Origin of the sequence: Limosilactobacillus agrestimuris (assembly GCF_943193105.1) — a bacterium.
GTDB classification, from domain to species: domain Bacteria; phylum Bacillota; class Bacilli; order Lactobacillales; family Lactobacillaceae; genus Limosilactobacillus; species Limosilactobacillus agrestimuris.
Window position 1 is genome coordinate 230,687 of record NZ_CALPCW010000001.1, and the last position, 57,671, is coordinate 288,357.

Sequence of the window (57,671 nt, forward strand, 5' to 3'; positions counted from 1 at the left end):
TTTAGCTTATCGGCAATCGGCTTGAACTCTTCTTGGTGACGTGCCTTATAAAGGTTATCGACAATGTTCCAAACTGTCCGTAAGCCAACATCATCAAGCATCATGAATGGGCCAACGGGTGAACCAGTAGAAATCATCCAATCCTTGTCGACGGTGTGAGGATCTGCAACGCCTTTTACCCAAAGGGCCATTGCACTAATTACAAATGGGATTAAGAGCGCATTAAGGACGTATCCTGGTTGTTCTTTATGGATCGGAATTGGTACCATCTTAATTGCGTGAGCAAAGTCGACAACTTCTTGGAAAACCTTTGGATCGGTTTGCTTAGTCCCCATGATTTCAGCAACATTACATTTCCAAATCTTATTAGCGAAGTGCATGTGGAGAAACTTTGCTGGCCGGTCAACAAACTTAACTAGTTGACTTGGCACCATGGTTGAAGAATTGCTGGCAAAGACGGTCTTTGCTGGAGCTAACTGTGAGAGTTGTTTATAGAAATCTTCTTTGATTTCTAGCTTTTCTGGTAAAGCTTCAATTACGTAATCCGCATCCTTAACTGCTTCACCAAGATCATTTGTGAAAGTAAGGCGATCAAGACCAGCATTGAATTCTTCTTCGCTCAGGCCTAAGTCTTTTTGGTAGCTTTCCTTTAATGCATTAACTCGTTTCTGAGCAGCACCTGGATCGAGGTCATAAGCAGTTACGTTAAAACCGTTTAGTGCGGTTTGATAAGCAATTTGGCTTCCTAAAACACCTGTCCCGGCAACCGTTATGTTTTGAAATGCCATTATATCAGCCTCCTACGATAAAACTTAACAATACAACTTCATGTTTATCGTACCATAAAAGCGCTTTCAATGACATTATTTACTAAGGGTAACAAAAAATGGTGAAAGCAATTACTTTCACCATTTTTGTTATTTTCACCGAACATATTAATTGATGTTAATTGGAAAGGGATTATAATTCGGCTTATTTTTAAATTACTTTTGGCTCATTACTTCGTCACCGTTAGCAGTGATAGTAAAGGTCTTGTTAGCAGCATCTGCATCTAAGACAGCAACGTTCTTGCCGTCCTTGTCCTTCCGAGTAATCTTGATAGTAGTTTCAGTTGGAGTTTCAACATCGATTGAACCATCGAGATCGAAGGCAGCAAACTTGTTCCGCCATGAGAGAAGCTTCAAGAGGTTAGCAACAACTGGACGTTGAACTTCCTTGGCAACTTCTTCCTTAGTGTAGTAGTGACGGTTGATGTTCCGACCTTCCTTAGTCTTTTCAAGCAATTCAAGGTCGTTTGAACCAGCCAATAAACCAACGTAGTAGATCATTGGAATACCAGGTGCAAAGACTTGGATAGCACGGGAAAGAAGGTAAGCATCATCATTATCACCTAATGCTGAGTAGTAAGTGGAGTTGATTTGGTAAATATCAAGGTTGTGGTATTCAGCACTTGAGTACTTCCGCTTAACGTTAGCACCAACCTTGTACAATTCGTTAGAAGCGTAATCAATTTCATCATCAGTTAAGATGTCCTTAGCATCAACCACACCGATACCATCATGAGTATCGAGGGTAGTGAATTGCTTCATTGGTGACATCTTTAACCACTTAGCAAGGCGGTTAGTCTTACCAGAGTAGAGAGTGTAAAGGGTGGTCATTGGTAATGCAAAGTCATAAACGAAGTAACCATGGTCAGAAATCTTTTCTGGAATAGTGTAGTGTTCGTGGATTTCTGGCAAAATATCAGCCTTGTATGGGGCAAGAATATCACGAACTTCATTTAAGAGGTCCCAAATTTCTGGTTCAACGAAGAAGTCATTAGTGTCAACCTTCTTCACAGCGTAAGCAAAGGCATCCAAACGGATTAAGTCGGCACCGTGCTTAACCATGTCAGTTAAAGTTTGCTTGAAGAATTCTTGAGCAACCTTACTCTTAACGTTGATATCAATTTGTTCTTCACCGAATGTGTTCCAAAGGTGTTCCTTAGTACCATCATCGAAGTCGATTTCTTGTTCAGGAGCCTTGTCCTTCCGCTTGTAAATCTTATCAATGTCTTCTTGAGTAGGACGACCCTTACCAGCAGCTTCCCAGAACTTTTCCCAACGGATGAAGAAGTCGTTGTACTTAGAATCATCGTGGTTCTTCTTGAAGTCTTGGTACATTACTGACTTCTTGGAGATGTGGTTGATCATGAAGTCAAACATTAAGTAGTAGTCTTCACCTAAGGCTTCAACGTCATCCCAGTTACCAAATGCTGAATCAACAACATCATAACGGTATGGTGCGAAACCACGGTCACCAGTTGATGGGAAGAATGGAAGTAAGTGAACACCACCGATAGCATCACCGATGTAGTTCTTAAGGACTTCATGAGTTTCCTTAATGTTCTTAGCCATTGAGTCAGAATAAGTAATTAACATTGCTTTGTTTTGAATAGGCATAATGAAAACCCTCCTAATTAATTTTAATTAAGCTTTTTGTGCGTGACGACTTGCAAAGAAAATGATGATTCCGATTAGAATCAAGACAACACCATAAACCGGGAATGGAGCTGCAAGACCCAGGCCACTTAATGGTTGACCAAGCAGATTGTTTGTCCATTGACCAATAGTTGGTGAGAAGAATGAACCAAAGTTAAATCCAATCAAACATAATGATGTAACTAATGGTTGACGGTTGGCAGGTGCCAAGTCAGGAAGTAAGTTGAAGATTAATGGTGAAACTAATTGAAGTGGGAACCCAATTAAGAGCAATCCAATAACCATCAATACGAAGTTATGACCAGCAAAACCAAAGAGGAAGTTTGAAAGGGCCATTAAGCCGAGACCAAGGTAAACAGTTCCAAAGCCAAGGCGCTTATTAATTGGTCCGTAGCAAATCCCACCAAGAGTTGCCCCAATCAACATCAATGAAAGGAACATCGATGAGCCAGTGTATTGTTCACCATTGATGGCAACAGACAAACCAGGGAAACGGTTTTCCATTCCTACATAGTCAACAACCAACAGGAAGGCAAACAAAACAAGAAGGTAAACAACTGGGCTAATCTTTGTGATTTCTTGTGGCTTTTCATCCGTTAACTCTTCAGCTAAGTCATCTTCGGCAATATTGTCGTCTTGGGCTTTACTATCATCTGGAACCCGCATTGCGAAGAAGAAGAGAACAACGAATGCAAAGGCGTAAACAAGGAATGATGCGTGCCAACCGGCATAGTTAAGAAGTAAACCGGCAACAGCAAGAGTACATGCTTGACCAATTTGTTCGGCAGCAGCCCGCCAACCAAGCATTTGAGCCCGAGTTTCACCTTGGTACCAAACTGAGATTAAGGAAATAGCTTGGGAGTTATATAACCCATACCCAGCACCCAGGATTAGGCGAGAAATCAAGATGATGGTGTAGTTACTAATAAACATTGGAACCAACCCAGCAATCCCGACGATGGTAACACCAGCCATGATGATCTTTTTGTCAGAAATGTTAAACCATTGTTGAAGTAATGGTGAAAGGACAACGAAAATCATTACCGCAAATGAAGGAGTAGTAACCAAGTACTCCGATTGTGGTTGACTGATTCCTAATGCAGCCTTTAATTGAGGCAGTGAACCCTGAATGGCATAGGCACTAGTAACCATGAAGGAAACTGATAAGAAAGCGAGTTTAGTAACCATTGAATTTTTGTTATTCATAGTTCAAATTACTCTCCATAAATTTAGTTTTGATAAACGCTTATCATTTAGCTTATGTGAATAATATACAATGGCATTTTTTAAATGTCAAACGTTTATCAAAGAAAATGTAATCATTTTCATTGTTATTAAATTGGCATATTATGAAAACAGAAATGAAAGCTTATGAGAATGCGAAAACAGAAGTTTTTGTTATGAAAGTGAAAAAGTGAATAAGCGGAAAATATTTTTTTAAGACTTCCAGAAATGATATTGAAATCCATTCCAAGAAGCCTTTGATGAGTAATTAATATTGGTGGTTATTTTCGTAAGTTAATTCTGGCTCACGGCCGGTACGAAGGTATTGGTTGAGAGCATCAATTTGGTTCATTTCATCTGTCGATAGTTCAAAATCATAGATATCAGCATTTTGCTTAATTCGTTCGGGATGAACAGATTTTGGAATAAATGAAACACCATTTTGGAGGTGCCAACGCAAAATAATTTGGGCAGTTGATTTATTATGTTGTTTGGCAATTGATTTTAATTCAGGAATATCAAGCACGACACCCCGACCGAGAGGACTCCAAGCCTGGGTGATAATTTGGTGTTCCTGGTCGTACTTAAGCATTGGCTTTTGAGTTAGTCGCGGATGAAGTTCAATTTGATTAACGACCGGCATTTCGTTAGCCTGAGTTGTTAAATATTGGAGGTGAATAATCTGAAAGTTACTAACACCGATTGATTTAGTTAAACCGTCTTTCTTTAGATCTTCAAAAGCCCGCCAAGTGTCAAAAAAGGCTCGTTGAATTGGCCAATGGACTAGTAATAGATCAACATAATCCATTTGCAGTTTCTTTAATGACTTCTTTACGGAATCAATTGTACTTTGGTAACCCTGGTTGGCTTCGGAAACTTTCGTAGTTACAAAAATGTTTTCCCGGGAAATACTTAAATTCTTAAAAGCTTGACCAACCTCTTTTTCATTTCCGTATAGTTGAGCGGTATCAAAAAGGCGATAACAATTTTGATAAGCTGCTTGGATTGAATTATTCATGGTTACTTGATCGGTAATCTTGTAAAGGCCAAATCCTTCTTGGGGAATTTTATTACCATCAGCAAGTTTTAGCATGTTTGACTGAATACCTATTTTAACTTCTCCTTACTTAAAATGACGCAGACCATATTATATCTATTATAGCTCAATCTAACTTTCCTCAATAAAATAACCACTGAACTTCAGCTGATTAAAGTTCAGTGGTTACTTATAATGTAGTAATAAAATTCTAATTTAAAATTGGCTTTGTAACGCGGGCAAGTTGGTTAAGGACTTCTTCACCGGTTTGCATGGATTGGTTTTTATCACTGTACATTGCAATAGTGTATGAATTACCACTCTCGGTTTTAACGTAACCAATACTATTAATGATCCACTTTTCTTTACCGTATTCGAGCCAACCATTCTTTAAGGCAAAATGATTGCTTGAAGCTGAAACTCCCCAGAGCTGGTCACTCTCGATATTACTCATTAAGTTATTAATGTACTGTTGGGAATTTGAGGAAAGAATTTTTGACTTATAGAAAATATTATTAAGGAGTTTAATCTGGTCCTTAGGGGTAGTTGTACTAAGTCCCCAAGATGTATTGGCAGTTGAATCAGTCATCCCAAATTGATTAAACGTAGATTGAAGGCCTTCCTGACCACCTAAATCATCAAATAACTTATTTGTTGAATTGTTGTCACTTGCTTCGATCATTTGCTTGGCTAAAGAGCTTTGGTGTGATGAAAGAAAACCATTTTGCTTAACCAGAAGACCGGCAAGGATGCTTACTTTGACTGTACTTGCCATGTGAAATTTATGTCCTGGAACATTTGAGGATGTATATGTTCGGTGAGTTTTCGGTGAATAAACGGCAATAGCGACATTATTGTTTGAAGTATAAACAATCTTATTCCAGGCAGATTTGAGTCGGGAACTTGTTGCAGTGAAATGATGAATTCCCCAGAATGCAGCAAGAATGATTAAAATAAATACTACTACTTTACGACGGTTTAATCGTTGATGGCGCGATGAACGCATGGTGAAAACTCTCCTTTAATTTGATAACATTAAACAATCATACCAGTAATTTGGTAAAAAGGGACGCCCTTTAACCTAATTATTAGGAGAATTTAAATAAATACGTTGAATGTTTTATAAAAGTTGTTAAAAATGTTATCTTCATAACACCTAAGTGCGATATTATGGAGGTTGATATTTTTGAGAGAGGGAAAAGATAGTGTGATGAAGAAAATAAAACAAGTATTAATGATGGTTCTTGTTGCTATTTTAACTATGAATGTAGCTGTTATGGGGATAGCCAATACAGTTAGGGCAGATACAACTAAATTAAATTTGAATGCTCGGGCGGCTTACGCAATTGATGCCGAAACTGGACAAGTTTTATACCAAAAGAATGCAAATAAGACCTACCCAATTGCATCTTTAACTAAGGTGCTTACGTTAGCGGTAATTGAGCAAGACGTGAAAAATCATCATTTAAGTTGGAACCAAAAAGTTAAGATCACACCTGCAGTTGCTAAGGTTGCCAATGATTGGCATTTTTCTAATGTTCCATTAAATGCTGGGGAGAGTTACACGGTTCGTCAACTCGCTGAATCAATGATGATTGTCTCGGCAGATGGTAGTGCAGAAGCGTTAGCATTAGCGGATGCCGGAAGCACAGCGGCATTTAATAAGAAAATGCAGGCAGTAGCGAAAAAGGCTGGGGTCACCGATGCTAAAATCTATAATATGATTGGCCTTGCTAACGGTGATTTAGGAAAGAACCGTTTAAAGGGTGTAAAGAAGACTGCCGAAAATCAATTCTCAGCTAAAGATATGGCCCTAATTTCAAAATACCTAATTGATACTTATCCGGATTCACTAAAGATTACGAAAACAAAATTTGCTAACTTTAGAGTTAGTGCTAATCAGGAATACAATATGATAAATATTAATTCACTGTTACCTGAAAATGGGTTTGCACCAAAGAACGGAACCATTGATGGTTTGAAGACAGGAAATACAGACACGGCAGGTAAGTGTATTATTTCCACGGGGATGTTTGCCGGTCGTCGGGTAATTGTCGTTGCTCTTCATACTAAGGGAGATTGGAATGCCCAATCAAAGGATGCTCAGGAATTTTACGAGAAACTAACTGATCTTTATCAGCCAGTCCAAATTACATCTCTGAAGCAATTACCAAAAAATGTTCAAAGCGTTCATGTTGTTCATGCTAAGGATAAGCATCAGACTGGACTAAAATTAGCAAAGCCAGTATCTATTTGGCTTCCTAAAGGGACCGCTCTAAATAAAGTAGAGGCCAGTCTAAAGGTTGCCCAGGATGATCAATCTTTAACTCATCAATTAAAGGCTCCTGTTAAGAAGGGGCAATCTGTCGGTAGCGTCGTTCTAAAACCAACCGACCTCGGTCCCGTTAAACTCCCTGTTACAGCTATCAATAATATCGAAAAAACCGGGTGGTTCTAAAATAAGAGTGTGAGCCCCGACGAATTAGCACGCGGTTGACTAACCTAGCCTGATGAACGATGATTTACATCGGAATCAGGCGTAGTTAGGCTCGAGCGTGCGGTCGGGGCGAGCACATTTCGGCTATGATGCAGTAAAATCGTTAACTTAAGCATAATCAAAAAAACAGCAGTTACATTCATTGCAACTGCTGTTTTTTGATTATCCTAACTATATTTTAGTATTCCACATGCCATTTAATTGTGTAGTTCTTTTCTTCGTTTGGATGAAGAGTGATGTCACCAAATTCCGGATGGTGAATAGCATCTGGAAGTGTTTGAGCTTCCATAGCAATTCCTAAGTGGGGGTGAACTTCACCATGGTTATATACCGCTGGGTCGTCAGAGTTCATTGTGTACATAATTAGTGCATTCCGGTCTGAATAAAGGGTCATCTTCCGGCCACTTTCAGGATCTTCAAGGGTGGCAACTGGTTCGGTAAGACTAGGTTCAACTTCCCAAATATCATCAAACCCATTTTCCTTAGTTGAAGCCATTCCTTTAAGGGCATCACTTAATTGAGTTGGGGTACTAAAGTTAAATGGTGTTCCTTCATTAGCAAGCTTTTCACCAGTTGGGATCTTACCATCGTCGACAGCCAAGTGGTTCTTGGAGTTAACATAGAGTTTTAATTGATCAACCGTTTTGGCACTTGCCTTCGCCATGTTCCAGTAAGTGTGGTTGGTTGGGTTAAATAGCGTGTCAGAATCTGAAGTTGCGCCGAACTTCAAGGTTAAGTTGTCATTATTGTCTAGTGTGTAAGTTGCAGTAACGTGAATCTTGCCTGGGAAGGTATCCATTTCTTCACTCAGTGTCAAACTTAGGGTAATGGATACTTCATCTGCAGTTTCATTAGTGGAATCAACATTCCAAATATAACTGTAGAAACCATTTGTACCACCATGGAGGGTATTTTTACCTTCATTTTGTTCAACATGGTATTCTTTACCGTTAATTTTAAATTGACCGTCAGCGATCCGTCCCGCAACCCGACCGATTAGCCGGTTAGTGCAGAATCCATTATTGGTAAATTCATCGAGATTTTCAGAAGTTAAGATCATATCAGCCTTGCCACCATCTTTTGTTGGCACCTTAAATGATTGTAAAAGACCGGCAAAGTCCAAGATCCCCGCCTGAACGCCGTGATCATTAGTCAAAACATACTTAGTAACTGGCTTTCCTTGATAAGTCCCGAATGGCACTTTAGTAATATTCATAATTGTATTTGCCTCCTTGAAAAGTAAGCGCTTTAATATCTACAAAAACTATTTTACCACACTTAAGAAAAAGGTGGTGCAATCGTTCGCACTACCTTTAAGAAATCTAATTCTCTTTTTAGAACTTATTCATTGGTCCGTAAGCTGTTACGAAAAGCATCGTAATCCCTAGCGACCTGTTTAGTATAGGCGTTTGTCCACTCAACGAAAGAGTCATCTAGTATTTTCTGCCCCTTTAGGTATCCACGAATCATTGGAGCGGTTGGACTTTGAAAGTGCGCCATTGCTAATCGTGAACTGCAGATCTGACAGTAAAGGTTAAAACTTTCGTAATCAAGCTTATCCATCTTGATTGATTCTTTCATGTCACGGAACTGACGAATATAGTAGCTTCGTCCACCAAAACGGGTGCTTCCAAGGAAGGGATCAGAGGAAGACTGGAGTGTTCGTTGAGCCGTTACAATCCGGCGCCCTGCCATCGCTCCGTTTTTAATTGCTTCTGTAGCTGGTAAGCGAAGCAGGTTGTAACGTAGTGGCATTGCTTCTTTAATCTGGAGGACAAGGTGACTCCCCTCATTACCAGTTAAAAGGACAAGATAGCAACGAGTTCCAAAACTACCAACACCAACGCTATAGCGAATTATGTCGGTAATATTAAAGTTACCAAGGAAAATTCGTATATCTTGACGAACATTATCCCGATATTGTTCAAAGCCTTGAAGAATTTCGGCATACTTTTCTGCATCGACATGCTTTGCTCGGGGAGCATTTTCAATGAACCGTAATTGTCCGTCTTCTCCCTTTTCAGTCATCTTTTTAACAATTTGTTCTGAGTTGCTTTGGGTGCTCTTTTTGATAATTTTATGGAGGATCTTATTCATTTGATGGGCACTATCGTTCATTGTATCAATAACTGCCATCATATCGTGAATTTCATATGATGAATATAATCGCTTAAAAAGACTGAGCTTATTATTTCTCTTAACACTATGACGATAGGTCTTAGTAATTAGATGAAGAACGCTATCAAGTTGTTCATTATTAAAGCCGTTTTCTTCTCCAGCTAGTCGGGCACTAACTAGTAGCCGTTTGAGATCACTTTCCCAGTTGCCAATTCGTGATTCATCGAAATCGTTCAGGCCAAAAAGCAGTTGCCGTTCGGGAGAAGCGTAAAAGCCGTAGTTATTGACATGCGCATCTCCACAGATAATTAGCGGAATATGACTTTGGTACTGTTCTTTGAGATCCTGTTCCATTAATTCTGCTGTTCCGCGAAAAAAGGCAAATTTGCTTGCCAACATTCGTTCATGACGCAGAGGTAAGAGTTCCTGGACCATTCTAGATTCTGTTTTTTTAATTGCTGCAACGGGATCACGGTAAACAGGGATAAATTTAGCTAATTGTTCACTACTTACCTTAGCCCGTTTTTCTTTTCCCGCTTCTTCTAATTCTTTAGCAGTCCGGTTAATTTTGATTTTTTTGAGATCAAAAATATCTAATTTACTCGAATCAAACATTTTTGTAACTCCTTTATTATTTAGCGTTTTCTTAATTATTTTAGTAGTTTTGTGCTTATTGTCTAGAATATTTGTTTTCGTTTAACCATTCTGTCACAATAAAGGTAAATAAGAAAACATAAGAGATAAGCGTGGGTTCTTGAGAGGTCAAACACGTTTTGAAAGAGGGAGTGATATTGATGTTAATTGCAGTTGAAAATAATGTTGCTCAACATTTACACGCCAATACGAGGCTAAGTGATGGACGGCGATTAATGAGTACCGATGCGTGGTCTGTTAGGGCAACAGGGGACTTTATGATTGTGATGAATAATCTTTTATCTTTACCGGTAATTGTCCGTCATCCTCAGCAATTTAGTGATCCACGCTCGTTCACTGCGGCTTTTAAACGTGAATTGATCCGACTACTAGAGTCTTTACCAGTACCACGAGTTAAAATTCGGATGATTCGTGAACAGCAACTAAAACAAGTGGAGTTTGTTCAACCAATTGACCCTGCACTCCAGCAACGGTTACAAATCTTTCAGAACTTGTTAACCCGCCCGGATATTGTTCAGTGGGATGATGATCCAAGCAATCCTGCTATTTCATTGGCATTAATGAAAAACCTTAAGTTACAGGATATCGAAACAAACGAAGTTCAAACAGCTACGGGGCTTTTTGAAAACTACGTGATGAATGACTTTGCTCTTGCCGCTCATCCAAAATTGAATGAACATAATCGATGTTACCTATATCAATCTAAGTCATTAAATGATGTCATGAATGAATCAGAGGTTAGCGAAGAAATTATTCGAGACTATCAATCTTCCTTGGAAAGACTAGGGAAGAGTGACCAGATTATTGACCGGGATACTGATTACGCGATGGATTACCTATCATACCTTGCCGAAAGTGGTAATACGATCTTGGATGATGTTTCAGCAATTTACTATTACGTTTATAACTATGGAACACGGAATAATGAACGTGTAACCACTTCAAAATACCGGGGGATGGGGACTGCATTTCGTGAATTAGGCCGATTCTTTAAACGTCAAGACTTGTTTAGCAGTGCTGATTTTGATCAGTTTAGTCAGGCGTTAAACCAGGCAATTGATAATGCTACTCCAGCCAAGGATGGTTACCGTTTAGAAAGGATGCTCCATAGCGCAGAGTCAGAACTTGCACGACGTCGTTCCTTACTAAAATATGCACACCACTATCGTAAACTTCAGTATCAAGTTAGAGTTGAATTAGCTGATTACCAACCTAGCATGTGGCGACGCTTCCAATTTAACGGGGAAACTAGACTGGATGAACTTTGTTATTATATTATGGCGAGTTTTCAGGCAACTGGTTCTCACCTCTATAATCTGCAGTTAAATAAGGTTAATTACCAATTGCCATACCTTGATGGTGGGGAAAATATCACTCTTCATTGGCTTGGTGAGGCACAACAGGGTGATCGACTGACGCTTGAATATGATTTTGGTGATTCTTGGAAATTTAATATAGTAGTTGAAAAAGTTACCCCAACTCGACGATATCGTTTAACTGCGGTTGAACCAAAAGTAATTGATGGTAGTGGTAAAGGAATTGTAGATGATATTGGCGGTACCGCTGGACTAGAATTAGCGGCACAGGATGATTTGACAATCAACGATGACTTTAACCTTAAAAAACTACAGAGTGAGTTAGGAGCTTTAACAACAGATATTGCCAAGCGGTATCAATAAGCTGTTTAGTAATTCACAATAAATGTAAAAGGACTACAATAGGTAATAGATACTTAAATGAGAAGGAGTCCTAAAGATGAGTGATCAATTTGAAATTCCAGAAACTATGCGGGCGTGGGAAGTAACGACTCCTGGACCAATTGATGGAGAAAAAGCACCGTTAAAAATGGTTACGAAGCCAGTTCCAAAGCCACGACGCGGTGAAGTCTTAGTAAAAGTTTTAACTTGTGGTGTTTGCCATACTGATTTGCATGTGGCAGAAGGTGATTTGCCCGTTCACCACGAACACGTTATCCCAGGGCATGAAATTGTTGGAAAGGTTGTTGGCTTTGGCCCAGAAACACAACGCTTTGAATTAGGAGAACGAATCGGGATCCCGTGGTTCCGTCATGCTTGTGGTGTCTGCAAGTTTTGTCGTTCTGGACATGAAAATCTTTGTCCTCATTCCGTTTATACTGGTTGGGACCATGATGGTGGTTACGCAGAATATGTTACTGTCCCGGAAGGATTTGCTTACCGGATCCCAGAAAAATTTAATGATCTTGAAGCTGCTCCGTTGCTTTGTGCCGGGATCATTGGTTATCGGGCTTATGAACGAGCTAATGTTCCTGCTGGTGGTCGTCTTGGTCTGTATGGCTTTGGTGGCTCTGCTCATATAACTGCCCAGATTGCTCTAGCTCAAGGAGTTGAAGTTCACGTCTTTACTCGAGGAGCAGATGCCCGGAAGTTTGCCCTTCAATTAGGGTGCGTTTCCGCTAAGGGAGCATACGATCTTTCTGATGTTCCGCTTGATTCCTCGATCATTTTTGCTCCAGTAGGTGACATTATTTTACCAGCACTTGAAAGCTTAATTCCGGGTGGAACCCTAGCAATGGCCGGAATTCATATGTCTGATGTGCCAATATTAAATTACCAGAAACACCTCTTCCATGAAAAGACGCTAACCAGTGTTGAAAGTAACACTCGGCGTGACGGTGAAGAATTCCTTACCTTGGCTGACCGATTGGATATCCATCCCGAAGTTACTGAATACCCACTCGAAAACGCTTTGGACGCATTAAAGTACGTCAAACGTGGCGACATCAAAGGCGCTTGCGTGTTGAGGGTAAGTGAATAGAGTGCGGCCCGTTAAAAGTTTCCGGTGGCTAACTATTTCTCCACCGAACGACGAACACGTCGTCGGAGGTGGAGGTCGTTAGCTTGAGGAAACTTAGGGCGAGCACGTTTTGGCTATGTTGCCTAGTAAACTCCCATTAATCTCAGGTATAATTAAACTCTTAATGTCGAAATTAAAGGAGGAAAAATAAAATGCAATATCCACAACTAGATCTTGCGGCCGTAAAGGGACCACAAGCAACGATAAAAACTAATCTTGGTGAAATCAAAATTCAATTATTTGAAGAACAGGCACCCAAGACAGTAAAAAACTTTGTTCAATTGGCTGAAAAGGGTTATTACGACGGGGTAATCTTCCACCGGGTTATTCCTGACTTTATGATTCAGGGTGGTGACCCTACCGGAACTGGCCGTGGTGGTAAGAGTATTTATGGAAAAGCATTTGAAGATGAATTTTCCGATCAGTTGTTTAACTTTACCGGGGCAGTTTCAATGGCTAATGCAGGTCCAAACACTAATGGTAGTCAGTTCTTTATTGTTTCCAACGAACACGTTCCTGCTAATATGATTGAGCAAATGAAGGCGGTTGGTTATCCACAAGAAATTATCGATCATTACGCAAAAGTTGGTGGAACCCCTTGGTTAGACCACCGTCACACAGTATTTGGTCAGGTTCTTACCGGAATGGATGTCGTAAAGAAAATTAGTCAAGTTGAACGGGATAACATGGATAAGCCAAAGAAAGATGTTGTTATGGAAAAGGTAACAATTGAAAATAATAACTAATAAATTGGCTTGTTTTGTATAATGAGTTTGTGATTTTAATCTTAAAGGCAGAAAAAATCTAGTTAATTTTTAAATAAATTAACTAGATTTTTTTGCTTGGCTAGTTTGTGAAAATAATTCGTCTTGTGATGACAAAACCAATGTTCACAGTTGATTAAGTGATTACTATAAGTGAAATTTATAGGAATTTAAAGGTTTGACTATGCATGACGATCCGCGTTAGGATAAATATGTAAATGATGTGTAATTTTTCACAAATAGATAGTCTATTTTTAAATGGAGGCTTTTACAATGACAAAATACCGTACTGAAGAAGATACTTTAGGTCCAGTTCAAATCCCTGCAGATGCATTATGGGGACCACAAACAGAACGGAGTCGCAATAACTTTCCAACTGGTCAGTATATGCCATTAGCCATTATTCGTGCTTTATTGAACATTAAGAAGGCTGCTGCCCAAGCTAACATGGAAACTAAGGCAATTTCCGCAGAAAAGGGTAACTTAATTGTTCAAGCAATTGATGAACTCTTAGCCTTAAGCAATGAAGACTTACGTAAAGACTTCCCATTAAAGGTTTACCAAACTGGTTCTGGTACACAAACCAACATGAACACTAATGAAGTTGTTGCTCACAAGGCACACCAAATTAACCCGGACATTGAAATCTTGCCTAACGATGATGTTAACAAGGGTCAAAGTTCAAATGATACTTTCCCAACAGCAATGAACGTTGTTGCCTTGGAAGCCCTTGATAAGTTGAAGCCTGCTGTTCAACACTTAATCGATGAATTAAAGGCAAAGCAAGACAAGTACATGAAGACTGTTAAGGTTGGTAGGACTCACTTACAAGATGCTGTTCCATTGACTTTCGGTCAAGAATTATCAGGATATGTCGCTGCTCTTGAACACGACCTTAATTACATTAAGACTCTTGAACCAACATTGAACGAATTGGCAATTGGTGGTACCGCTGTTGGTACTGGTTTAAACGCTGCTGAAGGAATGCCAGAAAAGATTGCTGAAAAACTTAGCGAAGTTTATGGCTTAAACTTAACTGCTGATTCAAACAAGTTCTACGGCTTGGCTAACCATTCAGGATTAGATGTCGTTCACGGTGCATTGAAGAGCTTAGCTGCTGATATGTTCAAAATTGCCCAAGATATTCGTTTCTTAGGTTCTGGTCCACGTGCCGGTTACGGTGAATTAAACATTCCTGCTAACGAACCTGGTTCATCAATCATGCCTGGTAAGGTTAACCCAACTCAAGCAGAAGCCGTAACAATGGCTGCTCTACGGGTATTCGGTAATGATACTGTTGTAACGATGGCATCATCACAAGGTAACTTTGAAATGAACGTTTACAAACCTGTATTGATTGATGCATTCCTCGAATCAGCAGACTTGATGACTGGTACAATCATGGGCTTTGCTGACAAGATGATCCATGGAATGACCGTTAATGAAGAACGTATGGAAGAATTAGTTGATAATTCATTAATGACTGTTACTGCATTGTCACCACACATTGGTTACCATGACAGTGCTAAGATTGCTCAAGCTGCAGATAAGGCAGGAAGCACTTTGAAGGAAGCTGCTTTGAAGTCAGGCAAAGTAACAGAAGAACAATACGATGAATGGATGGACATGTTAAAGATGACTAACGTTGATCGTAAAGACTAAGATTAAAAATTAATATTGAAAGGGAGAACTGCGTAATGGCTAAATTTCAACCGACATCTGTTGGCAAGTTAGAAAATGACTATGACGTTGTTGTTATTGGTTCCGGTGGGACCGGCCTTTCAGCCGCTATTCAAGCAAATGAATTGGGGATGAAGGTTACTGTATTGGAAAAGGAAGAAGAACTCGGTGGGAACACTAACCGGGCATCTTCCGGAATGAACGCCGCTGAAACCAATGTTCAACTTCACCACGGTGTGATCGATAACGTTGCTGACTTCTACCACGAAACCTATAAAGATGGTGGTCGGCTAAATGATAAGGATATGTTGGGATACTTTGTTTACCATACTGCCCCAGCAATCGATTGGTTAAGCGATCACGGTATCAAGTTAGATGACATTACCGTTACTGGTGGGATGTCTAAGAAGCGGACACACCGTCCAGCAAGTATGGCGCCAATTGGTGGTTTCTTGGTTAAGAGTTTGTTAGATGTTGTTGCTAAGGAAGAAATTCCTGTTTTCAATAAGACCAAGGTTATTAAGCTTCGTCAAGCTGAAGATGGTCGTGTTAACGGTGTTGAAGTTAACGCTGATGGGATCACAAAGATTATCAATGCTAAGGCTGTTATCTTAGCTACTGGTGGTTTTGGTGCATCGAAGGAATACATTAAACGCTTCCGTCCGGACTTAGAAAGCTACAAGACAACTAATCAACCAGGAGCAACCGGTGATGGTTTGAAGTTAGCAGAAAATGTTGGTGCTGAATTAATGCAAATGAACCTGGTTCAAGTTCACCCAACTGTTCAGCAAGATAACCCCCATGTTTACTTGATTGGGGAAGCTGTTCGTGGTGAAGGTGCAATCTTGGTTAACGGTGAAGGTAAGCGGTTCGTTAACGAATTGAATACACGAAAAATCGTTTCTAATGAGATTACTGCTTTGCCTGAACACAGTGCTTACTTAGTCTTTGATCAAGGAATTCGTGACCGCGCTAAGGCAATTGAATTCTATGACAAGGTAGGCTTAGTTGTTCATGGTGATACCATTGAAGATTTAGCAAAGAAGATCAATGTGGATCCAAGCAACCTTCAACAAACCGTTAATACTTGGAATAAAGCAGTTGAAGAACACAACGATACTGAATTCAACCGGACAACGGGGATGGATCGGGGAATCACTAAGCCAGGATTCTTCGCTATCCACATTGCGCCAGCTATCCACTACACAATGGGTGGAATTCACATTACACCAAAGACCCAAGTACTTGACGGAAATGGTGACATCATTAAGGGACTCTTTGCTGCCGGTGAAGTTGCAGGTGGCCTCCATGGTAACAACCGTGTTGGTGGTAACTCAATTGCCGAAACGATTGTCTTCGGTCGCCAAGCTGGTCAACAAGTTACACTTTACGCACGGAGTTTGTAAAAGCAAAGTGATCGTCGAAACCGGGAATTAACCTCCTCTAGAGCCTGGTTGGCTAACCTAGAACGATAAATGATGATGAAATCATCAGAATCGTTCGTAGCCAAATAGGCTTGCTCCGCTGCGTTAGCCTCTAAGGCTCTGGTTACGACGCGTAGCTAGCCTTTAGGATTCCCGCGATTAGACTCTATAAGTTCGGAGACTATTAGTGACAAAAAGAGGATGAGAAAAATGTTTTGTTTTTTCCCATCCTCACAAGCAATTATTACTATTTATAAGGGACGGAAAGATGAAAAAATTAGAAAGCGTAAATTATAAGGGGTTCATTTGGCCCGTTATTATTGGCCTAATCTTATGGTTCATGACCCCAATTAAGCCAGCCGCAGTTCCAGTTGCTGGTTGGCACATGTTTGCCTTATTCGTGGCAACAATCATTGCATGTATTACTCGCCCATTACCAATTGGTGGGGTATCAATTATTGCATTTGCCTTGACGGTGTTAACAAAGACCGTACCAATGGAAAAGGCAATTGTTGGATTTGGGAATGCCTCAATTTGGATGATTGCAATGGCCTTCTTCATTGCTCGGGGATTCATCAAGACTGGTCTTGGTCGGCGAATTGCCTTGAATTTTGTTAAGGCCTTTGGTAAGCGGACATTGGGATTAGCTTACTCATTGATTGGTGTTGACTTAATCTTGGCACCTGCAACCCCAAGTAACACTGCTCGTGCTGGTGGTGTTTTATACCCAATTATTGAATCACTATCACAATCATTTGGCTCGGATCCAAAAAAGGGGACTTCTCGAAAGATTGGTTCATTCTTAATCTTTGCGGAATACCATGGTGATATGATTACTGCCGCAATGTTTATGACCGCGATGGCTGCTAACCCGCTAGTTCAAACCCTTGCTAAAGGTAACGGGGTTAACATTACCTGGATTGGTTGGTTCTTAGCCGCCTTAGTTCCTGGTGTTATTTCCTTAATTGTTGTACCTTGGTTAATCTACAAGATGTACCCACCTGAAATTAAGGAAACCCCAAATGCTAAGCAATGGGCAGAAGATCAACTTTCAGAAATGAGTCCAATGACTCTTCCAGAAAAGTTAATGGCTGCTATCTTTGTAATTGCCTTGGTTCTCTGGATTGTCGGTAGCTTTATCGGAATTGATGCTACTTTAGCTGCATTTATCGCTCTTGGTCTCTTACTTCTTTGTGGTGTTTTGAGTTGGCAAGATGTCCTTCACGAAACCGGAGCATGGAATACATTAACTTGGTTCTCTGTTCTTGTTATGATGGCTGGCCAATTAACCGCATTAGGATTTATTCCTTGGTTAAGTAAGACTGTTGGTAGTTCTCTTCATGGCTTGAACTGGGTAATTGTATTAATCGTTTTGATTATTGCATACTTCTACTCACACTACCTTTTTGCAAGTTCAACTGCCCACGTTACAGCAATGTACAGTGCATTCTTGGCAGTGGCAATTTCTGCAAACGTACCGCCAATGTTAGCTGCATTGATGCTTGGGTTCTTTGGTAACTTAATGGCATCAACTACCCACTATGCTTCTGGTCCTGCACCAGTCCTCTTCGGTTCGGGCTACGTTCCTCAATCCAAGTGGTGGTCCCTCAACTTTGTCCTTGGGATCTTCTATCTTGTTGTTTGGATCGGTATCGGAAGCCTTTGGATGAAAGTACTAGGAATGTGGTAAGAAAGAGAATGCGAGCCGTGACGGATTAGCAATCGAGCACTAAGAAATCCCGGACGATGATTGTTACGCAATCAAGTCCGGGATATTTAGGCGGAGATTACGGTCATGGCGAGCACGTTTCGGCTAGGTTGCCTAGAACGGTTAGGCTTAGGGAGAAGCGCAGTAGCTGAGTGGGTTATGTCATCAACAAGTTGATAGCCAGAAGCCTACTCATCCTTACGTGGGCTCACAGACGAAATTGATGAATCAATTTCTGGTTCGCTCCAACATTTCGGCTATACTAGAACATCTTTATTACATATTAGATAAAAAGACTGACGAAAATTTTCGTCAGTCTTTTTTGTCATTAATCCATTCCTCAATGATTCTGTGCTTGCCGTCTTCTTCTATTATGGCGTAAGATATGATTATGGATTGAGAAAAGGAAGGAACAAAGATGAATACCCGCGATTTACAGTATTTTGTTGCACTAGTTAAATATAAAAATTATACACGGGTTGCTAAAGAATTTAAGGTGTCCCAACCAAGCATTACTCAAGCAATTCAACGGTTAGAAAAAGAATTTAATACCCAATTAATTCGTAAGAATCGTTTCCATCGAGACGAAATGATTACGCGTAGTGGCTTACTTCTCTATGAAAATGCCGTCTTGATTAATGACAAAATTGCTTTAACCCGGAAAGAGATCGACCGGGCGAACCAAAAACAAATCCGTTTTGGTTTACCACCAATTATTGGGAAAATGTATATTTCGAAAATCGTTGAAGAATTTTCTGGTGATCTACTTCCACGACTTCGGATTACGTCAGTTGGATCTCACGATCTCCTTAGCCAATTGCGGAAGGGAAAAATTGATATTGCCATTCTTGGTTCAACGACTCCAATTAATGAGGATGATGTTTTTGCAGAATTACTAACAACTCGGCCGTTTGGAGTAATCGTTAGTGATCAGAATCCACTTGCAAAAAAGGATGCTGTTCATTTTAATGAATTAGCTGACCAACAATTTATTAATTATGATCAGCAGTACGTTCATCAATCAGCCTTTCAGGCATATTGTACCTATGCTCAAATTAAGCCCCAAATCGTTGTTTACCGCCTGCCAAACGTTTCTTGGATTAAGGAACTGGTTCGGCAGGATAAGGGAATCAGTCTAATGGTTAAGGATGCTGCGACAAATGAACCGGGAATCAGAGCGTTAGATATCTTAGATCCAATTCCAGAAAAATTTTATATTTCTATTGTAATTCGGGAAGGCTACGTCCTAAGCGATGCTGAAAAAGATTTTATTAAAAGGATGAAGCAAATTCACCTTGATAGTTAGAGTTGACAAGGTCGGTATAATGATTTATATGAACTTAATCAAATGAAATTGATGGAGGAAAGCAGTCGTGAAAAAAAGTGACCCAGAAGATACTGAAGGGATAATGGGCTTTGAACCCGCGGAACATATTTCAACACACCATCATATGGCAATCCCATGGCAGGATTTCTTTACTAACGATAACTTTACGCCAGCGGGCGAGGCCAACTTGGTGGAGCGAGCAGCAATTGTTGGTCGGATTGGGTTAATGATGTTGTCATACGGAACAGGAGCTTGGCGAGTACGAGATTCAATGAATATTGTTGCCCGAGAATTAAAAATGACCTGTTCAGCAGATATTGGTCTAGTTTCTCTTGAATATACCTGTATGGATGCGCATCATAGTTATACTCAAGCTTTATCCTTGCCAAGTACGGGAATTAATACCAGTAAACTATCACAAATGGAACGGTTTATTGATGAATTTCGGGAACGTGGTAGTGAATTAACTATTGGTGAAATTCATAATCGTCTTGAAACAATTGCCCATAGTCGCGGAAACTATACACCGATTCAAGTAGGGTTGGCGGCTGCACTAGCATGCAGTTGCTTCGTTTTCTTGCTCGGTGGTGGTCCTGTTGAAATGGCATGTTGCTTTTTTGGTGCAGGACTCGGAAACTATGTTCGGCGAAAGTTAATCGATCGGCACATTACCTTATTGGCTTGTGTATCCGTTGGGGTGGCGGTTGCCTGTCTTTTTTATCTTTTTGCCTTTATTGGGATGCAATGGCTATTTAATGTTAGTCCGCGTCACGAAACCGGATATATTGGTGCGATGCTTTTTATTATTCCTGGGTTTCCGTTCATTACAAGTGGACTAGACATTTCAAAACTGGATATGCGGTCGGGCCTTGAACGTTTGGCTTACGCAGTTACAATCATTGTGGTTGCGACATTAGTGGGCTGGATAGTTGCCATGGCTGTGAAATTACGCCCAGGCACATTAACTGCTCTTCCGTTGTCACCGTTGATGATAATGCTATTACGCATTATGACGAGCTTCGGTGGGGTCTTTGGCTTCTCGATTATGTTTAATAGTACGCCGAAGATGGCAACAGTTGCTGGTTTAATTGGGGCAGTTGCAAATACAACTCGTCTTGAATTGGTTGATTATAGTCATATTCCTGCTGGAGTTTGCGCATTTATTGGTGCCTTAATTGCTGGATTGCTTGCCTTTGTTGTTAAGCGAAAGATCCACTATCCACAAATTTCCATTACCGTCCCATCGATCGTGATTATGGTTCCCGGATTATACATGTATCAAGCAATGTATAATATGGGGTTAACATCAATCAGTGTTGGGGCATTGTGGATTACTAAAGCCCTCCTAATTGTGGTATTTTTGCCGATGGGCTTAATTGCTGCTCGAATTTTGACTGATCCAAAGTGGCGCCATAATGGTTAAATACGGGAGTGATTAGATGATCATTCAATATCCACAAGAACTTTTAGATGAAGTTCATCAACGGGTTGCTGGACGCAACTTAGCTGGTTTTACGCCAGGTCAGGGAAAACTAAAGCCAGATTTAATGTTAGTTGGTGAAGCTCCTGGTCGTCATGAAGAGGTTCATAATATTCCTTTTTCAGGGGCGTCTGGAAAAGAGCTGATGAAAATGTTAGCGACAGTTGGCTACGATAGGGAAAGTGTTTATATCACTAGTGTTGTCCGTCAACGTCCTTATTCAATTAAAAAGGTCACTGATAAGAAGACTGGTGCTCAAGTAGTGAAAAAGCCCAATCGGACCCCAACTAAAAAGGAGGTTCTAGCATTTGCCAACCTCTTTGATTGGGAACTTGAGCAGGTCCAACCTAAAATAATTGTACCCCTTGGTAACACTGCGTTACAGCGGTTACTTGGCTCACAAGCCAATATTGGGCAACTTCATGGCCAGCTTTTAAAACAACCGATTCAACATGCGAAGAAGGACGGGAGTGGTTATGAATTAGCAACAACTAATTCGCTTCTTGTTCCGATGTATCATCCCGCAGCTGTCTTATATAGCCGAAAATTAGAACCAACAGTTCGTGAAGACTGGCAACGATTAGGAAAGATTGTCAAAAAGTTAAATAGCTGATGATTGGGTTTTACAAATGTACGATCCCTTTGTATAATACATGGTTGGCTATTGTGTAGAAGTTAAATCATTAAAAAGAAAGCGGGTGAAGCGTAAACTTCTGACCCGCTATTCTTTGTTTAAGGGGGAGATGGAAATTTGAAATTAGAACAACGACGAACAATTGTTACGGGGGCATTGCTACTCTCAAATATTATGGCAGGGATGGACGGGACGATTGTTAATACAGCATTACCAGCAATTACAAGTGACCTTCATGCACTTCAATATATGGGCTGGATAGTTGCGATCTTCCTGTTCGGGATGGCAGTTGCAACCCCACTATGGAGTAAGTTTGGGGAACACAAGGGGAATAAGGTCGCTTATATTAGTGCAACCTCTCTCTTTGCGGTTGGTGCGATCTTTCAGGGACTCGCGCCAAACATTACCTGGTTTATTATTGCCCGGGCAATAATGGGAATTGGTGCTGGAGGAATGAACACAATTCCCTTTATTGTGTTTGCGGAAATCTATACTAATTTAAAAAAACGGGCGACTGTGCTTGGCTTATCAAGTGCCTGTTTTGGAACTGCTTCGATTATTGGCCCACTCCTTGGTGGGTGGATCGTTGATGCCCTTAGCTGGCACTGGGTATTTTATGTTAATGTCCCGATCGCACTTGTGGCAATTACAATCATTGCAATCTTCTATCAAAATGTTAATAAGCAAGCAGCCGGTAAGCCAATTGACTACTTGGGAGCAACACTCTTAGTTAGCAGCTTAATGTTGATCCTGATTGCTGTTCAATTAATCGGGGTAGCATCACTTCCAATTATTATTGGGCTGGTTATTATCGGGTTAGCATTGTTATGGTGGATGGTAAAGGTCGACCAACAAGCAGCCGATCCTATTGTCCCTAACCGGCTTTTTACGAACCATGAACTAGTAATTGATTTTATGTTATTCATTATTATCTGGGGTTCATTTATTGCTTTTGTTATTTATATTCCAATGTGGGCTCAGGGACTTTTAGGTCTGTCTGCCTTGCTTGGTGGGATGACCCAAATTCCGGGAGCTGTTACTGATTTCCTTGGTTCAGAACTTGTCCCGTTTATTCAGGATCGGTGGTCGAAATATGAGATTGTTGGTTTAGGGGCCTTTACAATTTTCATTTCCTTCTTAGGATTGTTACTTGGTGGTCAATTTACCCCATTTTGGTTAATTATGATCCTCGGTGCTTTTGAAGGATTTGGGGTTGGTTTAGTCTTTAATATTTTACAGATCAATGTTCAAACCGATGCTGAACTTCGTGATGTTCCAATCGCTACTTCAATGGGTTACCTGATGCGGATCCTTAGTCAAACCTTCATGTCTGCGATCTATGGGGTAATTCTTAATCATGCCCTGTTACAGGGGATTCATCACCATCCTGGAATTACGATGGGGATGCTGAATAAACTTTCAAACGCCAAGACGGCTAGTAGTTTGCCAACTTCACTCTTACCAGAGATGCGCCATATCCTCTATAGTGGTTACCGGAATATTGTTATTACGGCCCTGGTCCTCATTATTATTTCACTCGTAATGGTAGTTGTGATGTGGATTAGGAGCAAGAAGCAGGAGCAACTAAAATTAATAAAGAATTGAGTAGATAACCTGCTCAGCACCTAAAATAACCGCCAGTGTTTAGCTTTGCTAGATACTGGCGGTTATAATTGGTTAGTTAGCTTTTTGATTAGTAAGTGTTATTTGATGATGGTTACGAATGATTTTTCCGTTGGATCGAAGCTGACTGAATTGGCGAGAAAGGGTCTCCGGAGTTGTTCCTAAGTAAGAAGAAAGATCCTTCATTTTCATTGGAAGCCGAATTGTTGAACTTCCTTGGATGACTGTAAGGTGATTCAAGTAGGTTAGTAATCGTTCACCAATAGTAGGGAGAGCCATAAGTTGAACTTGGTAGCGGAGACTGATAACCCGACCAGCTTGCTCTTCCAATAGTTTAAAACTAATATCGGTCTGTTCTTGCAGCAGGTGGAGAAAATCATTCCGATGTAAAATACAAATTTCACTTTTAGTATCAGCTTCAACGTAACTATTAGTGTTTTTCATTCCTAATAACCAGGTTTCACCAACATACTCACCAGTGGTAATAATTCTTTGAAGCTGTTCTTCACCTGCTGGATTAAGCTGGTAGAGCCGGAGCCGGCCCTGTTTTACAATTACTAAGCGTTTACTTTCACTGGGCTGGATGACTATCGTACCCTTAGTAACATTTTGGTGGTGAACTAGGTGTTCAATTTGCCGTTGCTTAGTGAGCTCTAAATGATTAAATAGTGGAACAAGTTGCACACACAATTCTTCAGCCATTTTTATTCTCCTTAGAAATCATCATCGTCTTCGTCTTCAGTATACAATCCTTCTCTAATTTCGTGATCTAAGACGTTTTGTGTTAAAGCAATTTGTGATTTTATCCAGGTAAGAAGCTTTATTAATTCACTTTTTAGTTCAGGCCATTGTTCCTTATCAGCCAGCGGGATCGCTTTATTAATAAACAGAAGTTGAGTATCAAAATCTTGGACTAGACGAAAAAGTTGTTCATTACCGGTGAGATACTTATCAGCGCCATTTTCTTCTAACATTGAAAATTCTTTAAACTGGTCAGTAGTTGTGGGGATTGCTTCACCATTATTAACTAATAATTGATTGAGACGATTAAATTCTGTTTGCTCGTGCTTAAGCCAATTATCAGCATAACTAGCTAGGAAGATAGCTGCAATACCATGAGCAAAAAACTTTGCTTGAGAAATTTTCAATGAGTGGATTAAGAGATTAGCGATAATATGTCCGGTCATTGCACCCGCAGTGGGGGTATGGTGGTCAATCTCACTTTGCTTTAATTCTTGTTGGTATCGTTCTTCACTTGTCATTTTAAAGCTCCTTAGTTTTAATTTGTTGGACCTCATAGCCCATCTTTTCAATTCCAGATTGGATTTCATCGGTAGTAGATTGAGTAGGGTCTAAATCGAATTTAACTTTACCAGCATTAAATAGGACCTTAATATTATTGGTTCCCGCTGCACTCGCAACACTTTTTTGAATCTTTGTTAGGCAAGACGGACAAGTTAACCCGTCAAGTTTCATCATTACCTTTTCCATTATTAACACTTCCTTTTTCATCATTGTAATTGAGAATGGGAAACTAAAAATTGATCATTATCAATTTTTAGTCTAATTATCGCATTAAACGCATACTGTTTAGGATAACGACTAAAATACTAAGCTCATGGATTAACATTCCCGAAGCCATTTCGATATAGCCAACGAATAAGCCGATGAATAAAAGAACAACGGTAACCAACGCAATGAGAATATTTTCGTTCATGTTGTTAATCGTCCTTTTCGCTAGTTTCAGACCGTTCACAAGGCTAGTTAAATTAGAAGTGACTAGTACTAGGTCGGCAACGTCCATTGCAACATCGGTTCCAGAACCCATTGCGACCGCAACATTAGCCTGTGCAAGTGCAGGACTATCATTAATTCCGTCACCGACAAATGCTACCTGATGGCCCTGCTTTTGCATTTTTTTAACAAAAACTGCCTTATCCTGGGGAAGCATTTGTGCCTTAACTTTACTCAGGGGTAAAGTACATGCGATCTGGTTAGCCGTTTCTTGATTGTCTCCTGTCAGCATGATTAAATGCTGTACTCCAAGCATCTTTAACTGGTGTAATGCATTAGCACTATCTGAACGTAATTGATCTTTAATCCCAAATACGGCAAGTTCAGTTTGGGTATCGTTGACGATAATAACAATTGAATTGCCTTCATTACTTAACTGCTTGACGGTTCCTTTGAGAGAATTGTTATTGCCGACAAGGTCATTTACTAGTGTCAGGTTTCCGAGAAGGTATTTGTGACCGTCAATCATGGCTTGAAGACCGTGTCCTTTAATTGCTTGAACATGAGAAACGGCGGCCTTTTCTGTAATAGGTAACTGCTTAATTGCCTTGGCTAATGGGTGATCTGACTGTTGCTCAATTGCAACTAACTTGTTGATAATACTTTGCCGGCTTCCCTTAAGAATTTTAATGGTAGCAACTTGAGGTTGGCCCTCCGTTAGCGTCCCGGTTTTATCAAAGATCATTGTATCGACTTTCTGCAACTGGTCCATTACGTTTGAGCCTTTAAATAAGATTCCGTGCTTAGCGCCATTACCAATTCCAGCGACGGTCGAAGCGGGAACACCAATTACTAATGCACCAGGGCAACCTAGGACCATTACGGTAATTGCTAAGCGAACATCCCATGTTAACATGCCAACAATAATTGAAGCTAAAAGGACAAACGGGGTGTAATACTGAGAAAAGCGATCGATGAATCGCTGTGTGGTTGTTTGTGAATCCTGAGCCTCTTCAACTAGTTCAATAATTTTACCAAAAGTGGTGTCTTCGCCAGCAGCAGTAGTCCTAACGATAATTGTCCCGTTTTCAACAATTGTTCCTGCAAAGATCGTCATTCCTATCTGCTTATTAACGAGTTTTGCTTCACCAGTAACACTTGCCTCGTTTAGCAATGCCGACCCAGTTAATATTTGGCCATCTACTGGAACCTTTGCCCCAGTCTTAACGAGGACGTGGGTACCAGGCTCGATAAAATCAATGTCTTCTTCTTCCGTGTCACCGTCTTCATTAATTACAATGGCCGTTTGAGGGGCGAGTTTGGTTAACTGTTGAACTGCTGAACGGGTCTTTTGGAGGGTAACATTCTCCAATACCTCGCCAAGCATAAATAACCAGGTGACAATTGCTGCTTCGTTAAATTCACCAATGATGAATGCACCGATAACCGCGATTGACACTAGAACATCAATCGAAACTAATTTAACTTGGAGCGATGAAACCGCGGTTAAGAAGATCGGTACTAACCCGATGACGCCTACTATTGCCATAATAACTTGATATGGCAGGCTCATGATAATAATAAAATGAAAGAATTCTGCTAAAATTAATAGTCCCGTAGTTACAATTACGATTTCTTTACGGTAGTCCGTAAAAAAACGTTGAATTTTAACCATAATAAAGTCCCTCCTTACCTTGCTAGTATAGGTGAAGAGGGAGTTGATTAAATTGACGATTATCAACTTTTACTTCTGATCATGTTGGCGATGCCAGTCTTTGATTTGTGTCAACCGGGCTTTAAAACGTCCTTCGCGTCCCTGAGTTGTTGGCTTATAAAAATGCTGGTCAGCTAGTTCTGGAGGTATCGTTTTCATCGAGGTTAACTTATCCTTAGTGTCGTGGGCATATTGGTAGTGATCTCCATAGTGCAGTTCTTTCATTAGTTTGGTTGGTGCGTTGCGAATTTGAAGGGGAACCGGTAAGTTACCAGTTTCCTTGATTTTCTTCTTAGCTGCCATTCGTGCTTCGTAAGCCGCATTCGATTTTGGGGCCAGTGAAAGATAAATTACGCATTCTGTTAAGTGAACGTCACATTCAGGAAGGCCGAGAAACTGGCAAGCTTGAAAAGTATTAATAGCAACATTTAAAGCATTCGTATCCGCTAGGCCAATATCCTCACTGGCAAAACGGACGAGCCGTCGTGCGATATAAAGGGGATCTTCACCACCGTCAATCATTCGTGAACACCAGTAAATAGCTGCATCAACATCGCTATTTCGCATTGCTTTATGGAGGGCAGAAATAACATTATAGTGTTCTTCGCCGTGTTGATCATAACGCAACGACTTGGTATTGATCAGCTGCTTAAGACTGTTGGTAGTAAGGTGCACCTGTTGATTACGATGGTTAGCATTAAGAACCGCCATTTCAAGGGTATTTAGTGCTACCCGGGCGTCCCCGTTTGCAAATTCTGCAATCATTTTTAGGGCTTCATCATCATAGCTAATGTTAAGGTTGGGAAAGCCATCTGGATGTTTGATGGCTTGTTTGAGAATATTAATGATATCGTTGACGGTTAGTGACTTAAGAACAAACACTTTACAGCGACTCAATAAAGCTGAGTTGATTTCAAAAGAAGGATTTTCGGTTGTTGCACCGATTAAAATAATACTTCCTCGTTCGACGAAAGGAAGAAAGGCATCCTGTTGAGCCTTGTTGAACCGGTGAATTTCATCAATGAAGCAAATCGTTCGTTCGCCAAATTCACGATTTTTCTCTGCCTCTTCCATGATTTTACGAATATCGCGAATACTACTTGTTACGGCACTAAACGTGATAAAATGCGACTTAGTTTGGTGGGCAATAATTTCTGCAAGGGTTGTCTTACCTACACCGGGTGGTCCCCAAAAGATTAGTGAAGAGACCTGATCATTTTCGATAAGGTCACGTAAGACTTTACCGTCACCAATTAATTGTTGTTGTCCCATAAATTCTTTAAGGGTTGTTGGACGAACTCGGTTTGCTAGGGGCGTGTTGTTATTATTTGGTTGTGAAAATAGCGATTCTTGGTGCATGTCATTACTTCCTTTTAGTTAATTTTAGGACAAAACTTTCTAAATTTGAATGGAGTTGGTAACTGAAATCGTGTTACGATAAAAGCAATTATTTGCATCAAGGTCGGAGAAATCCGACTAGATTAAAAAAGGAGCCTAGGAGCTCATGAAGAAATTACCCAAATTTGAACCTCAGGTCGCTTCGGAGCTTGCTAATAATTTTGGTCAAAGCGTTCGTGATTTAGTATGTTGTGGGCATCACCGGTCACAGCGAGCAACGTTTGTTGAACTACAGATCCAAGTAAGTGGCTTTAAGCGGCGAATGGCCGATAAGAAAAAATTTCAGCAAATGCTAGCTGATGCACGTCAGGAAAGTGAAGAGGATTTTGTAATACCCGCAGTACCGTTTACTGTTAGTTTACGAAAATTGCCGAAAGCGCCGGTAAGAACCTATGTCTTAAATGAACAAGCTGAACCGCAGAAGGCAATTATTTATTTGCCAGGTGGAGCATATATTGAGCCACCTGTAAAAGAACAATGGGCCTTTGCTAACCGACTGGCACAAGAAACAGGAGCTCGGGTCTACATTGTTCTTTATTCCCAGCTTCCGGATCATACGTTTGAAACGGCATATCAAGAACTTACACAGTTATACCAACAAATTTATGATCGAGTTCCAGTGAGTGATATTACGATTTTAGGTGATTCTGCTGGCGGTGGTTTAGCTACGGGCTTTTGTGAGTATTGCGCGGGAAATGATTTGCCACAACCAGGACGTTTAGTATTATTATCTCCCTGGTTAGATTTAGATTTGACCAACCCGACGATCGCTAAGTACGAGCCACATGATGTGACCTTATCCGTTAAGGGGCTACGCCGGGTAGCTGATTTGTGGGCTGGTAAAACAGAGCATGATGATTACCGGTTAAGCCCACTTAATGGAGATATAAGTCAACTTCGTGATGTCTTTGTTTGTGTCGGCACCCGTGAAATCATGTATCCAGATAGCGCTCGCTTTGTACAAAAACTTCGTGAAGCACAGATTCCCGTAAAGTTCGTTGCTGGTCGTGATTTGCCCCATATCTTTCCGGTATACAAGATGCCAGAATCAGATCAAGTGATGGCAGAGATTAAAAAGGTAGTTAATAATTAAATGGTAAAGGAGAGATCAATAATGACAAAAGTTGCAGTTGTATTTGCACCAGGTTGTGAAGAAGTTGAAGGATTAACGGTAATCGACGTTTTACGGCGTCTTGGAATTGAAACCAAGATGGTTGGCTTAGAAAGCAAGGAAGTCATGGGGGCCCATAACATTAAATTAACCTGTGACGAAGTTCTGGGTGATCAACTTTTAGATTATGATTTGGTTGCTTTCCCAGGTGGAATGGGTGGTTCTCAACACCTTCGGGATAACGAAAAGTTGCAACAGTTAATGGTTCAGCGAAATAAGGAAGGTAAATGGGATGCAGCAATGTGTGCCGCACCAATTGCTCTTGCTCATTATGGCTTGCTTGATAACCATGATTACACTTGTTTCCCTGGCATCAATGAACAGATTCAAGAAGAAGTTCCAACCGCACGTTTCCATGAAGATATTACTGTAGTTGATAAGGATGCTAAGATCTTAACTAGTCGTGGGCCGGCCACTGCACTTGCGTATGCCTTTAAGATTGCAGAAGTTTTGGGCACTGATACCAAGCAGATTAAAAAAGACATGCTTTACGATTACCTTGCGCAAAACATTTAAATTTAGGTTCATATTTATACAAAATCCTCTTTACAGATGAATACGAATATTATAAGATACTATTTGTTGTTTTATTCGTAATTACTGTTTGGAGGATTTTTTCTTGAACGCAATTAACAAGTATTTTCATCTAGATGAATTAAATACGAACATTCGCACGGAAATCTTAGCTGGATTTACTACTTTTATTTCAATGTCGTATATCCTCTTTGTTAACCCCAATGTTCTTGGGGCAGCGGGGATGAACCAGGGAGCTATCTTTACGGCGACTGCGCTTTCGGCAGCATTTGGGACATTAATGATGGGACTTTATGCTAAGTACCCGATTGCAACTGCTCCAGCTTTAGGGATTAATGCATTTTTCTCCTATTCAGTTGTTATTGGAATGGGAGTTAATTGGCAGACTGCCTTAGCAGCAGTTTTTGTTGCTTCGTTGATTTTTATCCTTATCACGATTTTTAAACTGCGTGAAATGATTATTGATGCAATCCCGAGTGATTTAAAGTTTGCTATTTCTAGTGGGATTGGATTGTTTATTGCCTTTTTAGGACTTCATCAAGGTGGCTTAGTGGTTGCTAATAAGTCTACTGTTGTCGGTCTTGGTTCCTTTACTACGCCAACTACTTGGCTGACCGTGATTGGTTTGATTGTTACCTCGATCCTCCTAGTTAAACGGATCCCAGGAGCAATTTTTATTGGGATGGCAGTCACTGCAATTGCAGGGTTAGTTACTGGCCTTATTCCAATGCCACACCATATTATTTCTGGTGCACCAAGCTTAAAGCCAACATTTGGTGTAGGTGTTGAATACTTTTTACACATTAATACCGTTCAGCTATGGGTCGTTGTCTTGACATTCTTACTGGTAACTTTCTTTGATACTGCCGGAACACTGGTTGGGTTAGCACAACAGGCAGGTTTTATGAAGGATAATAAAATGCCCCGCGTTGGAAAAGCACTAATGTCTGATTCTAGCGCAATGTTAGTTGGTTCGATCCTAGGAACTTCACCGGTCGGAGCTTATGTTGAATCATCAGCGGGGATTGCAGTTGGTGGTCGTTCAGGATTAACTTCTGTGGTAACAGCAATTTGCTTTATTCTAGGGATGTTCTTCTCCCCATTACTCCCGGTAGTTACTAACCAAGTAACTGCACCAGCTTTGATTATTGTTGGTGTTTTAATGGCTCAGTCAATGAAAAAAGTACACTGGGAAAAGCTTGAAATAGCAATCCCATCATTCTTAATTGTCATTGGGATGCCCTTAACCTACAGTATTTCTGACGGGATGGCACTTGGTTTAATCATGTATCCATTAACCATGATTGCTGCCAAACGCGGCAAGGAAGTCCATCCAATCATGTACGCTCTCTTCTTCATCTTTATCGTCTTCATTGCAATATTGAATGTAAAGTAGAAGAGTGCGAGTCCCGACGAACTAGCACGCGGATGACTAACCTAGCCTGATGAACGATAGCTTGCATCGGAATCAGGCGTAGTTAGGCTCTAGAGTGCGGTCGGGGCGAGCAGATCTCGACTCAGTGGTCTAGAACACTTACTCCCAAAGATAGTTAGCCGAATATCGTTACAATAAAAAACGTGAACCTAATCGGAGAAAATTACGGTTGGGTTCACGTTTTTTCGTTATTTTTAAATAAAGTTACTTATTAACAATGTATTTTGCTTGTTTACCGTTTAAAACATTAACGGCATTAGTGGCAACAATCTCAGCCATTGCATTCCGGGCTTCAAATGATGCGTTACCAATGTGTGGTGTCAAGATGACATTATCTAGTTTCTTAAAGCCATCGGCAACATTTGGTTCAGCTTCGTAAACATCAAGAGCAGCACCGGCAAGTTTCTTGTTTTGAAGTGCTTCGAGTAAAGCCGCTTCATTGATTACTGGTCCCCGGGCACAGTTGATTAGGAATGCAGAATCTTTCATCATTGCAAACTGTGGAGCATCAATCATGTGATGGGTTTCAGGAGTTAATGGGCAGTGAAGGGTAACCACATCAGAGCGTTTTAACAATTCGTCAAGGGTAACGTATTCAGCGGAATATTGAGCTTCTGTAGCTGAATCAGCTTGGTGACGTTGGGTATAGATGATTTTCACGTTAAATGCGTGTAGTCGTTGAGCAACACCACGACCAATACTTCCGAGACCAACAATCCCAAGAGTCTTTCCCGCTAATTCATGACCTAAGAAGAAGAGTGGAGCCCAGCCATCAAAACCAACTGAGCGCATTAGGCGGTCACCTTCCACAATTCGACGCATGAGGGCAACGACTAATCCACTAGCAACCTCAGCAGTTGCGGTTGAGGAAACAAATGGGGTGTTAGTGACATCGATTCCCTTGCTCCGGGCATATTTAACGTCAATATTATTGAAGCCAGCACCAAAATTAGCAATTAACTTAAGCTTTGGCGCAGCATCAATAACTTCTTGGTCGACTTGGGTAGATAAGGGAGTAATTAAAACTTTGCAGTCTTTGACGTGTTTAAGTAATTCTTCTTTACTAATTAACTCTTTGCCGTCGTAAACCTCATAATGAATTACTGCCTTATTTAGAATATCGGTAGCAACTTTTGGCAATTTTGCTGATAAGTAAACAGTAGCCATAACATTCGCCTTCCTAACTAAAAAATAATGACCGTGTAAACGATTACACGATCATTATAGTTCAATGTTCAAACTGCGGCAAACTATCGAGCTATCCAGGAGAAGAAAGCGGGTTTTGCTGGTTTGTCAGCCCTTTGATTAATTACCCCCACAAGGGCCATCATTGAGTTAATAATGGAGCTTCTTCTACGGAATGCGGTATAACGAGATTCCCAAATATCAGCGTACTTATTCTTGTACCGTCGTAATCCTTGGAAACCATAGAGATGGTAACCGTACTCGTAAATAAAGTGCGCAGCTTTTTCATCAAGGAAACTAAATTGTGACTCACCGACATTTGCTAATGGTGCCATCCCTAAGTCAAAGTATTCATAACCATGTTCTTGACCATACAGGAACATGCTAATAAAAATCTTATCCATAATTCCTGATGGTGCATCATGAGAATGGCGCATTAGGTCGATAGTGAGATATTTCTTTCCACCAGTTGGCATAAAGGTAGCAAAGGCAACGATTTTACCATCCTTATCAGTAACGGTTGCTACTGGGGCTAGTTGAATATAATCTGGTAAGAAGAATCCTAAAGAAAATCCTTTCTCCACTTGTTTTCCTAACCAATCATCAGAAACAGCCTTAATCTTTTTCATGAATTCTTTATCAAAAGGTGGTTTAACAACATTAAATTGGTACCCTTCACGATCGAATTTGTGCATTAGTGCTCGTTGTGAGCGTTGCCGTTTTCCTGCGAGGGTGAAGTCTGCTAGTCGTACTAAACCGGTTTCCCCAGTTTTAATGAAGTCAAAACCAAATTCATGGAGCAACATGGTAAATTGACCAGAAACTTCGTAAAAGACTAATTGATAATTATAAAGATCGGCTTCCTTCAAGAATTGGCGAAGGGCAGGACGAAATTCAGCGGAATTACCAACCGGATCTCCCATAATAATCAATCGATCATAGTTCCGTCGGTACATAAAGTACAGTTGATCCTGACCATCTTTTTGGTAAAAGTAGAGGTTCTTATCCTTTAAGAAGGCGAGGTGGCTAGTACGACTACCACCGAATTGTTCAATTACCTTCCGCACGCGTTCAGCATTGAATTTTTGTTCCTTAGCAAACGGATCAGCTCCAGAACAGAAGTAATGGAGGATTAGGACAAGAAGGATTAGCCCCAAAAGAAGGCCAATTAATCCAGAAAGCCATACCTTTTCTCCAGGGAAGAGGAAGAAGTTAGGAATCTTATGGGTTCTGGAATATTGAGGGGCATTGAGAACACCGACAATAACGTAAAGAATACAACTACCGGCAAAAATTAGGAGATCAATTGTGAACTTACTAATTGAATATTGGAGTTTAGCACGGTAGAGTTCTCGTTTTGAAAGTAAAATAAGGACTAAAACTATTGCTAAGTAGATGGTTAAACTCATCGTCCGGAGGTTCCACCAAGTAGTGACAATTCCAATTAGGAGAAGTGCTAAAGTTGGCCAATAAGCTTTTTGAACCTTAGATGCTAACCCGCGAGCACATGCTAACATGGCAATCGCAAAGAGAACTGTGGAAAGCTGGTGGATAAAGAAGAAGGTAAATGGGTAAAGCCGGGCAAAAATTTTATTGTCTTCTGTGATATCTGGGACCGCAGCTGCAAGCAGCATTAAGATTCCGGAGATATACATAAATGCCGTGATCAGAAAATGGGCAGTGTTTTGAATAATAACTAATGGTAAACCATCAAAGAAGTCATTTACCTGACGAGCAACATCGTGAAGAAAAAGGATTCCCGCAAGAATTAACGGTACGATGTAGTAGAAGATCCGGAAAAGAAGTAACCAGATAATAATTGTTGGCTTAGAAATCCCCATCAAAGAGAGTTCAAACATCATCATGACATCGAACGAACCAAGTGCTCCTGGAATCATAGAAATGACACCGAGTAGTTGAGCAACAACATATAGTGGTAAGACAGAAACAATGTTGTGACGAACACCTAAACACCAGCCAACGAGTAAGAAGAACAAGGCGACAAATAGCCATTCACAAGTTGAGCTGCCGACTAATAAACCCTCAATTTTTGGCGTAACATCCTTAAATAGGCGGTTATTATTAATTAGTGTGAAGTAGAAGACAACGGGGAAATAGAGTCCCCCAGCAACTAGCCAAATTGCGTACTGGTTAAAGTGACCTCCTTGATGGAAAATAAACATCAAGGCGAGGGCAACCCAACAGAGTACTGAGAGCCCCGATAAAAGAAAGACAGCAATTTTAGAGATGGCTAGTAGAATATCTTTTTTACTAGCATGCTTCCGGTAGAAGTATGCCCGCATTGTTGCACCGAGGACTCCACCAAAACCGGCAATATTTGTAAGGGTATTGGTAATCCAGCCACAACGAATGATGTAGGAAGTCTTAAACTTTCCGGGAAGGAATTTAACAATTGCAAAATCGTAGCCCAGCATTGGGATAACGGCAATACAACCAAAGATTAATAAAATAATGATATTAGACCAGGTTAAGTTGCTTAATCCGATACCGACACGGTGCCAGTCAACGGTTTTAAAAAAACTTGTTAGTGCATGGACAACAAAAATAACGACTGAGATCACAAAGACGATCTTTACCGGTCGTGAATATTTTTCCCACCATGATGACAAGCGTTTATATAAGGATTCCATAGTTTCCTCCTTAAATAGATACTAATAACCATTATAAAGGATTTCTTCTATTTGAAGAAGTTAAAAGGAAATTTAAAAAGTTGTTGACACTGGGGGAGAAGTTTCGTATACTTTTATTTGTTGTCAAATGGTCCGTTGGTCTAGTTGGTTTAGGACGCATCCCTGTCACGGATGAGATCACGAGTTCGAGTCTCGTACGGACCGTCATAGTTAATAAAAAAGGCTGGGAAGTTTATTCCCAGCCTTTTTACATAATCGGATTTTTTAGGAGGAAAGAATGAAAAATACATGGCAGTATCAAGGCACTGAGCCAATCAAAATTAAAAAGTATCTTCAATCATTAGGGATGGGACACCGCCTCTTTAATGATTTAAAAAATGGCCAAGGTGAATTCTTGGTGGATCACCGTAAAGTTCGGCCAACGACAAAGATACTGCCGAACCAACCGTTAACGGTAATTGCCCAGCCAGAAATACGCGATTTGTCAGTAAAGTTAAGTGATGAACCTCTTAAGATTGTGTATGAGGATGCCAATTGGATAGTGATTGATAAGCCAGCGGGAGTAACGTCAATTCCCGGTCCATCAGTAGATAACGGGACGGTTCTTAATCGAGCAGTTAAGTATTTAATTGATCAGGGTTCGGACGATCAACGGCCACATTTAATTACTCGACTTGATCGTTATACCGGTGGCCTACTATTAATTGCTAAGCACAATGTTGCTTCCAGTATGATTAGCCAACAAGTTCAGCAACACCAGATGTTAAAGGAATATACCGCATTTGTTTCCGGGACATTCAAGGAAAAACATAGCGTGATTAATAAGCCAATTGCTCGGCGTGAAGGACAGCCCCAGCGAGTGATTGCGGAGGACGGCCAACGAGCGATCACTGAATACTGGGTAGAAGAGGAGCAAGCGGGTTGGACAAAGCTCCGGGTTCAATTACATACGGGACGGACACATCAAATACGGGTACACCTTGCTTCTATTGGTCACCCACTAATTGGTGATCACCTTTATGGTGGTGATATTTCTGAACGTCAACACCAAGCATTATGGGCAACCAAACTTTCGTTTAAGGATCCATTTACGTTAAAACAATTAACATTTTCCCGGGAAATAGGTAGTCTTCTAGAAAATTAACTTTATAGAAAAGCCCCTAACGATTGTTATTTCAGTCGTTAGGGACTTTTCATATAATTATGATTTATTTTTGTTTAATCATTTGGGCCATAAATTCTTGTTCCGCCTGTTGCGAGACTTGCTGAATTTGTTGTGCACTCATATGTGGTTGTTTTGCCATTGCAGCTTGAACTTTAGCAGTGACAAAACTCTTAGCTTGAGTCTGAAGTTGTGGCCCTGCAGCAGCAAATCGCTTTTGTAGTTGTTGAGCTTGCATAGGCGTGAGTTTAACAAAAGCGCGTGGATACTTTATCACATTGGTTCTTTTAACTAATGTGCCATCCATTCCTGACCACATAAAGAGACCCTTATAGAAATTATTTTTAAACCGCCATCTTGTTTCTGTCGTTTTTAATTGCGGTTTGGTTCGATTAGTAAATTCCATTTTACTGGTCGTGTATTCATTTGCCTGTGTGTGAACAGGCTTTTTTTGATTTTGACTAGTTTTATAAATTAAAACGTTGTCTTGACCGTTAGTGCCTACAGGTTGATAAAGGGCAATTGGTAATTTTCCCGTTGCAGAGTAGACGGTTTGGTTAGTGGTTGTTGTAACTTTTTCCATTCCAAAATGGTGACTGTAATTTAATGTCATCAGGATAGTTGAAACAACGAAGAGAATGCCGAAAATAATGGTTCCAGTGATTCTAGTTACCCGTTGGTTGATAAACATCACGCTGGCAAATAGTGCGACCGCGGAACCAAACATTAAAATAATGATCATTTAGGATCCTCCTTTTCTCGAATGTCATCTGAATCAAACTTTAAATGGATACCGTTACCGCTTGTAACAAAGAAAGTCAAACAGAGGCCAATCAAAGCAAAGACAATCGCAAACCAAAATGCTGCATGGTACCCCATTAAAGTTGCATCAAACATTTGTGATTTATATTGAAGAGGGGCAGCCTTTAGTAACGAATGAGTTGGCTTATTATTGTTTGTGACATTGGTTAGAACGGAAATCATAATTGCCGTACCGACAGAGGTAGCAACCTGACGAAGAGTGTTGTTAACGGCTGTCCCATGAGAGATGAGGTGGTATGGCAAGGAGTTCATTCCTGCGGTAGTTACTGGCATCATTACCATAGAGATTCCAAACATCCGTACTGCATACAGGAAGATAATATAGATCGTTGGGGTGTCACGGGTAATAAAGGCAAATGGAATGGTCCCTACCGAAAGGATGAACATCCCAGTAATCGCAAGCCGTCTTGCACCGTGACGGTCAAACAAGTTCCCAGTGATTGGACTCATTACCCCCATGAAGAGGGCACCAAATAAGAGGGTTAGCCCTGAATGGAAAGCTGACATTCCGTGGATAATTTGGAGGTACAAGGGGATTACTAATTCGACCCCAACCATTGCCATCATTACAATTGAACTTAAGATAGTTGCAAGGGTAAATTCATTACTCTTAAACACCTTAAATTCCAGAAATGGTTCTTCTAGCTTGTTCTGACGGAAAATGAGGAATGCAACAAGGATAGCACCAATGATGATGGTTGATAAAACAACCGGGTCGGTCCATCCATTATTACCAACACTGGAGAAACCATAAAGCATACTTCCAAAACCAGCCGTTGAAATAATAACTGACAACCAGTCAAGATGAGGCTTCCGGTTAGGAATAACGTTTTTGACGAAGAATAAACTTGCAATAATTACTACAGCAGCAATTGGAACGATCATTCCGAATAACCACCGCCAGCTAAAGTTATCAATAACCCATCCAGAAAGGGTTGGGCCAATCGCTGGTGCCAACCCAATAACTAGTCCGTTAACCCCCATGGCGGCCCCACGCTTTTCAGGTGGGTAGATTGTTAGCATAATATTTTGCATTAATGGCATGTTAATCCCCACACCAATTGCTTGGATTAAACGGCCACTAAGGAGAATAGCAAATGATGGTGCTAACCATGACATGATCGTTCCAATTTCAAAGATTGACATTGCAATAACGAATAGGACCTTAGTATTAAAACGGCTGCTTAAGTAGGCACTGATTGGGATCATGATCCCATTAACCATCAAAAATCCGGTAGTTAACCATTGAACAGTTGATGTACTAATGTTAAAAGCATTCATTAAAGCCGGAAAGGCGGTCGAAAGGATAGTCTGATTTAGAATAGTACAAAATGCACCAATTAATAGGATCAAGACCATTAATCTTCTATTGTATGGTTTGTTATTAATATCTACAGGAATAGACTGTTGATCCACACTGAAAACCTCTTTTCTTTTTTAGTCAATGCTACCTAATATAAAACTATTTAATATCTTTATCAAATTATTTTACAAAGATATCCGATTTTAAGATAATACCACATAGATTAAACTTTGGAGGAGGATGATGAGTATTTTACTTGCAGAGCGGTTTCATAAGATGATCGAACAAAATGATTTACGGGTTACGATGTCACAACTAGCGGAAATGACGGGAGTATCACCAAGCCAAATTCGTTATTGGGAAAAGAAGGGGTACATAGAATCTGAACAAGGGGAGAAAAATCAAAACCACTTGTTTCCCGTTACCATGCTTTTTCGGGTTTGTACGATAAAGTTTTTCCTTGATCAGGGATATACACTTGCGGTGGCCGTTAAAAAGGAACAGGAACGCCGCGAGTCCGTTAAATTATTACATGAATTTATTCTTAATCAAAAGTTGAATGTTAAGCAACTAGCCCCAGGTAAGGGAGAGATTGAAATAGGTGAAATAGCCGAAGCTCCTCATACTGAAGTTTATGCGACCGTTGAGAACGGAAAAACTGAATTACATCTTCGGCAGAAGTGATTAGATTGTGGTATGGTATTAATGAATGATAATGTATTTTATGGCAAATTAAGAAAGGGAAGCGATCAAAATGGCACAAGTAGGATTACGCTATGATGAACTAGATAATCATGCCGCTAAGGAAGCAGCTTTGAAGACGTTTATTGCCTTTTACATTCATCAATACCAATTGAAGAGTCTTGAAATTATGGGGGCAAAGGCTTCAAATGAAGTTATGGGAACAATCAACCACGTATTGAAAGAGAACGCTTATCACGGTGAAGAAGAACTAGCTGAAATTAGCGAACGCCTTTGCAAAAGTGCTTATGAAGGGGTCCTTAGTGAATTGACTGATGTAAAGTTCAATCAAGAAGGAGAACCAATTGTTCCCTTAGAAAAGTTGTGGCAAAAGGAAGAAGAAAGCTTGCCGACAGAAGACTAAGAAACAAATCTTTTGTAAAATTGTAATAGGGATATTCAAATTACATTATTAATACCTTTAAATTTAAGAGACCGGGAAATTAATCCGGTCTCTTTTATTTTGGAATCTTGAATGATAGCAGAAAAAGATAATATATGGTAAAATATGATTAGTTTTTAGTACGGATATAAAAAAGTAAAACTGAATCACCAAGAAACCCTTTTCTAACCCGAAAAGTGGGTCTTTTGGTCTACAATTTTCCGTTATTGATTTTTAATAAAATTCAAATAGAAAGGTACAAGAAAGGTATTATGTCAAAATTAAATATTAAGAACAATGAAGTCGCCTTTTATGCCATGGGGGGCTTAGGCGAAATTGGTAAGAACATGTACTGTGTTCAATTCCAAGATGAAATCATCATTATTGACTGTGGTGTACTTTTCCCCGAAGACGAACTCCTGGGTGTTGATTATGTAATTCAAAATTACGATTACCTAATTGAGAATAAGGATAAAATTAAGGGAATCTTTATTACCCACGGACACGAAGATCACATTGGTGGGTTGCCCTTCTTCTTACAAAAGGTAAATGCACCAATCTATGCTGGTCCATTTGCGATGTCCCTAATCAAGGGAAAGCTGGAAGAAAAGCACCTTTTGCGTGATGCGGAACTCCATGAAATTAATGAATTTGATGAAGTCCACTTTAAGAAGCTTTGGGTCAGCTTCTTCCGGACAACCCACTCAATTCCTGATACTTTAGGTGTTGCGGTCCATACTCCACAAGGGACAATTATTCAAACTGGAGACTTTAAGTTTGACTTAACACCAGTTGGTCATTTGCCAGGGCCAAACCTCCAACAGATGGCTAAGCTTGGTGATGAAGGAGTCCTCCTCTTAACTTCTGACAGTACAAACGCTGAACGACCACAGTTTACTAAGTCGGAACGGTGGGTTGATATTCACATTCGGCGTATTTTTGAACGGATTAAGGGCCGGATCATTTTTGCTTCATTTGCTTCAAACGTTTACCGGTTACGGGAAGCATCCGATGCTGCGATTGCCCAAGGACGGAAGATTGCCGTGTTTGGACGAAGCATGGAAAATGCTATTGCGGCCGGACAAGAACTTGGTTACCTTAATATTCCTAAGGATTCATTAATTGACCAAAATGAAATTAATAACTATCCACCGGAAAAGGTATTGATTATGTGTACTGGTTCTCAGGGTGAACCAATGGCAGCTTTGAGCCGGATCGCTAACGGAACGCACCGTCAAATCACCATTCAACCTGGTGATACTGTTGTTTTCTCAAGTAACCCAATTCCTGGGAATACGACTAGTGTTAACGCATTAATCAACAAGCTAGAAGAAGATGGCGCAAACGTTATTCACGGTTACGTTAACAACATTCACACTTCTGGTCACGGTGGTCAAATCGATGAAGAATTCATGTTGCGATTAATGAAGCCAAAGTTCTTTGCACCAGTTCACGGTGAATACCGGATGCAAAAGATCCATACCAAGCTAGCTGAAATGACTGGTGTCCCACAAGAGAACAGTTTTATCCTGGCTAACGGGGATGTATTGGCACTAACTAAGGATTCTGCACGGGTTGCGGATCATATCGATAGTGCTGCAGATGTTTATATTGATGGCCGCGATGCTGGTGATACTGTTGGTAATCCAGAAATTCATGAACGTCGCCTTCTTTCTGAAGAAGGGGTTGTAACAGCAGTTGCAGTTGTTGACTTGAAGGATTACCAGATTGTTGCGGGACCAGATATTGTTTCGCGAGGATTTGTTTACATGCATGAATCTCAAGAGTTAATTAAGGCAGCTAACCACGAGGTCTTCTGGGCAATTTTAAATACCTTTAAGAACCATAAGCATGTAGACCGCCGCGCTCTTAACCGGACGATCATTAGTCGTTTGCAAAAGCTTCTCTATGCTCGAACAGGTCGTCGCCCCGTAATTATTCCAATGGTAACGATTTTGAATGGTGATCGTCACTATGAAAACCATCACTATCGTCAACCAAGTAATAAGAAAAAAGCGGGTCATGAAAATAACAATCGGAAGAACCACCCAAAACATCGTAATCAACAGCGAAAGCATGGTAATTCCAAAAAGCAAAACGCTAAAAAGGAACCAGTTGCTGCTGGTAAAAATGAATAGCGATGAGTAATAAGCCCCAGAGTCCGACTTTCCGGACTTTGAGGCTTATTTATATCTTTAATTAACTAAATAATTTCTAAGATAAAATGTTTAAATTCATTGGTATAATTTGGTATGATCAAACAGTATAAGCAATTATTTATTTGGAGGAATCTCGATGACTGGAAGAGATTATTTAAAGATCTGGTATCGAGTTCAAATTGGTGCGACTTTAATTATTTTAATGATGATGATGATTCGTAACTTTGAACTTGGCCGCAATATTTGGCTGCAGTTGTTATGGATGGTAATTATTCTTGGCTTAGGATTAGCTGAAGAATTATGGGAGGATGTCCCACCAATTATCAGTAAGGTTAATTGCTGGATTCAGGGGTTAGCACAGCCAGTAATTCTTACCTTTGCTTGGGGGGTAATTACCCGGGAAATAATTACGATGCTCCACATGCCATCGCGTGGTGTGGTAGTGCTCATGATTTTGTACTACTTTGTAATGTATGCGCCGTTCGCTAGCGTTATTGGTGGACAGATGAATCTGAGCATTGAGCGATTTATCTTTGTAATTTGGATGTTTCAGATTGTAATTGTTCCCTTTACCTATTTGCCATTTGACCTAATTGCTAACCCTAAGTTAACTATTTTGTTATCAACTGGTGCAGTTGGTGCCGTTGCATATTTCCTGTTTGCAGTAACCGTAATGCGTGCATGGCACCTATCATGGCCAGGGTTAAAGCCAAATTGGAGTAGTGACTTCAATTGGTGGATCCTGTTATTAATGCTTGCCATTTTTGTGATTCCACTAGGAAGCAATATGATGGCAATTGTCCATTTGACCAAAACTGGGCTTTTTAAGCTAACATGTCAGGCGTTTGAATCGGGTCTTGCGGAAGAAAGTTTGTTTAGGTTTGCATTGCTTGGTGTTCTTTTTTACGCATGGCGTAACGTTAAGCAGCAACTGCCATTAGCTATCATTACCAGTTCGTTATTATTTGGGTTTGCTCACTTGATTAACTTGAGGGGACAAAGAATTGATTTGACCCTTTACCAAGTTGCACTGGCTTTCTTGCTAGGATTGTTCTTATCGGTTGTCTATGTATATACTGGTCAATTATGGTTAACAATGTTAATGCATTTCAGTCTTGACTGGTTTGGCTTTTTAGCAACGGGAACGACAAAGTTAACTGGTAACTTACTTCCGGGCGACTGGTGGTCATTATTATTCTTCCTAGTGGTTTTTGGTGGTTTCAGTCTTTGGATGATGTTTGGAACCCGGAGAGAAGTAATGGAACGTCATGTCAGACGATTAACTGGAAAACACCAACGTTTTGGATTCTCGATTCAGTATTAAGGTTAATAGATAAAAAAGAGGAAATGGTGAAGGCCATTTCCTCTTTTTACGTTCTAGTTATATTAAGTTTTTTACCTATGCTAAATGTTTATCTAAGTAGCGGGCAAGGAGAGAAAGTGAGTAACAAACAATAAAGTATAATACGGCTAACGCAACAAACATTGGAATGATATAGTTGGTATTTTGCCCATAAATAATTTGAGCGTGGTACATCAATTCTGGGAGAACAATGATTGTTGCTAAAGAAGTATCCTTAACCAACGAAATAAATTGACTAACTAATGCCGGTAACATATTTTTAATTGCTTGTGGTAAGACGATTAGTCGTAGTGCCTGCCACTTAGTTAGCCCGTTGGCAAGGGCCCCTTCAGTTTGACCATAGTCAATCGAATTAATACCAGAACGAACGATTTCAGCTACCATTGACGATTCAAAGACGGTCAGTGCTAGGATAGCTGCTGGAATAATTTCTGGCTTAATACCGATATTTGGAAGTCCAAAGTAGGTAAAGAAAATTATTAGCAGCAATGGTAAGTTACGAATTAAGTCAATGATAAAGCCAACGATTGCTGAGACGTACTTAATTTTTGCATAGCGAATAATTCCTAATAAAGTTCCAATGATGAAGCTGCAAATGATTGAGACAACTGAAATCTCAATCGTAACTCCAAGCCCTTGAAGAAGGAAGCGGATATTAATCCATGAATAAGCATCAATAAAATTTTGCATTTTTCATTCCTCCCTAAGCTAACTTCTTTTCCAGGTGACGCATGTAGTAGCTGAGAGGTAAAGTAATGATCAGGTAGAGAACACCAACGATAAAGTAAGTTGGCATTGTCTTTAAAGTATCATTAGCGATTAAGTTTCCTTCATACATTAAGTCAAAGCCGGCAACGAAGGCAAGCACAGAGGAATTCTTAACCAGGTTAATGAATTGGTTACCTAGTGGTGGAATAACAACCTTAAAAGCTTGGGGTAAGATAATGTACCGCATCGCTTGGGCATGAGTTAAACCATTAGCAAGGGCCCCTTCAAGTTGGCCGCCTTCGACAGAATTAATCCCAGCACGGACAGTCTCAGCAATAAAGGCTGAAGTGTAAAGTGTCAGACCGATTGTCCCGGCCGCAAAGCCACTGATTTTAACGATATACATAGGAACAATGAGGAAGAATCCCATTGCAATTACCAGCAAGGGGATATTCCGAAAAACTTCGACATAGATGCTACCGATTAAGCGAACAATTCGATATTTAGAAATTTCTAACAGTGCAAAGAAAGTCCCAATAACTAAACTACCAACGAGTGCAATCAGACTACAGAGAATGGTATTCCAAAGACCGTTGAGTAGGGGATGCCACTGAGTTGTAATAATATCTAACATTAACGTTTCATCTCCTGATAGTTAAATCCTTTAACATTACCAAACCACTTAAGAAGAAGGTGGTTGTAAGTCCCGTTCTTCTCAAGCCGGTTAAGTGCCCAGTTTAATTTATTCCTAAATGGTGCCTGATTCTTGTTAACGGCAATTCCGTAAGGTTCTTTGGTAAAGTTACCACCAACAACTTCGTAACCGGGATTTTCACTTGCCATCCCATAAAGGATACCGTTATCTGTAGTGAGGGCGTCTCCTTGTTTCGACTTTAATGCTGTCATTGCTTGGGCATAGTCTGAAAGCTGGAGTACCCGTGCTTTTGGTGCAAATTTAGCAACATTTTTAACTGAGTTAGAACCAGATACACCCAGGATTACTTCACCTGGTTTATTGAGATCCTGGATGTCCTTGATGGGACTACCTTTTTTAACTAAAAGAGATTGACCAGCATCAAAGTATGACTTGGTAAAATCAACTTGTTTTTCCCGTTCTGGAGTAATAGTCATGGTAGCCATGATTGCATCAATGTTTCCGTTCTTTAGTAATGGAACCCGCGTACCACTAGTAACCGGAACAAAAACGGCCTTTCCTTGAGGTCCAAGGATTTCTTTTGTCATTGCCTTAGCAAGATCGATTTCAAATCCCTCAAGTTTACCAGTCCGAATATCCTCCAAACCGAACAGTCTGGTATCAGCCTTAACCCCCCAAGTAATTTGTTTGCTCTTTTGATCAGCTTTTAAAATATCCTGGTTGGCAACTGAACTACAACCAGAAAGGGTTGTAAGACTAACGAGAGCAATTGCGACAACCGTTAGTAAGTGCCAAATCTTTTTCATTATTTTGGCCTCCTTCTAGTGTCCGCTAATTTTACTCATAAAGTCACGAGCACGCTGTGTGGTTGGCTGCTCACCAAAGAACTTCTCAGTGGAGTCATCCTCGATAATTCGTCCATCAGCCATGAAAATAACCCGATCCGCAACATCGTGTGCAAAGCCCATTTCGTGGGTAACAACCAGCATGGTCATTTTTGAGTTTTCTGCAATATCTTTCATTACGTTAAGGACATCATCGATCATTTCTGGATCAAGGGCACTCGTTGGTTCATCGAACAAGAGACATTTAGGCTTCATTGCAAGGCTCCGGGCAATTGCAATCCGTTGCTTTTGACCACCAGATAGTTGTGCTGGCATGTTATCAGCTTTATCTGCAAGCCCGACCTTTTCAAGGAGCTGCATTGCAAATTCACGATTTTCTTTTTCTGGACGTTTGAGAACGATTCGTGGTGCTAACATGATATTTTCCAAAACATTTTTATTATTGTAGAGGTTGAAATGTTGGAAGACCATTCCGACATCTTTCCGAATTAAGTTAACGTTAGTCTTTTTATCAGCTAAATCAAAACCGTTAACAATTAATTTTCCGTCACGAATTGGGTCTAAACCATTAATTGTCCGAATCAGACTACTTTTCCCAGAGCCAGAGGGACCGATTAGAACAACGGTCTCACCAGCATCAATTGTTAAATTAATGTCCTTTAATGCATGGAACTTACCATAGTATTTTTGGACATTATGGAATTCTATCATTGACATTGCGTTTTACTCTCCCCTAAATATACAGTATCGTTTGTGGCCACGAGGACTAAAACAATTAAATTATAGAACTTGTTGGATCGACAGGCAAGAAAGCCCTGCCGAATATAAAAATTTAAAAATAATCAATATTTAATTCTATAGAATATTGTTTTAGGTCTACCAAAATAAATATTTACAAATATTTGATAAGTAGTAACATAGTAGGTGAAACTTACTGCGATCGAGATAATCTATTGATCGTCAGGACCACAGAGAGGGGAATAGTTTAATGTTTGAAATTAAGCCAAAGAAGTTCAAGAAGATCCTTGTCGGTGTCGACGATGCACCTGATGCCCGGGCCGCTTTTTCATATGCGGTAGATAAGGCAAAACGTGATGGCTCTGAATTAGGGATTGTTTCTGTTTTGGAAACTGATGACGTTAACGTTTATCAAATTCTTGACAAAGACTATGTTCACAGCTCTGCTGATGAATTACGGAAGCGGGTTAACGAATACGTAAAGGCTGCTGTAGACTACGGTGTTGATCCAAAAAAGATTACAGGAATTGTTGATCAAGGTGATCGTCCAGCTGAACGGATTTGCAACCACGTCATTCCAGCATTCCAACCAGACTTATTAGTTGTTGGTTCAATTGGTAAGTGGGGTAACCGCAAGGCTGTTGGTTCCCAAGCATCTTACATGACTAAGCATGCAGGAACTTCCGTATTTGTTATTCGGACAACTGCAGTTCAAAGATATGAATAATTATTTCTAATTAGTAAATAGCACTTATTTAAGAAATTAATTCATTATGAATAAAGAGGTCGGTGAAAAAGTGAAAGTTTTTCCCGACCTCTTATCCTTTGATAGCTAATTAATAATCTTTCTAAATTGGAATGAGTACTACTAACATAATTATTGATCTACTTTTAAGGGATGTTATAATGATTCTAATCTAAAAAAGGGAGTTTTTGAAATGACCAAAAAGAAAATGTCACTGGCTCAAAGAGTTAATGTTTTACGGGCCAGTGTAATGGGGGCCAATGATGGTATCATTTCAATTGCCGGAATCGTTATTGGTGTTGCAGCGGCAACCAATAACTCTTATTCGATTTTGATTTCTGGACTGTCAGGAACACTTGCCGGCATGATTTCAATGTGTATGGGAGAGTATGTATCAGTATCTACCCAGAAGGATTCACAAAAAATGGCGTTAATTAGCGAACGCCAGCGTTTAAGTGATCAGTATCAAGAAGAATTCGACTATGTTCAAAAAAAATATGAAGCTCAAGATATTGATCCTGAGTTGGCTAAGCAAGCAACGAAGGAATTAATGGATAAAGATGCTTTATCGACCGTTGTTCAGGAACGGTATGGCTTTAATCCAAGAGACTTTACTAGTCCCTATGCTGCAGCGATTGCTTCATTTATTTCTTTTCCAACTGGTTCAATTTTACCGATGCTTGCTGTTACACTTTCTCCAGCAAACATTCGGATCTTTGCGACAGCTATTGCAGTTTTAATTGCCTTACTTATTACCGGTTACTGTGCAGCTATTTTGAGTAAATCAGATCGCCTTAAGGGGAGTATTCGAAATGCGATTGCTGGTTTATTGACGATGGGTGTTACCTATATTATTGGGCAGTTATTAGCACATTAGGGGGTGTTGAGAAATGGCAAAGAAAAAACATCAAAAGCAAACAATGGAAGAAAAACTCAACACGCTTCGTGCTGGTGTTTTAGGTTCTAATGATGGAATTTTAACCGTTGTCGGTGTCTTAGTTTCAGTTGCAGCGGCAACATCTGATCGTTTTACAATTTTTATTGCTGGTCTTTCAGACTTGCTAGCATGTGCCTTTTCAATGGCATCTGGTGAATACGCTTCTGTTTCAACCCAAAAGGATACTGAACAATCAGCGGTTAAAAATGAACAGCACTTATTAAAAACAGATTTTGAAAGTGAAGTTGCGGCAGTTAAGGACTATTATGTCAGTAAAGGAGTTACTCCCGAAACTTCGCTAGCAATTGCCAAGGATTTACTTAATAAAAAGCCCTTGGAAACCGTTGTACGAGTTAAGTATGATATTGAATTAGGTCACTACTTGAATCCATGGGATGCCGCTTTCTCCTCTCTATTTTCAGCAGCTGCTGGAGGAATTTTCCCTCTCTGCGCGATGACTTTCGCACCATCCGCCTATAAGTGGTATGCAGTTATTTTAGCGGTTGTATTAACAAGTGCACTAACTGGGTACATTAGTTCTAAACTTGGAAATGGTTTGGTAAAAATTGCTGTTATTCGGAACATTATTATTGCGTTAATCACGGTTGCCATCCACTATGGTGTTGGTAGGTTATTCTAGTTTAAATATAAAATTAAGGCCTAGGAAAAACGTTTTAGTTTTCACCTAGGCCTTTTTGATCATTTAATTAAGTTTTCTTCATCAACGTTCGTATCAAAGAATTCCTCATCTTTTCCTCGATGGTACTCTGCTTGAATAGTGACATGACAGATTCCGTATTTTTCATTTAATAGTTTATCAACTTGTCGGTAAATTTTTTCGACATCGCTAAGTTTCATATCATGGCAATTTAAGTGAGCAGAAAAGATAATCCGCTTTTCATCAATCATCCAAGTATGAACGTGGTGCACTGCGGTAACACCGTCAATTTGGATTAGGTCCTGTTCAATTCCCTTATAATCAAGCTTTGGTGCTGATTCCATCAGGATAGTAACGGTCTGTTTAATTACTGGCCATGCTTCGTAGGCAATGTAGATAGCTACAGCAATTGTTAAGACAGGGTCAAGCCAGGTGATGTTAACAAAGGTTAAGATTACCCCGCCGATGATAACTGCAAATGAAGATAAGGCATCACTTAAAACATGGAGGTAAGTTGCCTTAACGTTTAAGTTACTGTGGCTGCCGGCATGAAGGAGGATTGCTGAAAGAAGATTAGCAACTAAACCAACAACGGCGACAATTAACATTATTTCACCGTTGATATGTGCTGGTTGCTGAAGTCGCTTAACAGCTTCAATAATTAAAAAAACTGAAACAATTACTAGAAAAGTAGCATTTACCATTGCAGCTAGTATTTCAGCTCGACGGTATCCGTATGTTCTTTTACTTGTTTCTGGTTTATTTGCGATCGTTTGGGCAAAATAACCAAGGACGATTGAAAAAGAGTCCCCTAAGTTATGAAAGGCATCGGATAGTAATGCTAAACTTCCTGAAAATAGGCCCCCAATAATTTCCACGACAGTAATTAGAACATTTAGTACGGTTACTGCTAAGAAACGCTTTCCCGTGATTTGTTCATCCATTGTAAAACTCCTCATTAATATATCTGTTATCTTAAGTTTATCATATTAAAACAATAGCTAACAAAAAAATTAGGTTATCCGAAGAAGTTATTTATTAGTTATGCTATAATCAAATATGTTATTATTAATTAACTTAGTAGACCGTTCGTAGGCCGAGAAACAATGTAGAGGAGGATGTAGCCCTTGACACCGATGAAAGAAGATTATCTTAAGATTATCTTTGAGCTTGGTGGTAGCCACAAAAAGGTTTCAAATAAGGATATTTCTTTGGGCCTAGGTATCGCAGCAGGTTCTGTAACGGAAATGGTCTCAAAATTATCAGATGAGGGACTAGTAGTTCATGAACCATATGCTGGAATTTCGTTAACTGAAAAGGGACAAAAGTATGCGGCAGAATTAGTTCGTAAACATCGTCTATGGGAAACGTTCCTGGTTAATAAGTTGCATTATAATTTTGCGGATGTTCACTCAGAAGCAGAAGTTTTGGAACACCAAACCAGTGACCGGTTAGCAACGGCGCTAGACAATTTTTTACAGCACCCACAAGCATGTCCACATGGTGGGGTAATTCCATCAGCTAGTGGACAATTCCCAGATGTTTCCCATCGCTTATTAGCGGATGCCAATGATGGAGAGACTGTTCAACTTGAACGTTTCTTGGATAATCATGAATTGTTAACATACCTTGAAGAATTAAAATTACGGCCAGATGATACTGTTAAAGTGATTCGTCATGAACCATTTGAAGGGCCATTAGTAATTGAAAAAGATGGTGAAGATACACCACTGAATGTTTCATACAAGGCATCACATAACATCTTTATCAAGGCTGATAATACAGGTAAATAATTGATGTAAAGAGGCTGAGGTAATTCCCAGCCTCTTTTAATACACCTTGTTATTAAGGAGGGAAAACTAATGCTAACGGAACAACGACGAATTCTTGCCTTACGAACTTGTGTCCTTGCAGGAAGACTCCTGATTGAAAATGGTTCAAATATGGAACGGGTGAACGATACCCTGGATCGGATGGCTAAAAATGTTGGTTTAAGAAAATTTCAAGCCTTTACGACCTTAACCGGGATTGTTGCTAGTAGTGATGATCTTCCTAATTCACAAGTTGCAGATATTCGGCGGCGAAAGAACGATCTTAGTAAAGTAGTAGCAGTAAATGAAGTTTCGCGGGAACTAGCCAGTGGCGTAATTGAACTACCTGAAGCTTATGCTCAGTTGAAGTCGGTTGAGCGACAGGTAAGTGGATGGTGGCAAAATCCATTAGAAACTCTTGCAGCAGCTATTTTAAGTGCTGCTTTAATGGTTGTTTTTACAGGTGACGTGGTAGATTGGTGGGCAGTTTTTATCATTGGTGGCTTAAGTTATGCTGTTTTTTCCTTCGTAGTTCGTAAGTTTAAAATCCAATATCTTGGTGAATTTTGTGCTTCGTTAGTAATTGGTATTTTAGCAATCATAACCGTAAAATTTGGGTGGACCCATAACGCAAATTCAATCATTATTGGTGGTGTTATGCCACTGGTTCCTGGAATTCCGTTAACAAATGCGGCGCGAGATTTGGTTTCCGGAAACCTAATCAGTGCCCCAACTCGAGGAATTGAGGCAATTTTAACTGCGGTTGCAATTGGAAGTGCGATTGTAATTGTTATGCGTTTTAGTTAGGAGGAGCCAATGAACTGGGAAAATTTATTTTTGCAATTTATTCTTTCATATGTTTCAACCGTATGCTTCGGAATTTTACTTCATATTCCAGTGCGGGCCTACAATATGGCCGGAATAATTGGTGGTGGGGTTTGGGTTATATATTGGCTCATCTATTATCATCATCACGTAGGACTAGCAATTAGTAACCTGTTTGCTGCTATCTTGATTTCACTATTTAGCATGGTCGCAGCCCGTCATTTAAAAATGCCGATGATTGTCTTTAATGTTCCCGCATTAGTAACGTTTGTTCCTGGGGGACAAGCTTATAAAATGGTTCGTAATTTTGCGCTAGGTAATTATCCTTTAGCGATGTTTTACCTTTACCAGGTAATTGTAATTGCTGGTGCGATCACCCTTGGCTTTGGGCTTGGTGAATTGTTGATTCGGGCCGTTAAATATATTCGTACTTTATCGAAAACTTCAAAATCAAAAGCTTAATGGTATGGTATACTCTAAACTAATGCTTATATAGATGATAGGAGAAAGATAATGTTAATTGTTCCAGATAATCAGCGATGGAAACGATTCACCATTAGCGGGGTTGTTTTTATTGTTTTGATGTTAATGATTAAGTTTAACTCGACGATCGGAACCACGATGGATGCTATTTTTCAATCCTTGTTCACAAGTCAACGTTTGGAAAATATTGGTTGGTTCCATGCCTTAATGACCTTAATCTCTTTTTTGGCTAGTCCCAAGCTTGACCTACTATGGGTTCTGATAATTGCAATTGTTTTATGGTTGAAAAATTACCGGATCCCTGCTGTATGGGCAATTTGCACAATCCTTGGTGGGGATGTCTTAGGAACCATCGTTAAACACTTTGTAAAACGGGCTCGTCCAGCACAACACCTCGTTGCTGATGATGGCTATAGTTTTCCAAGTGGTCACACCCTTGGCCTGTTTTTAGTTGCCGGAATCCTCTTCTTGGTGGTAATTCCAATTATCCAACGGGCAGCTGTTCGAACAATTTGTCAGTTATTACTGATTTTCGCGATCTTCTTCTTAGCGGTTTCTCGAGTATACCTTTACGCTCACTGGCCAGTAGATACAATTGCAGCAATGCTATTGGCATACGCTTGGCTTCAGGTAGCTGAATGGTTATATGTTGCTTGGGCACCAAAACTTCGTGAGATAAAGGTATTTAGTAATTCAATTTATTAGGTTAAAGCGCAAAGGTCTTGTTTGATCTTGATTGCGCTTTTTTATTTCCCGGGAAATAGGAGGATGGTAGATGATAGTAAAGACTAGCCGGCTAATTATTAAACGTGTTCGATCCCAAGAGGCGGCTTCATTAACTCCTCTATTGAAGTACCAGTCATTATTTAGGCGGGCTGGCCTAGTTTCGTTTGGCAAGGTTGATTTAAATTCTTTGCGACTACTTTGCCGTTCGGAGTGTGTATTACAAATTAAAACGAGAGATAAACAACAGTTACTTGGACTAATCATTCTTCTTCGTGTTTATGGAAAAAATGGGGAGGTGTTTCCTAAAAAGTACGAGATTGGCTACCTCCTTACTCCTCCGGCTCAACACGGTGGTTACATGACAGAAGTATTAAGCGCTGTTTGCCAGGAGTTAGATAAGTACAGTGTTAAACTAGTCGCTGAAGTCAAGAAAAATAATGAATCTTCAAAGCGGGTACTCAAGCGATGTGGTTTTATCCAAATAGCAACGAAAGCCGGAATGACTGAGTATTGGGAACGTTAGGGTAGGAAGTAAAACTTGCGTTATTAAATGATGAGAGTATAATATTGTCAAAATGAAGAGGTTGCATTCTTTATCAGTACGGACTATTAGGAAAATAAGTTCCGGAGTAGTCTTGAAAGGAAAGAGTGCCGAAATCTTTCTTAGCTTATTCTAAGAAGGGTTGGGACATGGTTGAAAAAGTCATGGACTGTCGCGATAAATCGCGGGGCGCTTCGCTGAACGATTCAATGATAATTTTGGGTCTTCTAATGGGGTTGCCTTATTTAGAAGACCTTTTTTTAATTGCTTAATCGCTCAGATATATGGGGAGGAATTAAAATGTCAGAAGATACGAGTAGTGGTCAGGGACAGATAAAAAGAACCCTTAAGACCCGTCACTTAGCGATGATTGCTTTAGGTGGAACGATTGGTACTGGGCTATTTATTACGAGTGGTTCAGCTATTTCAACCGCAGGACCAGGTGGTGCGCTAGTTGCGTACGGTATCATGGGAATTATGGTTTATTTCTTAATGACCAGTTTAGGTGAAATGTCCACTTATATGCCACTCACTGGTTCATTTTCCGCCTTTTCTTCAAAGTTTGTTGATCCCGCTTTAGGGTTCGCAATGGGGTGGAACTACTGGTTTAATTGGGCAATTACAATCCCAGTTGATGTGACCAGTGCGGGAATCGTGATGAATTTCTGGCTGCCACGTGTTCCAAGTTGGATATTCAGTACGATTGTTTTAGTCCTTGTTTTCTTAATTAACTATTTATCAGTTCGTTCATATGGGGAAACGGAATACTGGTTAGCTTTAATTAAAGTAATAACCGTTGTCGTTTTCCTGATTGTTGGTGTTGCAATTATCTTTGGAATTATGGGTGGCCAACCAGTTGGCTTTAGCAATTTCCATTACAAAAAAGCACCGTTTGTCGGTGGGATTCCAGCAATCATTAGCGTGTTCTTAGTTGCCGGATTCTCTTTCCAGGGAACGGAATTAGTCGGAATTACTGCTGGTGAAGCTGCTACTCCGGAAAAATCTATCTCAAAGGCAATTCATTCAACATTCTGGCGGATCCTCTTGTTCTACATCTTTGCAATTTTTGTTATTGCCTGTGTTCTACCTTATACGGACAAGAACTTATTGAATTCTGATGTTACTAATATTACGATGAGTCCGTTCACCATTATTTTTAAGCGGGCTGGATTAGCAGTTGCAGCTAGTATTATGAATGCGGTTATTTTAACTGCCGTTGTTTCTGCTGCCAATTCTGGATTATATGCCTCTACCCGGATGCTTTATTCACAGGCCCGTGAAGGTTATGCATGGCGGTTCTTTGGTTACGTTAATCGGCGGGGAATTCCGATCTATGCACTGATCGGGACAATGGTGGTTTCAACTTTAGCCTTTGCAACCCAATTTATTGTTCCTCAAGCTTACCTTTACTTGACTGACGCTTCTGGACTTTGTGGTTTCATTGCATGGCTAGGAATTGCTATTTCTCACTATCGTTTCAGAAGAGCATATGTTGCTCAGGGACATTCTGTAAGTGAACTTAAGTACCATGCCACCCTTTACCCATTTGGACCAATTTTTGCGTTCATTCTTTGTACGATCGTTATTTGCGGTCAAAACGTTGAAGCATTTGCCAAACTCGATTGGTCTAATATCTTAATTACCTATATGAGTGTTCCGCTATTCCTTATTTTGTTCTTCTACTACAAGATTCGGTATAAGACTCATATTATTCCACTTAAAAAAGTTGACCTATCTCGGCGAACTAAGGGTGAAAAGTACGAGCCAGAAGATAATTAGTAAAATTTTATTCTATATAAGAGATCCTTGGTACTATCAAAATTGGTACTTCAGGATCTTTTTTGTAATATGAAAAGAACAATAAAAAGAGAACTAAACACCAATTCAGTCTCTTCTTTTTTCCCTTGTTCAATGGTAGAATGGTTAAGTTGCTTTTAACAAACAAAGGGGGATAAAAATTCAATGATTGCACTTGCAGGGACGATAGGTGCCGGAAAGACAAGCTTAACCGGATTACTTGCAGATCATTTAAATAGCCAAGCATTTTATGAATCAGTTGATGACAATAAGATTTTGCCACTTTTCTATAAGGATCCTAAAAAGTATGGCTTTTTATTACAAATTTACTTCTTGAATCGGCGATTAGATGAGATTAAAGAATCATTTGGAAATGATTTAAATGTCCTTGATCGTTCAATCTTTGAAGATGCGTTATTGTTTAAACTGAACGCTGATATGGGACGGGCAACTGAAACTGAATCTGATATTTACTCATCATTACTACATAACATGATGGAAGAATTGCCTGAACAACCACATCAAAAAGCGCCTAACCTTTTAATCACGATTCAAGTTTCGTTTGATACGATGCTTGAACGGATTAAAAAACGTGGTCGGTCATATGAACAAATTTCAAATGATCCATCTCTTTATAATTACTACAAGAACCTTAATGAGCGTTATCGTGACTGGTATAATCAGTATGATGCCAGTCCTAAAATGTTAATTGATGGGGATAAATATGACTTTGTTGAAGATCCAGAAGCGGCAAAACAAGTGTTAAAAATGATTGATCAGAAATTAATTGAACTTGGTTTAAAATAATTGTTGACATTAATTTTAGATGATGATATATTAATAAAGTTCCATTATGAATATATCATTTTTCGGAGGATTAGCTCAGTTGGGAGAGCATCTGCCTTACAAGCAGGAGGTCACAGGTTCGAGCCCTGTATCCTCCATATGCGGATGTGGCGGAATTGGCAGACGCGCAAGATTTAGGATCTTGTATCTTTTAGATGTAAGGGTTCAAGTCCCTTCATCCGCATTTGGAATAAAAATTTATTTCAAAAAAGTATTGACATCGGTCTGTGACACGTGATATATTAATTATTGTTGCAGAACAGTTATGCGGAAGTAGTTCAGTGGTAGAACATCACCTTGCCATGGTGGGGGTCGCGGGTTCGAATCCCGTCTTCCGCTCTTATGCACCCATAGCGCAATTGGATAGAGTGTCTGACTACGAATCAGAAGGTTGAAGGTTCGACTCCTTCTGGGTGCACTACTAAAAAAGCGTGGCACACTGAATAGTGTTGCTACGCTTTTTCTTTTCGGAATTTAGCTCAGTTTGGTAGAGCGCTGCGTTCGGGACGCAGAGGTCGCAAGTTCAAATCTTGTAATTCCGACTATTGAGTAAGCCTATTGTAATAACCGTTAATAATGGTTGTTATAATAGGCTTTGTTATTTTAATTACCACTTTCGGTAGCTCATGGCCCTGATTTTTCAATACGTACTGTTATTGCCTGCTTACTGCTTAACGGTGGACAATCTTAGCTAAATTATTTATTATTTATAAAAAGTAGGTAAAATTAGATTATAAGGATTAATAATGAAAGAGATACCAAATCAAGTCGAAGTAACGGATAAAGGTTGGTGGGCTGCCGATATAGGAGACTACTTAAAAGTTATTGCTAATGGAATGGTAATGTTTCAACCGATTATTAGTATGGCTGTTAAGACCAATCTTAGTATTGAACAGTTAAAAGTTTTTGCTTCTTTTTACAATTTTGTTAAGTTTACATCGCCAGCGTTTATTTTTGGGATTGTATTTACGGTTATTCGGCAAAGCGGTAATCGAAAAGATTTGAATCTTCAGGTGTATTGTAAAGATCAATGGGCTAATAATTTCGTACCAACTATTATTTGGACGTTAGTATATTTGCTAATAATGCCTAATTTGCAGCAACATGGTCATTATTATAACCTGGCTTCCTTTTTTTGGCAGTTTATCACAGGGAATGCAGCGCCGCATCTCTGGTATAGCGTTATGATGTTGCAGTTTTTAATAATTATGCCGATAATTAAGTCAGTAACTGTCTATGTTGGTAATAATCTTTGCCGGCTAGGGGGAACAGTTATTGGAATTGGAATAGTATACTTTAGCTGGCTTGTTTTTTATGACTGCTTCAATTTTAGTGGCAAAGAGAATAGTAATTGGTATCTTCTCGATCGGTGTTTTTTGAGCTTTTTGATTTTTGGCTTTTATGGTGGCCTTGCATGGAATTTCCATCATCAAATTCAAAGTTTACTATTTCATTATTGGTGGCTTGTTATTGGTTTTTATCTTTTAATGTATGCCTGGACAAGATATATTTTTATTTCAGCTCATCATTTAACGGATTTACTGGATGATACTTACTATCGACCCTCAATGGCAATCTATGCGTTAGCAGTTATCATCCTGATCTATCTTATTTGTATTGTTCAAAAAGTCTATCGAATGCAACGCTGCCTTAAAATAATTCATTACCTGGCTTTTTATGCCTATCGCGCCTTTTTAGCGAATGTTTTTTGGGATCGAATATTATGGTATACAGGTGGCATGCGGCTAACGCTTAAAGCTACTCCTTACCTGACCGTGTTTATAACTTGGTTATTAACGTGGCTTCTTTCATACTTGTCTGTCTATCTTTGTCATCAATTATGGTTAAGCCTGGTAAAAAGATAGCTAAAAATTATTATGAGTTAGCTTGACAGGTATGATTATCCGTTGAGTTATTCCAGCATAGCTTAGCTGGTAGAGCATCTCCCTCATAAAGAAAAGATCGGAGGTTCGAATCCTATAATTTATACTAATTTTTATCAGTATCTTAAAAGGGTGTAGCATAACACAATAGTCGTCACCTTAAAAAGCTACGACGCCAGACCGAGAGTTGCTTTTCAAAATTGAAGCAATACAACGTTGAAGAAAACACAACTCG

The 57,671-nt window shown here is 39.9% G+C and carries 51 protein-coding genes, 6 tRNA genes, 1 pseudogene and 1 riboswitch (2 of these 59 running past the window's edge); of the genes and pseudogenes, 37 read left to right on the forward strand and 21 right to left on the reverse strand.

Annotated features, from left to right (window positions below; all coding sequences use genetic code 11):
* The 5 genes from NFR46_RS01095 to NFR46_RS01115 form a co-directional block, all read right to left on the reverse strand.
* Positions 1–788: the 5' portion of a 3-hydroxyacyl-CoA dehydrogenase gene (locus NFR46_RS01095; protein WP_251574063.1), read on the reverse strand. Its footprint begins 100 nt before the window's first position; only the first 788 of its 888 coding nucleotides appear in the window; the start codon lies at positions 786–788; its stop codon lies off the left edge, out of view.
* A gap of 195 nt (positions 789–983) precedes the next feature.
* The gene (gene gtfA / locus NFR46_RS01100) at positions 984–2,441 is read right to left on the reverse strand and encodes a sucrose phosphorylase (RefSeq protein WP_251574065.1); all 1,458 of its coding nucleotides are present in this window, start codon (positions 2,439–2,441) and stop codon (positions 984–986) included.
* Between the two features lie 27 nt (positions 2,442–2,468).
* A complete protein-coding gene (locus tag NFR46_RS01105; RefSeq protein WP_251574067.1) occupies positions 2,469–3,686 on the reverse strand; it encodes an MFS transporter in 1,218 nt (405 codons plus the stop codon).
* Positions 3,687–3,972: 286 nt separating this feature from the next.
* Entirely contained in the window at positions 3,973–4,815 is an 843-nt protein-coding gene (locus tag NFR46_RS01110) for an aldo/keto reductase (RefSeq protein WP_251574186.1), read from the reverse strand.
* A 136-nt stretch (positions 4,816–4,951) separates the two neighbouring features.
* A complete protein-coding gene (locus NFR46_RS01115) occupies positions 4,952–5,746 on the reverse strand; it encodes a serine hydrolase (RefSeq protein ID WP_251574069.1) in 795 nt (264 codons plus the stop codon).
* A 204-nt stretch (positions 5,747–5,950) separates the two neighbouring features.
* On the opposite strand from NFR46_RS01115, the gene NFR46_RS01120 reads away from it, so the two are divergent.
* Positions 5,951–7,198 carry a D-alanyl-D-alanine carboxypeptidase family protein gene (locus NFR46_RS01120; protein WP_251574188.1) on the forward strand — a complete coding sequence of 416 codons (1,248 nt, stop codon included), beginning with the start codon at positions 5,951–5,953 and terminating at the stop codon, positions 7,196–7,198.
* Between the two features lie 217 nt (positions 7,199–7,415).
* Here NFR46_RS01120 and NFR46_RS01125 read toward each other — a convergent pair whose 3' ends face one another.
* Positions 7,416–8,453: an aldose epimerase family protein gene (locus NFR46_RS01125; protein ID WP_251574071.1), complete on the reverse strand. Its 1,038-nt coding sequence runs from the start codon at positions 8,451–8,453 to the stop codon at positions 7,416–7,418.
* 125 nt (positions 8,454–8,578) lie between these two features.
* Complete coding sequence (locus NFR46_RS01130; protein WP_251574072.1) at positions 8,579–9,970, reverse strand: DUF2252 domain-containing protein; 1,392 nt, start codon at positions 9,968–9,970, stop codon at positions 8,579–8,581.
* Between the two features lie 179 nt (positions 9,971–10,149).
* Here NFR46_RS01130 and NFR46_RS01135 point away from each other — a divergent pair, with 179 nt between their 5' ends.
* The 10 genes from NFR46_RS01135 (at position 10,150) to NFR46_RS01180 (ending at position 23,466) form a co-directional block, all read left to right on the forward strand.
* On the forward strand, positions 10,150–11,688 hold the full coding sequence (locus NFR46_RS01135; RefSeq protein WP_251574074.1) for a plasmid pRiA4b ORF-3 family protein: 1,539 nt from the start codon (positions 10,150–10,152) through the stop codon (positions 11,686–11,688).
* 76 nt (positions 11,689–11,764) lie between these two features.
* Positions 11,765–12,805 (forward strand): zinc-dependent alcohol dehydrogenase family protein, encoded by a 1,041-nt coding sequence (locus tag NFR46_RS01140; protein WP_251574075.1) that lies wholly within the window; start codon positions 11,765–11,767, stop codon positions 12,803–12,805.
* Between the two features lie 191 nt (positions 12,806–12,996).
* On the forward strand, positions 12,997–13,590 hold the full coding sequence (locus NFR46_RS01145) for a peptidylprolyl isomerase (RefSeq protein ID WP_251574077.1): 594 nt from the start codon (positions 12,997–12,999) through the stop codon (positions 13,588–13,590).
* 291 nt (positions 13,591–13,881) lie between these two features.
* Positions 13,882–15,270 carry a class II fumarate hydratase gene (locus NFR46_RS01150; RefSeq protein ID WP_251574078.1) on the forward strand — a complete coding sequence of 463 codons (1,389 nt, stop codon included), beginning with the start codon at positions 13,882–13,884 and terminating at the stop codon, positions 15,268–15,270.
* Positions 15,271–15,305: 35 nt separating this feature from the next.
* Complete coding sequence (locus NFR46_RS01155; RefSeq protein ID WP_251574079.1) at positions 15,306–16,694, forward strand: flavocytochrome c; 1,389 nt, start codon at positions 15,306–15,308, stop codon at positions 16,692–16,694.
* Positions 16,695–16,980: 286 nt separating this feature from the next.
* Positions 16,981–18,402: an anion permease gene (locus tag NFR46_RS01160; protein ID WP_251574080.1), complete on the forward strand. Its 1,422-nt coding sequence runs from the start codon at positions 16,981–16,983 to the stop codon at positions 18,400–18,402.
* Positions 18,403–18,838: 436 nt separating this feature from the next.
* Positions 18,839–19,726: a LysR family transcriptional regulator gene (locus tag NFR46_RS01165; RefSeq protein ID WP_251574082.1), complete on the forward strand. Its 888-nt coding sequence runs from the start codon at positions 18,839–18,841 to the stop codon at positions 19,724–19,726.
* A 103-nt stretch (positions 19,727–19,829) separates the two neighbouring features.
* The gene (locus NFR46_RS01170; protein WP_251574190.1) at positions 19,830–21,170 is read left to right on the forward strand and encodes a threonine/serine exporter family protein; all 1,341 of its coding nucleotides are present in this window, start codon (positions 19,830–19,832) and stop codon (positions 21,168–21,170) included.
* 16 nt (positions 21,171–21,186) lie between these two features.
* Entirely contained in the window at positions 21,187–21,840 is a 654-nt protein-coding gene (locus tag NFR46_RS01175; protein ID WP_251574084.1) for a uracil-DNA glycosylase, read from the forward strand.
* A gap of 138 nt (positions 21,841–21,978) precedes the next feature.
* Positions 21,979–23,466, forward strand: coding sequence for an MFS transporter (locus tag NFR46_RS01180; protein ID WP_251574086.1), 1,488 nt, complete (start codon positions 21,979–21,981; stop codon positions 23,464–23,466).
* A gap of 72 nt (positions 23,467–23,538) precedes the next feature.
* Here NFR46_RS01180 and NFR46_RS01185 read toward each other — a convergent pair whose 3' ends face one another.
* The 5 genes from NFR46_RS01185 to NFR46_RS01205 all read right to left on the reverse strand — a co-directional run bounded on the left by NFR46_RS01185 (position 23,539) and on the right by NFR46_RS01205 (position 28,291).
* Positions 23,539–24,186: a Crp/Fnr family transcriptional regulator gene (locus tag NFR46_RS01185; protein WP_251574088.1), complete on the reverse strand. Its 648-nt coding sequence runs from the start codon at positions 24,184–24,186 to the stop codon at positions 23,539–23,541.
* An 11-nt stretch (positions 24,187–24,197) separates the two neighbouring features.
* Positions 24,198–24,746, reverse strand: coding sequence for a ferritin family protein (locus NFR46_RS01190; RefSeq protein WP_251574089.1), 549 nt, complete (start codon positions 24,744–24,746; stop codon positions 24,198–24,200).
* Between the two features lies 1 nt (position 24,747).
* Positions 24,748–24,975, reverse strand: coding sequence for a heavy-metal-associated domain-containing protein (locus tag NFR46_RS01195; RefSeq protein ID WP_251574091.1), 228 nt, complete (start codon positions 24,973–24,975; stop codon positions 24,748–24,750).
* A gap of 76 nt (positions 24,976–25,051) precedes the next feature.
* Positions 25,052–26,893: a heavy metal translocating P-type ATPase gene (locus NFR46_RS01200; protein ID WP_251574092.1), complete on the reverse strand. Its 1,842-nt coding sequence runs from the start codon at positions 26,891–26,893 to the stop codon at positions 25,052–25,054.
* A gap of 69 nt (positions 26,894–26,962) precedes the next feature.
* Positions 26,963–28,291 (reverse strand): replication-associated recombination protein A, encoded by a 1,329-nt coding sequence (locus tag NFR46_RS01205; protein WP_251574094.1) that lies wholly within the window; start codon positions 28,289–28,291, stop codon positions 26,963–26,965.
* A 145-nt stretch (positions 28,292–28,436) separates the two neighbouring features.
* Between NFR46_RS01205 and NFR46_RS01210 the strand changes: the two genes are divergently transcribed.
* The 3 genes from NFR46_RS01210 to NFR46_RS01220 all read left to right on the forward strand — a co-directional run bounded on the left by NFR46_RS01210 (position 28,437) and on the right by NFR46_RS01220 (position 31,431).
* Positions 28,437–29,423, forward strand: a complete 987-nt coding sequence (locus NFR46_RS01210) for an alpha/beta hydrolase (RefSeq protein WP_251574095.1) — start codon at positions 28,437–28,439, stop codon at positions 29,421–29,423.
* Positions 29,424–29,444: 21 nt separating this feature from the next.
* The gene (locus NFR46_RS01215) at positions 29,445–30,017 is read left to right on the forward strand and encodes a DJ-1 family glyoxalase III (RefSeq protein ID WP_251574097.1); all 573 of its coding nucleotides are present in this window, start codon (positions 29,445–29,447) and stop codon (positions 30,015–30,017) included.
* 103 nt (positions 30,018–30,120) lie between these two features.
* Positions 30,121–31,431, forward strand: coding sequence for an NCS2 family permease (locus NFR46_RS01220; protein ID WP_277612833.1), 1,311 nt, complete (start codon positions 30,121–30,123; stop codon positions 31,429–31,431).
* Positions 31,432–31,674: 243 nt separating this feature from the next.
* Here the strand turns inward: NFR46_RS01220 and NFR46_RS01225 are convergent, their stop codons facing one another.
* Positions 31,675–32,637, reverse strand: a complete 963-nt coding sequence (locus NFR46_RS01225) for a 2-hydroxyacid dehydrogenase family protein (protein WP_251574098.1) — start codon at positions 32,635–32,637, stop codon at positions 31,675–31,677.
* A gap of 83 nt (positions 32,638–32,720) precedes the next feature.
* Entirely contained in the window at positions 32,721–35,306 is a 2,586-nt protein-coding gene (gene mprF / locus NFR46_RS01230) for a bifunctional lysylphosphatidylglycerol flippase/synthetase MprF (RefSeq protein ID WP_251574100.1), read from the reverse strand.
* 129 nt (positions 35,307–35,435) lie between these two features.
* Between mprF and NFR46_RS01235 the strand changes: the two genes are divergently transcribed.
* Together NFR46_RS01235 and NFR46_RS01240 are read left to right on the forward strand one after the other, a co-directional pair.
* A tRNA-Asp gene (locus NFR46_RS01235) sits at positions 35,436–35,510 on the forward strand.
* Positions 35,511–35,583: 73 nt separating this feature from the next.
* Positions 35,584–36,450: an RluA family pseudouridine synthase gene (locus NFR46_RS01240; RefSeq protein WP_251574103.1), complete on the forward strand. Its 867-nt coding sequence runs from the start codon at positions 35,584–35,586 to the stop codon at positions 36,448–36,450.
* Between the two features lie 64 nt (positions 36,451–36,514).
* Here the strand turns inward: NFR46_RS01240 and NFR46_RS01245 are convergent, their stop codons facing one another.
* Entirely contained in the window at positions 36,515–37,210 is a 696-nt protein-coding gene (locus tag NFR46_RS01245; RefSeq protein WP_251574105.1) for a DUF4811 domain-containing protein, read from the reverse strand.
* Positions 37,207–38,649 carry an MDR family MFS transporter gene (locus NFR46_RS01250; protein WP_420908572.1) on the reverse strand — a complete coding sequence of 481 codons (1,443 nt, stop codon included), beginning with the start codon at positions 38,647–38,649 and terminating at the stop codon, positions 37,207–37,209. Before NFR46_RS01250 ends, NFR46_RS01245 begins: the two co-directional genes overlap by 4 nt.
* Positions 38,650–38,833: 184 nt before the next feature.
* Here NFR46_RS01250 and NFR46_RS01255 point away from each other — a divergent pair, with 184 nt between their 5' ends.
* The 4 genes from NFR46_RS01255 to NFR46_RS01270 all read left to right on the forward strand — a co-directional run bounded on the left by NFR46_RS01255 (position 38,834) and on the right by NFR46_RS01270 (position 43,199).
* Positions 38,834–39,277, forward strand: a complete 444-nt coding sequence (locus NFR46_RS01255; protein ID WP_251574108.1) for a MerR family transcriptional regulator — start codon at positions 38,834–38,836, stop codon at positions 39,275–39,277.
* Between the two features lie 70 nt (positions 39,278–39,347).
* The gene (locus NFR46_RS01260; RefSeq protein ID WP_251574110.1) at positions 39,348–39,698 is read left to right on the forward strand and encodes a DUF3368 domain-containing protein; all 351 of its coding nucleotides are present in this window, start codon (positions 39,348–39,350) and stop codon (positions 39,696–39,698) included.
* A gap of 290 nt (positions 39,699–39,988) precedes the next feature.
* Positions 39,989–41,854 (forward strand): ribonuclease J1, encoded by a 1,866-nt coding sequence (gene rnjA / locus NFR46_RS01265; RefSeq protein WP_251574111.1) that lies wholly within the window; start codon positions 39,989–39,991, stop codon positions 41,852–41,854.
* A 157-nt stretch (positions 41,855–42,011) separates the two neighbouring features.
* Positions 42,012–43,199 carry a CPBP family intramembrane glutamic endopeptidase gene (locus NFR46_RS01270; protein ID WP_251574112.1) on the forward strand — a complete coding sequence of 396 codons (1,188 nt, stop codon included), beginning with the start codon at positions 42,012–42,014 and terminating at the stop codon, positions 43,197–43,199.
* 75 nt (positions 43,200–43,274) lie between these two features.
* On the opposite strand, the gene NFR46_RS01275 is transcribed toward NFR46_RS01270, so the two are convergent.
* Genes NFR46_RS01275 through NFR46_RS01290 form a run of 4 tightly spaced genes read right to left on the reverse strand, consistent with a single transcriptional unit; the run spans position 43,275 to position 46,163 of the window.
* A complete protein-coding gene (locus NFR46_RS01275; protein ID WP_251574113.1) occupies positions 43,275–43,928 on the reverse strand; it encodes an amino acid ABC transporter permease in 654 nt (217 codons plus the stop codon).
* 13 nt (positions 43,929–43,941) lie between these two features.
* Complete coding sequence (locus NFR46_RS01280) at positions 43,942–44,580, reverse strand: amino acid ABC transporter permease (RefSeq protein WP_182580848.1); 639 nt, start codon at positions 44,578–44,580, stop codon at positions 43,942–43,944.
* Positions 44,580–45,407, reverse strand: a complete 828-nt coding sequence (locus NFR46_RS01285) for a transporter substrate-binding domain-containing protein (protein WP_251574114.1) — start codon at positions 45,405–45,407, stop codon at positions 44,580–44,582. The genes NFR46_RS01280 and NFR46_RS01285 overlap by 1 nt, the downstream gene beginning before the upstream one ends.
* A gap of 15 nt (positions 45,408–45,422) precedes the next feature.
* Entirely contained in the window at positions 45,423–46,163 is a 741-nt protein-coding gene (locus tag NFR46_RS01290; protein ID WP_277612834.1) for an amino acid ABC transporter ATP-binding protein, read from the reverse strand.
* Positions 46,164–46,434: 271 nt separating this feature from the next.
* Between NFR46_RS01290 and NFR46_RS01295 the strand changes: the two genes are divergently transcribed.
* From NFR46_RS01295 to NFR46_RS01305, 3 genes are all read left to right on the forward strand, one after another.
* Complete coding sequence (locus tag NFR46_RS01295; RefSeq protein ID WP_251574115.1) at positions 46,435–46,911, forward strand: universal stress protein; 477 nt, start codon at positions 46,435–46,437, stop codon at positions 46,909–46,911.
* Between the two features lie 211 nt (positions 46,912–47,122).
* Positions 47,123–47,806 carry a VIT1/CCC1 transporter family protein gene (locus tag NFR46_RS01300; protein ID WP_251574116.1) on the forward strand — a complete coding sequence of 228 codons (684 nt, stop codon included), beginning with the start codon at positions 47,123–47,125 and terminating at the stop codon, positions 47,804–47,806.
* 13 nt (positions 47,807–47,819) lie between these two features.
* Positions 47,820–48,506, forward strand: a complete 687-nt coding sequence (locus NFR46_RS01305; RefSeq protein ID WP_251574117.1) for a VIT1/CCC1 transporter family protein — start codon at positions 47,820–47,822, stop codon at positions 48,504–48,506.
* 59 nt (positions 48,507–48,565) lie between these two features.
* Here NFR46_RS01305 and NFR46_RS01310 read toward each other — a convergent pair whose 3' ends face one another.
* Positions 48,566–49,468 (reverse strand): cation diffusion facilitator family transporter, encoded by a 903-nt coding sequence (locus NFR46_RS01310; protein WP_251574119.1) that lies wholly within the window; start codon positions 49,466–49,468, stop codon positions 48,566–48,568.
* A gap of 183 nt (positions 49,469–49,651) precedes the next feature.
* Between NFR46_RS01310 and NFR46_RS01315 the strand changes: the two genes are divergently transcribed.
* From NFR46_RS01315 to NFR46_RS09440, 14 genes and pseudogenes are all read left to right on the forward strand, one after another.
* Positions 49,652–50,317 (forward strand): metal-dependent transcriptional regulator, encoded by a 666-nt coding sequence (locus NFR46_RS01315; protein WP_251574120.1) that lies wholly within the window; start codon positions 49,652–49,654, stop codon positions 50,315–50,317.
* A gap of 69 nt (positions 50,318–50,386) precedes the next feature.
* Complete coding sequence (locus tag NFR46_RS01320; protein WP_251574122.1) at positions 50,387–51,142, forward strand: threonine/serine exporter family protein; 756 nt, start codon at positions 50,387–50,389, stop codon at positions 51,140–51,142.
* A gap of 9 nt (positions 51,143–51,151) precedes the next feature.
* Positions 51,152–51,622 carry a threonine/serine exporter family protein gene (locus tag NFR46_RS01325; protein ID WP_191683846.1) on the forward strand — a complete coding sequence of 157 codons (471 nt, stop codon included), beginning with the start codon at positions 51,152–51,154 and terminating at the stop codon, positions 51,620–51,622.
* Between the two features lie 51 nt (positions 51,623–51,673).
* Positions 51,674–52,348, forward strand: coding sequence for a phosphatase PAP2 family protein (locus tag NFR46_RS01330; protein ID WP_251574123.1), 675 nt, complete (start codon positions 51,674–51,676; stop codon positions 52,346–52,348).
* 70 nt (positions 52,349–52,418) lie between these two features.
* Positions 52,419–52,892, forward strand: a complete 474-nt coding sequence (locus tag NFR46_RS01335; protein WP_251574124.1) for a GNAT family N-acetyltransferase — start codon at positions 52,419–52,421, stop codon at positions 52,890–52,892.
* Positions 52,893–52,939: 47 nt separating this feature from the next.
* A riboswitch (Lysine riboswitch) is annotated at positions 52,940–53,113 on the forward strand.
* Between the two features lie 97 nt (positions 53,114–53,210).
* Complete coding sequence (locus NFR46_RS01340; RefSeq protein WP_251574125.1) at positions 53,211–54,689, forward strand: amino acid permease; 1,479 nt, start codon at positions 53,211–53,213, stop codon at positions 54,687–54,689.
* Positions 54,690–54,872: 183 nt separating this feature from the next.
* The gene (locus NFR46_RS01345) at positions 54,873–55,514 is read left to right on the forward strand and encodes a deoxynucleoside kinase (protein ID WP_251574126.1); all 642 of its coding nucleotides are present in this window, start codon (positions 54,873–54,875) and stop codon (positions 55,512–55,514) included.
* 64 nt (positions 55,515–55,578) lie between these two features.
* Positions 55,579–55,651, forward strand: a tRNA-Val gene (locus NFR46_RS01350).
* 3 nt (positions 55,652–55,654) lie between these two features.
* Positions 55,655–55,737, forward strand: a tRNA-Leu gene (locus tag NFR46_RS01355).
* An 83-nt stretch (positions 55,738–55,820) separates the two neighbouring features.
* Positions 55,821–55,892, forward strand: a tRNA-Gly gene (locus NFR46_RS01360).
* Between the two features lie 5 nt (positions 55,893–55,897).
* Positions 55,898–55,971: transfer RNA gene (locus NFR46_RS01365), tRNA-Arg, on the forward strand.
* Between the two features lie 50 nt (positions 55,972–56,021).
* Positions 56,022–56,095, forward strand: a tRNA-Pro gene (locus NFR46_RS01370).
* Positions 56,096–56,299: 204 nt separating this feature from the next.
* Positions 56,300–57,418, forward strand: a complete 1,119-nt coding sequence (locus NFR46_RS01375) for an acyltransferase family protein (RefSeq protein ID WP_251574127.1) — start codon at positions 56,300–56,302, stop codon at positions 57,416–57,418.
* Between the two features lie 188 nt (positions 57,419–57,606).
* Positions 57,607–57,671, forward strand: a pseudogene (locus tag NFR46_RS09440) (IS982 family transposase) (its annotated part continues 82 nt past the right edge of the window); the annotation flags it as partial.

Excerpts from the sequence above, each read along its gene's own strand:
- NFR46_RS01150 (WP_251574078.1), top strand. The coding sequence starts at position 13,882 with ATGACAAAATACCGTACTGAAGAAGATACTTTAGGTCCAGTTCAAATC.
- gtfA (WP_251574065.1), bottom strand. The coding sequence starts at position 2,441 with ATGCCTATTCAAAACAAAGCAATGTTAATTACTTATTCTGACTCAATG.
- NFR46_RS01280 (WP_182580848.1), bottom strand. The coding sequence starts at position 44,580 with ATGTTAGATATTATTACAACTCAGTGGCATCCCCTACTCAACGGTCTT.
- NFR46_RS01155 (WP_251574079.1), top strand. The coding sequence starts at position 15,306 with ATGGCTAAATTTCAACCGACATCTGTTGGCAAGTTAGAAAATGACTAT.
- NFR46_RS01345 (WP_251574126.1), top strand. The coding sequence starts at position 54,873 with ATGATTGCACTTGCAGGGACGATAGGTGCCGGAAAGACAAGCTTAACC.
- NFR46_RS01140 (WP_251574075.1), top strand. The coding sequence starts at position 11,765 with ATGAGTGATCAATTTGAAATTCCAGAAACTATGCGGGCGTGGGAAGTA.
- mprF (WP_251574100.1), bottom strand. The coding sequence starts at position 35,306 with ATGGAATCCTTATATAAACGCTTGTCATCATGGTGGGAAAAATATTCA.
- NFR46_RS01330 (WP_251574123.1), top strand. The coding sequence starts at position 51,674 with ATGTTAATTGTTCCAGATAATCAGCGATGGAAACGATTCACCATTAGC.
- NFR46_RS01320 (WP_251574122.1), top strand. The coding sequence starts at position 50,387 with ATGCTAACGGAACAACGACGAATTCTTGCCTTACGAACTTGTGTCCTT.
- rnjA (WP_251574111.1), top strand. The coding sequence starts at position 39,989 with ATGTCAAAATTAAATATTAAGAACAATGAAGTCGCCTTTTATGCCATG.
- NFR46_RS01325 (WP_191683846.1), top strand. The coding sequence starts at position 51,152 with ATGAACTGGGAAAATTTATTTTTGCAATTTATTCTTTCATATGTTTCA.
- NFR46_RS01305 (WP_251574117.1), top strand. The coding sequence starts at position 47,820 with ATGGCAAAGAAAAAACATCAAAAGCAAACAATGGAAGAAAAACTCAAC.
- NFR46_RS01240 (WP_251574103.1), top strand. The coding sequence starts at position 35,584 with ATGAAAAATACATGGCAGTATCAAGGCACTGAGCCAATCAAAATTAAA.
- NFR46_RS01375 (WP_251574127.1), top strand. The coding sequence starts at position 56,300 with ATGAAAGAGATACCAAATCAAGTCGAAGTAACGGATAAAGGTTGGTGG.
- NFR46_RS01300 (WP_251574116.1), top strand. The coding sequence starts at position 47,123 with ATGACCAAAAAGAAAATGTCACTGGCTCAAAGAGTTAATGTTTTACGG.
- NFR46_RS01225 (WP_251574098.1), bottom strand. The coding sequence starts at position 32,637 with ATGGCTACTGTTTACTTATCAGCAAAATTGCCAAAAGTTGCTACCGAT.
- NFR46_RS01250 (WP_420908572.1), bottom strand. The coding sequence starts at position 38,649 with ATGGTCTTGATCCTATTAATTGGTGCATTTTGTACTATTCTAAATCAG.
- NFR46_RS01285 (WP_251574114.1), bottom strand. The coding sequence starts at position 45,407 with ATGAAAAAGATTTGGCACTTACTAACGGTTGTCGCAATTGCTCTCGTT.
- NFR46_RS01260 (WP_251574110.1), top strand. The coding sequence starts at position 39,348 with ATGGCACAAGTAGGATTACGCTATGATGAACTAGATAATCATGCCGCT.
- NFR46_RS01120 (WP_251574188.1), top strand. The coding sequence starts at position 5,951 with ATGAAGAAAATAAAACAAGTATTAATGATGGTTCTTGTTGCTATTTTA.
- NFR46_RS01115 (WP_251574069.1), bottom strand. The coding sequence starts at position 5,746 with ATGCGTTCATCGCGCCATCAACGATTAAACCGTCGTAAAGTAGTAGTA.
- NFR46_RS01245 (WP_251574105.1), bottom strand. The coding sequence starts at position 37,210 with ATGATCATTATTTTAATGTTTGGTTCCGCGGTCGCACTATTTGCCAGC.
- NFR46_RS01255 (WP_251574108.1), top strand. The coding sequence starts at position 38,834 with ATGATGAGTATTTTACTTGCAGAGCGGTTTCATAAGATGATCGAACAA.
- NFR46_RS01190 (WP_251574089.1), bottom strand. The coding sequence starts at position 24,746 with ATGACAAGTGAAGAACGATACCAACAAGAATTAAAGCAAAGTGAGATT.
- NFR46_RS01340 (WP_251574125.1), top strand. The coding sequence starts at position 53,211 with ATGTCAGAAGATACGAGTAGTGGTCAGGGACAGATAAAAAGAACCCTT.
- NFR46_RS01295 (WP_251574115.1), top strand. The coding sequence starts at position 46,435 with ATGTTTGAAATTAAGCCAAAGAAGTTCAAGAAGATCCTTGTCGGTGTC.
- NFR46_RS01170 (WP_251574190.1), top strand. The coding sequence starts at position 19,830 with ATGGGCTTTGAACCCGCGGAACATATTTCAACACACCATCATATGGCA.
- NFR46_RS01130 (WP_251574072.1), bottom strand. The coding sequence starts at position 9,970 with ATGTTTGATTCGAGTAAATTAGATATTTTTGATCTCAAAAAAATCAAA.
- NFR46_RS01165 (WP_251574082.1), top strand. The coding sequence starts at position 18,839 with ATGAATACCCGCGATTTACAGTATTTTGTTGCACTAGTTAAATATAAA.
- NFR46_RS01200 (WP_251574092.1), bottom strand. The coding sequence starts at position 26,893 with ATGGTTAAAATTCAACGTTTTTTTACGGACTACCGTAAAGAAATCGTA.
- NFR46_RS01125 (WP_251574071.1), bottom strand. The coding sequence starts at position 8,453 with ATGAATATTACTAAAGTGCCATTCGGGACTTATCAAGGAAAGCCAGTT.
- NFR46_RS01175 (WP_251574084.1), top strand. The coding sequence starts at position 21,187 with ATGATCATTCAATATCCACAAGAACTTTTAGATGAAGTTCATCAACGG.
- NFR46_RS01215 (WP_251574097.1), top strand. The coding sequence starts at position 29,445 with ATGACAAAAGTTGCAGTTGTATTTGCACCAGGTTGTGAAGAAGTTGAA.
- NFR46_RS01275 (WP_251574113.1), bottom strand. The coding sequence starts at position 43,928 with ATGCAAAATTTTATTGATGCTTATTCATGGATTAATATCCGCTTCCTT.
- NFR46_RS01270 (WP_251574112.1), top strand. The coding sequence starts at position 42,012 with ATGACTGGAAGAGATTATTTAAAGATCTGGTATCGAGTTCAAATTGGT.
- NFR46_RS01310 (WP_251574119.1), bottom strand. The coding sequence starts at position 49,468 with ATGGATGAACAAATCACGGGAAAGCGTTTCTTAGCAGTAACCGTACTA.
- NFR46_RS01195 (WP_251574091.1), bottom strand. The coding sequence starts at position 24,975 with ATGGAAAAGGTAATGATGAAACTTGACGGGTTAACTTGTCCGTCTTGC.
- NFR46_RS01335 (WP_251574124.1), top strand. The coding sequence starts at position 52,419 with ATGATAGTAAAGACTAGCCGGCTAATTATTAAACGTGTTCGATCCCAA.
- NFR46_RS01135 (WP_251574074.1), top strand. The coding sequence starts at position 10,150 with ATGTTAATTGCAGTTGAAAATAATGTTGCTCAACATTTACACGCCAAT.
- NFR46_RS01205 (WP_251574094.1), bottom strand. The coding sequence starts at position 28,291 with ATGCACCAAGAATCGCTATTTTCACAACCAAATAATAACAACACGCCC.
- NFR46_RS01290 (WP_277612834.1), bottom strand. The coding sequence starts at position 46,163 with ATGTCAATGATAGAATTCCATAATGTCCAAAAATACTATGGTAAGTTC.
- NFR46_RS01145 (WP_251574077.1), top strand. The coding sequence starts at position 12,997 with ATGCAATATCCACAACTAGATCTTGCGGCCGTAAAGGGACCACAAGCA.
- NFR46_RS01160 (WP_251574080.1), top strand. The coding sequence starts at position 16,981 with ATGAAAAAATTAGAAAGCGTAAATTATAAGGGGTTCATTTGGCCCGTT.
- NFR46_RS01210 (WP_251574095.1), top strand. The coding sequence starts at position 28,437 with ATGAAGAAATTACCCAAATTTGAACCTCAGGTCGCTTCGGAGCTTGCT.
- NFR46_RS01185 (WP_251574088.1), bottom strand. The coding sequence starts at position 24,186 with ATGGCTGAAGAATTGTGTGTGCAACTTGTTCCACTATTTAATCATTTA.
- NFR46_RS01105 (WP_251574067.1), bottom strand. The coding sequence starts at position 3,686 with ATGAATAACAAAAATTCAATGGTTACTAAACTCGCTTTCTTATCAGTT.